This is a genomic window from Edaphosphingomonas fennica, assembly GCF_003034225.1.
In the GTDB taxonomy this organism is placed as follows: Bacteria; Pseudomonadota; Alphaproteobacteria; order Sphingomonadales; family Sphingomonadaceae; genus Sphingomonas_E; species Sphingomonas_E fennica.
In genome coordinates, this window is record NZ_PHHF01000027.1 from 1 (window position 1) to 56,410 (window position 56,410).

Below are 56,410 nucleotides of genomic sequence, written 5' to 3' on the forward strand. Positions count from 1 at the left end.
ATGCCCTTGCCAAGGGGGCGTCCACATATGAATCACATTCCCGACGCCAAGGGAATCCTGTTTATGGGTCCCGACCCTAGTATACTTGATATCGATCCGCTTTCGACCTTGATGTATCTCATGTTGATAAACAGGATGAACGAGGTCGGGATAAAACAGGGCTGTTAGCAGGGCTTCAATCGCCTTTTCGTAAGCGCCCGCATGTTCAGCCCCGGTGCCTAGCGACGTTACCGCGTTGAGTAGACCATCCCAATCGGTTGCCTTCTCGCCTTCGACGCTCCCGAGGTCTTCGTGGCTAAGAGGCAGAAATGGACGTTTTCCCATTTCCTTGCGGTATTCATCCAATACGGCGGGCCGCTTTAGCGTCTGTTCGATCACGGCCTTTTTGTCGCCGCCATATTTCTCAATCAAGTCTTTCTTATGAACCTTCGGCCCCTTCTTCAGCATTGTGACTAGAGCCGATCCGGCCTTTATTTCTTCACGCTGCATGTGTTCAAGCATGTAGTGCCGATAGTAATACTGCATGTCATACAGAGATGTTCGTCGCACAATGGCTTTCGGCACCAACAAAAGCTTACCGGTCTTCGTCATCGGGAGTTCAACGAATTGGGTGATCCACTCACCGCGACCGGGATGCCACATTGGACCGGAAGGGACGCCCTGCGTTAGCGGTATGCCAAGCTGCTTCGCTTGTTCCTGCGTATATTCGATCAACGGACCCCGGATGATGTTCGTCGTGATATCCGATACGATATCGACGGAAATTCCGTGGATAAGCAGAACGGTATCTTCAAGGTCTTGGATCAAGCCAGACTTCGCGGCTGCGCTCTGACTAAGCGCCGCCCATACGTCGTGGGCAGATTCGTCGCCTAGGGCGCGACCTTGCGACTTCCCCTGCGACATTCCCAAATGCGTCTCATTGGGCTCTCGCAGTTCTTGCAGCAGCGCTTCGGCGTCAGCATTCTTGCCATCCTTGATGAGTTGAAGGACGGTTTCGAAGAAGCTTTGAACAAGCGATACGCAGCCATCACCCCAATCCGTCTGCATCAGAGTCAGCGCGCGGGGACTGATGAACACCTTCGTGTCCCGCTCAACGTCAACGTCAACGAAGTCGAGCGTCGCTTGCGAGCGCTTCAGCTTATATATCGTTGAAACGCGCTGATTTCGTCTGCGCCCTGCCAAGTCGCGATCCTTCCCCCTAATGCGGGGAACGTATCAGCAACTTCGTCCTATGCCACGAACTTATGCGTCGAATGCGGTGATGATCGCCGGTTGGCGGAGTGAGCGTCCGCCTACGCGGACTATAAGGCACTGATATACACTGACTTTGACGATGTGGCGATCGTCTATCACCTTCGCCACCACATAAGGATTGAGCTAGCCCCCGGCTGTTGTCGTTCATGCGTCAACCCGATCGTTCCATTTGACCGCGAAGGTCTTGTTGAACGACGCGCCAAGGCCGCGAACGAACGGTGTGTATTTCGCCGCCAGCGCCTTCAATTCGACAGCCCGGTCAAGTTTGGCATTCGCTTCGGGCTTTCACCGCCTCAATGCTTCTCATGTTGCCAGGCGACGCGGCGGCAAGTCCGAGAAGAAACGACGGACCATGACAAAGAACTGCGGCGACTTCGAAGTGGCTCGCCATCGCCTTGCGAATGGCAGCAAGGCCGCCCTTCTCTGGCCTGCTCGCGTATCCATGCACGGATTTCGGCATGGATCTAGAATTCGGCATGGCCGATCCAGCCGCGCCAGGTGAAGGCGGCATAGAACAGGGCCGCATCGGCGAAGCCCGCCTCCTTCAGGATCGCCTCGTCCCTTTCCGGGTCCAGCAGGCTCAGATTGGCGGCCACGGCTGCCTTCGCCTGGCCGGCCTGCTGGGGATCGGCGCCGGAGGCCACGGCATAGGCCGCATATCTCTCCAGCCACGTCGATCGCGTGGCATCTTGCGGGAAGCAGCCATGTGCCGCGACGAAGGGGGCGCCCGGCTTCAGCCGGCGATGGATTTCGGCCACCGTCCTCAACCGTTCCGGCGCGTCGAGAAAATGCAGCGTCAGCAGGCAGGTGGCGGCATCGAACGGGCCGGCCGGGGCATCGTCGATATAGCCTTCCACCCATTGGACGCGATCGGCGAGCGGCCCCAGCGTCTGCGCGGCGAGATCCAGCATCGGCCCCGCCGGGTCCACGCCCACGAAGGTCCATCCCGGCTGCGCTTCCGCCAGCACCTTCAGCTCCAGCCCACCGCCCGCGCCCAGCACCAGCACGCGCGCATCGGCAGGCGCGCCCTCGGCGAGCAGCAGCGCCGTCATGCGATGCAGCGCATCGATACCGGGAACGAACCGACGTGGCCCCTCGGCATATTGCGCGATCGCCTGCGGATCGCGGAAGGCATCCAGGAAATGGCGGGCGCCGGCATTGGCGTGGGCGTGGGCGTGGGCGTGGGCGTGGGCGTTATCGGCCATGGCCGCTCTCCTTGTCGCAAGGGGGGGAATGGATCGGGGCGTCCGGCCGCCGCGCATGGAAATCGGCGCTGAGCATGCCCAGCGTGATTTCGCCGAACCGCGCGAGCAGCAGCGCCTCGGCCTGATCGAAGGCGCTGCCCAGCGCGGCGTTGACCGCCTGCTCGACCAGGCATCCCGGCGCCTCGGTGCGGTTGCCGATCGCCAGCAGCGACGGATGGCCCAGGGCGTCATATATGTCGCGTAGGGTTATGCCGTCCCAGCCGGGGGCAAGGCGCCACCCGCCGCCGTGGCCCTTTTCCGATCGCACATAATCCCGGTCGCGCAGGCCCGCCATGATCCGCCGGATAACGACGGGGTTGGTCTGCATCGCTGTCGCCAGCGTCTCGGATGTGGCCGGGCCGGCCTGTTCCGCCATGTGCAGCAGCACGTGAAGGATGCCCGAAAGGCGGCTGTCGCGTTTCATGTATCATCTATTGTTACATGAAACGCGACCAGGCAAGCCCCGATTGCCGGAATCCCCTTCGTCAGGCCATCATTGTTCGGCCAGCGTCGCGATCCGATCCGCCAGCGGCCCCGCCCTGCCCCCAGAAAAATCGCGGCGCGATCCGCGCGCGCGGGCGTCGGGATCGAAATTTTCGGGCTGGTGGGTGAAGCAGGCGCCCGGCGGCGGGGTCGGCACGTCGCGCTGCACATCGGGGTCAAAGGTGCGGCCGATCGATATGAACACCGCCCGGCGCAGCAGCAATGCGGCCTCCGCCTCGCCGGGGTCCAGCTCCGTCACCCATTGCCGCAGCGCGCGCAGGTTGCGGCCAGCATAAGGATGCGGCGGCAGGATCGTCTCGCGATCCAGCGTCCAGGCGTGCACCGGCGCGCCGTCCCGATCGATCAGCGCCTCGCGCCTTCCATCCACCGCGTCGGTCACGGCCATGCGGAACAGCACCGGCCGCTCCGTGCAGGCGCGCGACGCCGCCTGCCCCGCCAGATCATAAAGGTGCGTGCAATGCGCATAGGGGCTGTCGAACGCCGCCGCGTCCGCCAGCCGGCGGCCCCGCAGGCGCTCCACCAGCAGCGGCCCCGCCCCCGCGCAGGTCGTCCAGGGATGGCGGATGGTGGTGGCCGAAACCGCGGTTATGATGCCGCCCGCATGGGCGATCTCGATCTCGAAATGATGGAAATCATCCTCCAGCGCGGCGCGCACCCGGCCCGGCGCGGGATCGACCAGCACCGCGCGGCGCAGCGCCGCCTCGCCGGGGCGCAGCGGCGCCGTTCGTTCCCGCCAGACCCATTCCGCATCCTCGCCCGCCAACCGTCGCTCTCCCGCTTGCATCCGCCGGCCGCCCTCGCGCGTTGCGCCGCCGATGCGTGAATTCTCCCAGCTGCTCGACGGGCTTGTCTACACGCGGTCGCGCAATGGCAAGCTCCGGCTGATCGCCGATTATCTGCGCCGCACGCCCGATCCCGATCGCGGCTGGGCGCTGGCGGCGCTCACCGGCGGGCTCGACCTGCCGGCGGTGAAGCCCGCCGCGATCCGCGCCATCGTCGAGGAACGGGTCGATCCCGTGCTGCTCGGCCTCAGCTACGACTATGTCGGCGATTTCGCCGAAACCGTGGCGCTGATCTGGCCCAAGCCGGCGGACCAGCCCGAGGAGGTGGACGATGGCAGCCTATCGCTTGCCGCCGTGGTCGATCGCCTCTCCACGCTCGGCCGGTCGGAGGCGCCGCGCGCGCTGGCCGCGATGCTCGACAGGCTCGACGCCAGCGGCCGCTTCGCGCTGATAAAGCTGGCGACGGGGGGCCTGCGCGTCGGCATCTCCGCCCGCCTCGCCAAGACGGCCTTCGCCCAGGCGTTCGGCCTCGACGTCGATCATGTCGAGGAGGTGTGGCACGGCCTCGCCCCGCCTTATGGCGCCCTGTTCGCCTGGGGCGCGGGCGGCGCCCGCCCGGAGCCCGGCGACATGCCCGTCTTCCGCCCGTTCATGCTGGCCCATCCGCTGGAGGATATGCGCGTCGACCTCGCCGAATATGCCGCCGAATGGAAATGGGACGGCATCCGCGTCCAGATCGTCCATGCCGGCGGCGAGACCCGGCTTTACAGCCGCGCGGGCGACGATATCAGCCGCAGCTTTCCCGATGTCGCCGCCGCCTTCGCCACGCCCGGCGTGGTCGACGGCGAATTGCTGGTGAAGGGCGTGGCCCAGCGCGGCGAGGCGGCGAGCTTCAACGCGCTCCAGCAGCGGCTGGGGCGCAAGGCCGTGTCGGCGCGGATGCTGGCCGATTATCCCGCCTTCGTCCGCCTCTACGACATCCTGTTCGATGGCGCGGCGGACATGCGCGCGCTGCCCTGGTCCGAACGGCGCATCCGGCTGGAAGGCTTCACCGCCGCCCTCGATCCCGCCCGCTTCGACCTATCCGAAATCATCCCCGCCGCCGACTTCGCGGCGCTGGAGGACATACGCGCCGGCGCGCGCGACGCCGCGATCGAAGGGGTGATGCTGAAGCGGCGGGACAGCCCCTATGTCGCCGGGCGGCGCACGGGCTTATGGTATAAATGGAAACGCGATCCGCTGACCGCCGATTGCGTGATGATGTATGCCCAGCGCGGCCACGGCAAACGCTCCAGCTTCTATTCGGACTATACGTTCGGCTGCTGGACCGGCGATCCCGCGACGGGCGGCGAGCTGCTGCCGGTGGGCAAGGCCTATTCGGGCTTCACGGACGAGGAACTGGCCTGGCTCGACCGCTTCGTCCGCAACCACAGCGTCGCGCGCTTCGGCCCGGTGCGGGAGGTGGAAAAGACGCTGGTGCTGGAGGTCGCGTTCGATTCGATCCACGAATCCAGACGGCACAAGTCAGGGCTGGCCATGCGCTTCCCGCGCATCGCCCGCATCCGGCACGACAAGCCGGCGGCCGAGGCGGACAGGATCGAAACCCTCCGCCGGATGATCGTCTAGATGGAAGGACGGCCGGCCGCCCCGGCGATCACGCGCGGGGCGGCCTGTTCGTCAGGGCGATCGGATCAGCCCTTGATCTCGTCCCAGGACAGCGTGGTCTTGGCGGCGTGGCCGTCGACGCTGATGCTGGCGAGCGGCACGCGATAGATCTTGGTGTTGTAGATGAAGGTCACATAGCCGTCGGACTGGCGGACCTGCTCCACCCGGCCCAGCTTCTTTCCGGCATTGTCATAGAGGGCGTAGCCCTTCTTCACCGCGGCGGCCTCGGCGGCGGCATTGTCGGCCGGCTGGGCAATGGCGGCGGCCGGAGCCAGCAGGGCCAAAGCGAGCGCGCCGCGCAGCACAAACTTGTTCATTGCATGCCTTTCCAATCAAAACCCGTTCATACACGCACGAAATGCGTTGCGCAGAGCAATCTATGCTGCGCTTGCGAAGCGCCATGCCGCATCCGGCCGAGTCGCTCAACCCCAATTTTCGATTCCGAATCGGAAACTCTCGCAATTTTGGTTCGCGAGGCTGAAGCTCATCTTTCAGCCGCAGGCGCGCTGTCGCCGGGGCGGCGCGCAATAAAGCCGCATTTACAATGAGCTAAATCGTAAAGATCTTCAGGGACGGGCGCCGCCGCAGATCACGTCGGTGATATGCTCGGTATCGCAATATTCCTTGAATTCGACGATCCGTCCGTCGCGCAGGCGGGCCAGAAAATGATACTTATTGTTGTAATCCTTGCCCGAAATATGGCGCGCGAAGGATTCCGCCTCGATCGCGACTCGATCGTCCTGCGCGGTGATCGCGTGGATCACGAAGCGCACGCCTTCCGGGAAAGCCTCGTAGATCCGCCCCGCGGCCATCGCGATCTGGCCCTTGTCGAACGTGCCGGAAATCAGCGTGCCGCCCATGGTCACGCAGTGCCCGTCCTCGGCATAGCTGTCGATGATCGTCGCCACGTCGCCCGCATTCATCGCGTCGAAGAAGCGGCGCATCACCGCGATATTCGCATCCACGCCCATCTGCCCTCTCCCCGGCCGATTATTGCGCCCCCGGATCACTTATGCAGGTGACGCGCCCATGATCTCCTGTAGGATGCGCAGAAAAAATCAAGATCAGGTCCGCAAAGAAGCGGGGGAGGAAGATCGGACATGCAGGAAGCGACGATCGCGCGACCATCGGGCGGGCTGCCCTATCGCGGCTGGCTGGTGGTGATCGCAGGCTTCGTCTGCGCGATGCTCACCGTCGGCGCGACGGTCTATTCCTTCACCTTCTTCGTGCCCGTGCTGGTCGAGGAATTCGGCCTCGGCTACGCCCAGGCCAATATCGGCATCATGGCCCTGCTCCTGGGCATGATGGTCTGGTCGCCGCTCGTCGGCCGGCTGATCGACAGGCTGCCGATCCGGCTGATGGTGGCGGCCGGCGCCGTCCTGTTCGCGGCGGGCTTCCTGATGATCGCCACCGCCACCTCGCTCAAGGTGATGCTGATCGCCACGGTCGGCCCGATCTCCTTCGGCATGATCGCGGCCGGCGCGCTGGCCGCCAATGCCATCACCGCGCGCTGGTTCCGCCGGCGGCGCGGGCTGGCGATCGGCATCATCGCCGTCGCCACATCCTGCGGCAATGCCGTGATGTCGCCGATCGCGGCCAACGCCATCGAACATTTCGGCTGGCGCGCGGCGGTGGCCGGCATCGGCGTGGGCGTCAGCCTGATCGTGGGCGTGCTGGCGCTGCTGCTGATGCGCGACCGGCCGAGCGAGGCGCAACTGATCGAAGGCGGGGAGATCACGCCCGCCATGCTGGACGGCAGCGCGGCCGCCCCGGCGGCGGAGCCGGTGTGGTCCACGCGCGCCCTGCTGCGCGAACGCAATTTCTGGCTGATCATGTTCGGCTGCGGCCTGATCCTCGCCAGCGATCAGACGCTGATCCAGACGAACGCGCCCTATTTCAGGACCAAGGGCATCTCGCTGATCGACGCCTCATGGCTGGTATCGGTGGGCGGCGTATCGGCGGTGGTGGGCAAGCTCGTCGCCGGCTGGCTGGCCGATCATGTCGATGTCCGCCGCGTCTTCGCGGTGGTGGCGCTGTTCCACGTCATCCTGCTTTCGCTCTACATGATCTGGCCCGGATATTGGGTGATGCTGGGCGCCTTCGCGCTGATCGGCCTCGCGGTCGGCGGGGTCTATCCGGTGTGGACGGTGCTTACCGCCAACAGCTTCGGGTCGCGCAGCTTCGGCAGCGCGCTGGGCGCGATGGCGGTGGGGATGCAGCCGCTCTCGATCGCAGCGCTCTACGCGGTCGGCCGCATCCGGGACCAGACGGGCAATTACAACCTCGCCTTCGCGGGCCTGCTCGTGATGGTGGTGCTGGCCTTCATCCTCGTATCGCTCACCAGGCCGGGCGCGCGCGTGCCGAAAGCCTAGCGGCCGGCCCTCAGCCCGCCGCCCGATCCACCGCGCGCAGCCGTTCGATCAGCGCCTGCTCGCCGGCCAGCCCCTCGCCCAGGGCTTCATGCTCGATCTCGAACAGGCCGTCATAGCCCGTGGCCCGGATCGCCCGGATCAGCGCCGGCCAGTCGATCCCGCCCGCGCCGATGTCGATCCGCCCGGCCGATCCGTCCGCCGGCACATCGGCCACCTGCACCGCGCCGATCAGCCGCTCGGCGGCCGCCAGCGCGGATAGCGGATCGATGCCGTCCAGCGCGATATGCCCCACGTCGAACATCAGCCGCACCGCCGGATGGCCCGCCGCGCGCACCACCGCCACCGCATCGTCGAACCGGTCGACCAGCATCGAGGGCAGCCAGCGCGCGGACGTCATCTCCACGCAGAGCCGCACGCCCGCTGCGCCCGCCCGGTCGCCCGCGCGCCGCAGGTTCTCCGCCATTGCCGCGAGCTGGGCGGCGCGCGGCCGGGCGGGATCGAGCCCCGCCACGCAGATCAGCGTGTGCCCGCCGATGCGCCGCGCCGTCGCCAAGGATCGATCGAGTTCGGCCAGCAACGCCGCGCGGCCGTCCTCGTCCGGCGCGCTCCAGCGCGGCTGATCCCAGCCCAGCGGATCGTGGACGAAGCTGGCGAGCCGCAGGCCCCGCCGCGCGGCGTGCGCGGCTACCCGCTCCTGCTCGTCAGCGGGCCTGAGCGCGGCATAATTGTCCTGCACGCCCGCCAGCCCGAGATCGGCGATGAAATCGATCTGGTCGAACGGATCGGCCGATCGCGCGCTGTGGCGGAACAGCGGCGCGTCCGGCCCGCGCAGGCCCAGATGCGCCGTCCAGGGAACCGCCCAGCTCACCGGCTTTTCAGGAAATCGATCAGCGCGCGGTTGAACGCCGCCGGCTGTTCCTGCTGGATGAAATGGCCCGCGCCTTCGATCTCCACCACGTCCACCAGCCCCGGCACCCGCCGCGCCATCCGCTCGCGCCATTCGGGGAAGAAGCCGAAGGACGGGTCCCTGGCGCCATGGACGAACAGGGTCGGCACCGTCACGTCATGGTCCGCCCAGGCGCGGCCGATCTCCCAATTGGCGTCCGCCGTGCGGTAGGAATTCAGCCCGCCGATCACCCGCTTCATGATGTCGGGATGGTCATATCCCTCCACGAAGCGGGCGAACTCCGCCTCCGAAAGCCATGGCCAGGGGAGGTCCGGCGCGGGGGGCAGCGCATCCAGATAGCCGCTGCCTTCGCTCGGCACGTCCAGCCAGTTCCACAGATTGCCATTGGCCGAAAGCGCGAAGAAATCCCGCTTCAGGAACTCCGCCAGATTGCCGCCCAGCTCGCGCTCTGCCGGTCCTACCTCCTGGAAATAATGGAAGTGGAGGAAATGCTGCGCCGCCATCGCCGCGAAGCGCCGGGACGGCGGATGATCGGCCGATGCCATCACCGGCTGCGGCGGCGTGCCGGGCGGCAGCGTCTCGGCCGATCCCAGCATCGCGCGGCCGGCAAGGTCATAATCGTAGGGGATCGTCGCCACCAGCGCGCGCACCCGATCGGGTGCGCGCACCGCCAGGTTCCAGGCATATTGGGCGCCGAAATCCTGGCCGACGATGAAGGCCGTCCCCGCGCCATAATGATCGAGGATCGCCAGCAGATAACGCTGCATATGATCGGAATCGTAGAGCGCGGGGTCCGCCGGCCGGTCGCTCCCGCCATAGCCGAGGGAATCGATCGCCACCGCCTTGAAGCCGGCATCGGCCAGCGGCGCCATCTGGTGCCGCCACGACCATGCCAGCCCCGGAAAGCCGTGGATCATCAGCACCAGCGGCCCCTCGCCCGCCGTCACCGCATTGATCGCGACGCCGCCGACGTCGATCCGTTCTTCCGCCATCATCCTCTCCCTCAGGCCGCATCCTTCCGGCGGCCGGCCGGCCCGGCAAGTGCGGGCTGCGGAATATGGGACATGAATTTCCAGCAAACGTCATCGCGCCCCGGAAGCCGCCGATCCGCCCCTTTCCGCCACGCGCCGCTTTATCCCGCGTGCCGGCTTTATCCCGCGTCCCGCCTGTGCGATGCGTTGCGATGATGACGATATCCGCGCTGCCCGCTGCCATCGGCTGGATCCTTCTCGCCCCCGTGGCGCTGGTCGGCCTCGTCTTCGCCGTCGAAACCGGGCTCGGGCTTGTCGCCGGCCTGCGCGGCCGCATGGCCGCGCCGATCCCGCCGGGCGATATCGCGCTGCTGATCCCGGCGCATGACGAAGCGGCCGGCATCGGCGCGGTCGTGGCGGCGCTCAAGGCCGTGCTGCCGCCGGAAACCCGCATGCTCGTCGTCGCCGACAATTGCAGCGATGCCACCGCCGATATCGCGCGGCGGGCCGGCGCCGAGGTGATCGAACGGCACGATCCCGTCCGGCGCGGCAAGGGCTTCGCGCTCGCCTTCGGCCGCGATCATCTGCGGGCCAGCCCGCCGCGCGCGGTGATCGTGATCGATGCCGATTGCACGGCGGAGCCGGGCGCGCTCGAACGGATCGCCGCGCTGGCGGCCGGAACCGGCCGGCCGGTGCAAAGCGCCTATCTGTTCGCGCCGGCCGGCGATGCGCCGCCGATGGTGCAGATTTCCAACTTCGCGATCCTGGTGAAGAATCTCGTGCGCCAGAATGGCGGCCGGGCGATCGGCGCGCCGGCCCTGCTCACCGGTTCGGGCATGGCCTTCCCCTGGGGCCTGTTCGATCGCGCGGCGCTCGCCACCGACAATATCGTCGAGGATCTGGCGCTTGGCATCGATCTTACCCGCGACGGCTATGCCCCGCTGTTCGATCCCGGCGCCCGCACCTGGACGCAGCCGAGCACCGAGGGCGGCACGCTCACCCAGCGGACGCGGTGGGAAAACGGCTTCATGGCCACCGCCCGCCGCCAGGCGATCCCCCTGATCGGCGAAGGGCTGGCCCGCGCGCGGCCGGCGCTCCTGTGGACGGGCCTCCACCTCCTCACCCCGCCGCTGGCGCTGCTGATGGGCCTCAACCTCGCCGTCGCGGCGCTGCTTGGCCTGCTGGCGCTGATCGGCATGCCGCCCCGGCCCTTCATCGCGGCCGTCACCCTGTTCGGGCTCAACGCGCTGCTCGTCCTCATCGCCTGGGCGCGCCACGGCCGGGCGTTCATGCGGATCGGCACGATCGCGCGGCTGCCGCTCTATCTCCTGTGGAAACTGCCCATCTATCTCCGCCTGGTGCGCGGCGGCGAAACCCGCTGGATACGCACCGAGCGGAAATAAGCGGCATCGCCGCGACGATCCGTCTTCCGCGCCGGCCCGCGCCGGGCCTTCGGAAGGAGCATCACCATGGCGGATTCATGGCTTCCCACGCTCGTCACCCCAACGGCCGAGGCCGGGTTCGAACGCGCGGCCAAGCTGTCCCCGCGTCGGCGCCAAAGTCACCCAGCCATCGAATGAGGTCCGCCAGTAGTTCCGCCCGGCCTATGGCCACGATACCGCGCAGCTCATCGCCGGCTCCCAGGTGATCGCCATCAATTTTCAGACGGTAGCGGCCGCCAACCATTATTGGCGATAGGGATCGGTGAGAATCCGGGAAATCCGGTCCGCCGGACTTCCCGGACGAGTCCTTACGCCTCGGCGGGCGTGACGGCCTTCTTCTTCGAAAGCGCACCGGCGATCAGCGCCAGTCCGCCGAAATAGACGATGCCGGCGGCGATGCCGTAGAAAATCTGCAGGAAATCGGCATTGGCCTGCACATGGGGGACCGTGCCCACCGTCAGGAAGATCATCGTCGCCATGTTCACGGCGATCGGCGCCCAGCCCATGATGATCGCATAGACCAGCAGCAGGACGACGGCCAGGAACAGCGCCATGCCCGGCCCCGCGCCCATCAACGGCGGCAGCAGCGCCATCATCGCGGCGGTGCCCGCGCCGACGAAGGCGCCGATGATCGATTTCGCCAGCCGGTCCACCCGCGCCTGCTCGACCATCGACCAATAGAGGAGGAAGAGGAAGCCCGCCCACGCCTCGCTCAGGTGCAGCGCCGCGACCGCGGCGATATAGCCGGCGAGCACCACGATCACCGCCAGCAGGATCAGAAGGCCCTTTACGGGGCTCATTGCCGCCTTGTCGTCCATAATCCTGCTCCCTGCCTCAGCGCATCGTCGCGCCGCCATCCACGCTCAGCGTCTGGCCGTTGATCCAGGCCCCGTCGTCCGAAAACAGGTGGGCCACCATCGCGGCGATGTCCGCCGGTTCGCCCAGCCGCGTGCTGCGCGTCGCCGCCACAGCATGACGGCGGAATTCCTCGGGCAGGTGATCGCGGGTCTTTTCCGTATAGACGAAGCCCGGCAGGATCGCGTTCGACCGCACGCCTTCCTTGCCCCAGCGCGAGGCGATGTGGCGGGTGAGCGCGTTCACCGCCGCCTTGGCCATGCCATAGGCCACGCGCTCCGGCTCGCCCACGATCGAGGCGGCGGAGCTGGTGAAGGCGATCGCGCCCCTGCTCTGGATCAAATGCGGCAGGGCATGGCGCGCGATCAGGAAATAGCCGCGCATGTCGACCTGGATGGAGCGATCGAACACGTCGAGCGCGCAGGACAATACGTCCCCGTCCAGCATGATCGATTGCATGTCCGCCGCATTGGCCAGCACGCAATCGAGCTTGCCCAGCCGATCGACGGTTGCGGCCACCAGCCCGGCGATGGAGGCTTCCTCCGCCTGATCGTAGCCGATTGCCACGGCATCGCCGCCGGCCGCGCGGATGCGCGCCGCGCAGGCTTCCGCGCCCTCGAGGAACAGATCGCCCACCACCACGCGCGCGCCTTCTGCGGCCAGCCGTTCGGCCGATGCCGCGCCGATGCCGCCCCCGCCGCCCGCGATCAGGATCGCCTTGCCGTCCAGTCCCCGCATGTCGGGCCTCTCCCTCAGGCGGTCAGCACAGCGCGCCCAAAGGCGCAGAAACTGTGGCAAAGCCGCGTGTCGATCATCCAGTCGGGGCATTCGGGATCGAACCAGCGGTCGATCCGCGCCCAATGGTAGGGATGGAGCATGTAGGGGCCGTTCAGCCCGTCGAGCGAGGCATATTCCTGCTCCCACACATGCGTCCAGCGCCGCTCGCCCCGCGCCTCGATCACCCGGCTCAGCCGCCAGTTGCGGATGGCGGGGATATAATGCGGCATGCGCACCATCTCGGCCTCGAACTTGTCGAGCACCGGGCGGCTGACCGGCCGGTCCGCGCTCAGCAGCAATGCGCGATAGACGCCGGTCGCCAGCCCCGGATCGGCCGCGCCGTGGCGGCCGTGGCGGTAGAAGGCGCTGTCGGCGCGCGTCACGCCCCCGCCCCCCAGCACCGCATCGATCGCGGGCAGCACGTCGCGGTAGCTGTCCTCGTCGGCGAAGTCGAAATGGGCGATCAGGTCGCCGCCGTTGAACGTGCCTGGCAGCGTCCGCGCCACGCGGGCCTCCAGCGCGCCCAGCGCCGCCGAAACATCGCCTTCGGCGCCCTCGGCCAGATGGACCAGGCTGACGAGGCTAAACATTGCAGATCTCCGCGATATCGCTTTCGGCCGTGGCGAAATGGCGGCTGCGGCGGACGATCATCTCATCCACCTCCGCCCACCAGTCCGCCACGCCGGGATCGTTGCGCGACTGGAAGCTCATGCCCCACCAGGCCGGCGCGCCCTGGATCGTCCAGCTTATGGTGATGGTGTTGCTGTCGTCGTCCAGCCACATCGGCGGCGATACCAGGACGCGATCCAGAGCCATGCCCCGCGCGCGGGCGCCGGGGGCATAGCGTTCGTGATAAGCCTCCAGCAGCGCGCGGCCTTTGCCCGGCAGGGCGACGATCTCGTCGATCACATAGATGGTCGTGGCGGTGCTCACGGCCCCTCCCCTCAAATTCCGGCCGGCGCGATGGCCGGGTGCGAAAAGGCCGGCGGCTCGCGCGCGGGCATCGTGCCCGCGCCGTCCAGCGTGCGCACGGTCAGCCCTTCATGGTGCGGATAATGCATGGAAAAGGCGACCAGGCCGGTGCGCTCGGCCGCCGGGCGGTGGCACATGGCGAGCACGGTTTCCGCCAGATATTCGACATCCTCGGTCGGGAAATCGTCCGGGATCAGCTGGGACGCGCCCGGCGTGCGGATGGCGGTGGAAGGCCCCACCACGTTGACGGCGATGTCATAGTCCACCAGCTCCGCCGCCAGCCCCTGGCTGAAACGGTGGAGCGCCGCCTTGATCGCGGCATAAGCGGTGTCGCCGCCCGCCTTGGCATAATCCTGATAGGGCCGGGTCGGCGGCAGCGCCGTCACCGATCCGATATTGACGATCCAGCCCGCGCCCTGCGCCTTCATCTGCGGCACGGCGGCGCGGATTAGCGCGAAGGGCGCGCGCAGATAATGTTCGAAGGTGCGATCGAACGTCTCCAGGCTCATCGCGTCGATGCGGGCATAATCGGCGAAGCCGGCATTGTTGACGAGGATGTCGATCCGCCCGGCCGCGTCCACCGCGCGCTCCACCAGCGTCGCGCGGTCCTCGGCCTTTTCGAGGTCGGCGTCGATCGGGATGGCGCGCCCGCCGGCGGCCTCGATCAGCGCCACCGTCTCGGCCAGCGTGCCCGGCACGATCTGCGCGTTGCCGAAGCGCTGGGATGCGGCGGCGCCGTTCAGCGATCGCGCGGTCACCACCACGGCGGCGCCGGCCGCCGCCAGCCGCTGGGCGATGGCCCGGCCGATGCCGCGGCTGGCGCCCGTGACCAGCGCCACGCGGCCAGCGAGCACGGGGTTCGGATCAGCCATTATCTTGAAACCTCATCATCTGCGGGCCTTCGGGCGGCCCGGAAAAAATCGGGGGCACCGCTGCCGGCGCCCCCTTCACATTCATCCCCGGCCTAGAACTTGATGCCCAGTTCCACGCCATAGGTGCGGCCGCGATCGTAGGTCGTGGTCAGCGACAGCACCGGCGCGCCGAAGGGGTTGTAGTCCACATCGAACAGGTTCTGGCCGTAGACGGAGATGCTGGCATCCACCCCGCCCAGCGGCAGGTTGGCGACGCCCAGCCGCCCGTCGACCAGCCAATAGGCCTTGGTGTAGGCATATTGTTCGAGCGGCGAGACATTGCCGGCAAGGTCGGTGATCGGCGTCGAGACCAGCGGCGCCTTGGACTTGTAGCGGCCTTCCAGACGGACGAAGGCATTGCCGCCGTTCGAGAATTCCGGCGCGTCATACTGGCCCGAAATCCGCCCGGTCCACTTGGACGAATAGGTCGTCCGCGCGACATCCGAAACGTCGACGCCGGCCAGGATGAACTCCTTATAGTTGAAGTCCTGATAGCCGAGATTGCCGCTCAGCGTCAGGCCGCGCACCGGCACCACGTCCACCTCGGCCTCGAAGCCCTTGATGTGCGCCTTGCCGGCATTGTCGAAGAACTGGACGCCATCGATGAAGTTCTGGGTCTGCAGATCCTTGTAATCGCTGTAGAAGGCCGCGAAGTTGGCCCGGACGCGATTGTCCCAGAACTTCGTCTTGAGGCCCAGTTCGTAGGCGATCAGCGATTCCGGCTTGTAGGGGATGCCGCTCAGGATGCCGCCCGCGACGTAACCGGACGAAACCTTGCCGTAGGCGGTGACGTCGTCGGTCGGCCGGTAGGTGGCGATGGCGGTGAAGTTGATCTTGTCGAAATGGGCCTTGTACTTGCCCGGCCCGAGCTGACCGCCCTGGCCGCCGGCGATGCTGTAGATATTGGTCTGCCGATCGTCGAGCGTGTAGCGCAGGCCACCGGTCAGATCGAACTTGTCGGTCACGTGCCAGGTTGCCTGGCCGTAGATCGCCATCGAGTCGTTGATTGCGCGGGTGTCGGTCGTGCCGCTGCCGAACAGCGCATCGAAGGAATTGACGTCGCGGGCATCGAGCACCCCGTCACCATTGATGTCGATGCCGAACGGCGCCAGCGGCGTGCCGACCGGGAACGCCGTCAGGATCGCCTGATCGCCAACGACCTTGCCATTCGCCACCGGCTGGAGGATGCCGAGAATGTCGGTCGCGGGCGAGTTTTCATGGAAGTAGAACACGCCGGCCGTCAGTTCCCAGCGGTCCTGGGTATATTGGAACTGCACTTCCTGGGTGAACTGCTTCTGCTTGGTCGCGCGCGCGGTCAGGAGCGAGAAGAAGCTATCGTTAGGTCCCGGCAGATTGGCCGGATCGAACAGCGTCGTTCCGCCATCCAGCAGCAGGCTGCGCAACTGGCCGACCGTGAACTTCAACCCGCCCGATGCGGCGAGGTCGTAGACATACGGGTCCTGCTTGAACTTGCGGTAGGCGGTGATGCTCTTCACCGTCAGCGCATCGCTTACGTCCCAGTTGAGCGTCAGGCTGTGGCCCTGCGTCACGACATGTTCAAGCGAGGTGGCGTTGGCGAGATTGTCGATCCGCTTCGTGGATTCGTTGGTGATCCCGCCCAGCAATCCCTGCAGGTTCACGATCGGCTGGAGGAGCTGGCCGGAGGCATCCGGGATCACGCCCAGGCTCTGCACGCCACGGCCCACGGCGCGGGCATCGGTATAGTCGAAGCGGTAATCGATGCGGAAATCATCCGACGCATCAAGCCGCGCAGCGAGCTGGCCGCCGTCGATGTTCCGGCCGCCCAGCTTGTTGCTGTAACGCAGGTTGCCGAAGCGCGGATCGCGCACGCTCAGGTCCAGCGTCCGGCCGCCGATCAGGTTGGTCTGGTCGCCCTCGATCTGGTCGTGCAGATAGGCAACCTTCACCGAAAGCGGTCCCAGCGCCGGCAGGTCCAGCGTGATCTTGCCGCGCCACGCATCGTAATTGCCGTAGGAACCGGTGGCCTTCATGCCCCATTCGCCGCTCGGCGCGGCGGTGACGAGGCTGATGGCGCCCGATGTCGCGTTGCGGCCGAACAGCGTGCCCTGCGGGCCGCGCAGCACCTCGACGCGCTCGATATCGGCCAGGTCGAACACCGAGCCGACGGTGCGGCCGATATAGACGCCGTCCAGATAGATGCCGACCTTGGGATCGACGGCGTTGTTGGACGTGCCCGATGCGATGCCGCGGATGATGATGGTGGGATTGGATTGCAGGCCCTGCGTGTTGATCTGCAGGTTGGGCGCCACGCCCGCCAGGTTCTTCACGTTGGTGACGCGCATCTGGTCCAGCGCGTCGCTGCTGAGCGCGGTCACGGCGACCGGCACGTTCTGCAGCGCTTCCTCGCGCCGCTGGGCGGTCACGACGATATCGGCGATGCCGACAGTCTCCTGCGCGTCGGCGGCGGCGCTGTCCTGGGCGTAAGCGGGAACCGAAGCGAACATAGCGGCGCTGGCGAGCAACGCCGCGACAAGCGACTTCCTCATTTTCCTCTCCCTGTGGATGCGACCGGCTTGGGCGCCGGCTCGTATCTGTGCCGGAGGCTACATCTCCCCCGGCGAATAATGAAGCGCCTTGCATCGAAATTCTGATGCGCGATCGGGCCAAATTCGACGATCGAGACTTCCCGCTCGTCTTTGCTCGACTTTGCGCGCCACCCCGCCCGACTTAGGTCGCTTATTCGTTCATCGAGTCCTTTTGGCGTTATCGCCTTTCCGTGATCCGGCGGAACGGATGAAACGCCCCGTCCCGCCGGTCCGGCCCCTTATTCGGCCGCCATGCTGTAGGCGGAATCCACCTGCGGGCTCAGGAACTCGCCCGGCCGCTTGCCGGTGGGCTCGCCGCCGTCGAAGGTCGCCTCGCCATTGACGAGGGTGAGGCGCATCGGCGCGGGATCGCGGGTATAGCGCCAGGTGATGCCGCCATGGCCATCGGGCACGTCGAAGATCTTGCGCTCCTCGCGCCGTTCGATCTCGTCGATGTTGAACACGGTGATGTCGGCCGGCGCGCCTTCTTCCAGAACGCCGCGTCCCTTCAGGTTGAAATGCCTGGCGAGCTTGCCGGTCTGGACGTGCACGGCCTCCTCGATGCTGATCTTGCCGCCCCGCACATAATAAGTGAACAGCAGCATATTCTCGCCCGGCCCGCAGAACATCTGGGCATGGGCGCCGGCGTCGGAGACATTGCCCACCGACATCGGATCGCGGATCAGCTCGATCACCAGTTCCTCGTTCATCGGGAACGGCGCCATGTGGACGGTGGACTTCACCCCGTTCTTCAGGATCCAGTCCGCCATCGCGTCCGAACGGTGGGCCGCGCCCGACTGCTTCATATATTCGGTCAGCGTCAGGTTCACCGGCCCCGCGCCATTATCCGAATTGCGCAGCAGCAGGTCGTCCGGCCGGTTCATCGGCGCATGCGCCCAGGCATGGTTGTCCCAGCTGTCGCGGGCGCGGGCGCGCCATTCGGGATCGGCGAGCAGGCGCTCCTTCTCCTCGTCGGTCTCGGCCTGCACCACCTCGTGCCAGGCATAATCGTTCGACTGGGCGAAGATCAGCGACTTGGTGAGCGAGAGCGTGTTGGTCGGCGAGACATGGGTGAAGGCCGTCCAATAATCCTTGCCCTGCGCCTTGAAGTCGTCGTGCAGCTTCTGGAGCGGCCCGAGGGTCGGCTTCTGGAATTCGAGGGTGGGGAGACCGGCCCATTGCATGCGAACCGACTTGCCTTCCAGCAGCCGGCCCATGCGGGCGACCATTTCCGGGCCGGTCATGCGCATGAAGGTATCGATGATGACCTGGACGGCGCTGCCGGGGTGGCGATCCAGCACCTCGAACAGGGCGGCATATTCGGCATCGTCGGCGATCTGCGTCGGCACGGGGCGGTCGTCGCCGTCATGATCGAGCAGGTTGGTCGAAAGGCCGAGCGCACCGGCGTTGAGCGCGTCGTCCAGCAGCTCGCACATCCGCTCGATCTCCAGCGGGGTGGCGGTGCGTTCCCACGCATCGAGGCCCATCACCGCAAGCCGGATGGCGATATGGCCGACATAGGCGGCATAATTCAGCGGGATGCGGACCTTGGAGGTCAGCGACGCCTTATATTCGCTCCACTTGCGCCAGTCCCACGGCAGCTCGGAGACGAACGGCTCCTTGGCGATGTCCTCGAAGAAGGAGAAGATGTTGATCACCTCCTGCGTCGCGGCCTTGTCGTCGGAGATGGGCGCGCAGGAGAAACCGCAATTGCCCATGATGATCGTCGTCGCGCCATAGCCGGGCAGCGGGTTGAGATCGTCCTGCCACCACATCGTCGCGTCGAAATGGGTGTGCGCCTCGATGAAGCCCGGCGTCACATAGCATCCGGTCGCGTCCACCACCCGCTCAGCGCCGCCGCGCGGCGCCAGGCCGGCGCCGATCTCGGCGATGCGGTCGCCCGTCACCCGCACGTCGGCGGCATAAGCGGGCGTCATCTTGCCGTCGACGACGGTGCCGCCCTTGATCAGGAAATCAGCCATTATCCTCTCCTCGGTTGTCTTTCCCGCCGGGCTCGCCTATCGCGGGGATCGAATTTGTTTCTCTTATTTACTTATTGAGGTAAACTAAGTCGTGGCGAGCAGCAATAGCCAGAATCGGACCCTGTTCGCGGATGAGGACACGCCGCCCTCCGTCACGCCCGCCGCGATGCGCGGCCGCCCGGCGATGCTTTCGGCCGACGCCATCGTCGATATCGCGCTGAAGCTGCTGGACGCGCATCCGGGCGACGAGCTGACCATGGCCCGGATCGCCCGCGAACTCTCGGTCTCCCCGCCCGCGCTCTACCGCTATTTCCCGACGCGCACCGCGCTGCTGGCGGCGATGTCGGCGGCGGTGTTCGCCGATTTCCCGGACATGCCGGCGGACAGGCCGTGGCGCGAGCAGCTGCTCGCCTGGCAGAATCACGTCGCCAATCTGTATGAAAGTCACCATGGCGTCATGAAGCTGATGGGGTGGGACGATCAGCTCGCCGGCCCCTGGCTCAAGGTGCAGGCGCCGGTGGTGGAGCTGCTCCACCGCATGGGCCTGAAGGAACTGGCGCTGGTCGAAACGGCAAGCTGGTTCCTGGCCGCCACGGTCGGCCTGATCGGCACTTATTATGCCAGCGAGTCCGAGGTGCTCGATCGTTCGGACATGGTGGCGCTGGACGAAGGCGTCGCCGATCTCACCCCTACCCAGCGCGCGCTGGTGGAGGAGAGCCGCAAATGGATCTGGAAGGCCGATCCGCACCGCACGCTCAACAAGGGCTTCCAGGCGCTGCTGGACGGCGTGGAACGCGAGCTCGACGAAGCGGCGGCAGGCTGAACCGGCCGGCGCTTTCCTGGCTCCGCACCCGCCGGGAGGGCAGCCCGCCATCCGCCTTGAAAATGCCCCCGGCCGGGTGGACAAATTCCGATGGTGATCGCTGTCGGGTTTCGGGACGGTCTTGCGATAGGCTGAATGACCGGAATGTCGGGGAAGCGGACGTCAGCGCTTTTTCCTCCCCTCCCTGAAAGGGAGGGGTTGGGGGTGGGTTCCGCCGAGGCACTCGGCGGTTCTGGCGAGGATCGCCTCCACTACGCCGTCAGGATTGGCCAGCACCTCGCCATTCCAGAATCGCAGAACGACCCAGCCTTGATCCGCGAGAAACTGGTCACGTCGCGCGTCATAATCATGTGCGTCGAGATGCTGGCTGCCATCGCACTCGATCGCCAGCCCAGCCGACCGGCATGCAATATCCAGAATATAGGGGCCAACAACCTACTGCCGGGTGAAGCGTGGGCGATAGCGCGACAGTCGCCGCCAGAGAAGGCGCTCAGGCTCCGTCCGGCCATTGCGCAAGGCCCGTGCATTGGCCGTCATATGTTCGGGGACGCGCCGCATAACGCAACGTTATCGAGGCGCGCTCCGCGCGCCAACCCACCCCCCAGCCCCTCCCTTGCAGGGAGGGGAGGAAGGTCCGCAATGTCGTCGAAAATTCCAGCAGCGGCCGTGATCCGAATTTGTCCGCGCCGCTTAGAAGTCCAGTTCGATCCGCGTGCCGATGACGTGCAGGTTATAGTCGTCGAACACGCCGTCGGCCGTCACGCCCGGCGAATAAGTGAGATATCCGTAGTTCAGGTTGAACCGCAGATAGTTGATCGGCGTCCAGACCAATCCCGCCAGATAGGCGTTCTGCCGGCCGCCCAGCACGCCCGCCGATCGATCGTTCAGGCTGAGATAGTCGTAGCGGAGGTTCAACTGGACCGCGCCGATTCCGCCCTTGCCGAACGGGCGCTTCGGGTCCGCGCCGCCGAATATGCCGTTGCGGTAGGATCGGGTATCGCCCTTGGTGAGGAAATAGCCGACCTCGGCATAGCCGCCGAAGAAGCCGACGTCGGGCGCGTCCGGCCGCATGGCGCGCAGCCAGTGCGCCTCCGCCACCGCATGCCAGGGGCCGCGGATGGCGGCCGCTTCCAGCCCGTAATTCACCTCGTCGTCCACGTTCAGCCCCGGCGTTTCCAGCACATAGCTGTTGGTGCCGTGCAGGAAGGGGCGCTGGCGGTAGACGGTGGGCTTGTCCGCCAGCCGCTTCAGCGTCCGCCAATGGCCCGATGCGCCGAAATGGAGCTGGGTATCGTCCACCTTGGGCGCGAAGACGACGCGGCCGTCCACGCCGAAGCTGTTATTCTCGTCCCCGCCCGAAGGCCCGTCGCTGCTGTTGGAAAGCGCGCCGATATCGTCGGTGAAGATGCCGCCCTGCAGCAGCCAGTCCTTGTGATGATATTGGGCGGAAATGCCCAGCCGCCGTTCGAAGCCGAAGGCATCGGTGAAGGCGGCGCGTTCCATCACCGATCCGGTGGTATCGCCGGTCAGCTCGTCCAGCGACTGGAACTGGTTCTGGTTGCCGATCGCGACCAGCCAGTCCTTCGTCTCATAGGTGACGAAGGTGTCGACCAGATCGACCTTGTTGTCCGAAAGCTCCAGTTCCAGCTTGTAGCCGAAGCCCGAGCCCAGCTTGCCCTCGCCGCCCAGGCGGATGCGGCGCATCTCGCTGGTGAAGCCGAAGCCCTTGTCGTCCGAACCCGGCGGGTGGGAGACATAGCCCGCATCCGCCTGGATGCGGCCCTTCACCTTGAAGGCGCGATCGTCGCTGGTGAACTGGGGCGATCCCTTCCAGCTGATGCCGGTTTCGGGCGCGGCCTTGGCGGGCGGCGGCGGGGCGGCGGCGGCCACGGCGGTGGATGCCTGCGGCGCCGCCGGTGCGGCAGCCGGCGCGCTCGTCGCGGTGGGCGCGGCCTCCTCTTCCGGCCCCAGCCGGCTTTCCAGCCGGGCGAGTTGCGCCTTCAGCAGCCTGATCTCCTCGCGGATGCGCTGCGCCTCCTCGGCGGAGATCGGTTCGGCCGCCGCCGGCGTGGCGCAGATCAGGCTCAGGCCGAGCGGCATGGCCGCCATGATGTGCCGTGACGTGAAAACTGCCATGAAAGCGATTGCGGACGCGGACCGGCCGCGCCTCCCCTGATTTGCCCATGTCGCAACGCCAGCCGATGCCCGATCGGCGGTTTACGACGCCGTGCGCCCTAAGCGGCAAATATGGCCACATTGTGCCCTATCGTAACCGAAGATTGCCGGCCGGCGGCGCCGTGGGAAAGTCGCTGACATGCCGGCGGCCGGCGATATGATGGGCGCGATCGGCCGCGCGCGCCGGTCCGATGTCGCAATAAGGGGCCGGCCGGCCCCGAGAGTGGGAATTGGCATGAAGGATGGAATCGGCCGCCGCGATGTGTTGCGCGGCGCCTCGTTGCTCGGCGGCGGCCTGCTGCTGAACGCGGCCCTGCCCGCCTGGGCGCATAGCGGCGCGCACGGCCTCACGGCCGACATGCCGATGCTCAGCGGCACGGACATCAAGCTCGCCGTCGGCCATTCGCGCTTCGCCGTCGGCGGCAGGAGCGGCCATGCCATCACCGTCAACGGCACGCTGCCCGCGCCGCTGATCCGCCTGCGCGAGGGGCAGCAGGTCCGCCTTTCCGTCACCAACGGCCTCGACGAGGATACGTCGATCCACTGGCACGGCCTGATCCTGCCCTTCCAGATGGACGGCGTGCCGGGCGTCAGCTTCCCCGGCATCAGGCCGGGCGAGACCTTCCATTACGAATTCCCCGTGCGCCAGGCCGGCACCTACTGGTATCACAGCCATTCCGGCCTGCAGGAGCAGATGGGCCATTACGGCCCGATCGTGATCGATCCGGCGGGCGCGGACCCGGTGGCCTATGATCGCGAGCATGTGATCGTGCTGTCGGACTGGAGCTTCCTCCATCCGCACGAGATCTTCCGCAAGATGAAGGCCCAGGGCGGCTACTTCAACTGGCAGAAGCAGGCGCTGGGCGACGGTGGCGCCATGTCGGCCGCGGATCGCGCGATGTGGGGCCGGATGCGGATGGACCCCACCGACATCGCCGACGTCACCGGCGCCACCTACACCTATCTCGTCAACGGCCACGGCCCGGCGGAAAACTGGACGGGCCTGTTCCGCCCCGGCGAGCGGGTGCGGCTGCGCATCGTCAACGCTTCCGCGATGACGATCTTCAACGTCCGCATCCCCGGCCTCGCCATGGCCGTGGTGGCGAGCGACGGCCAGAATGTCCGCCCCGTCACGGTGGACGAGCTGCAGATCACCGTCGCCGAAACCTATGACGTAATCGTCACGCCCACGGAGGACCGCGCCTTCACCCTCGTCGCGGAATCGGTCGATCGATCCGGCATGGCCCGCGCCACGCTGGCGCCGCGCCTGGGGATGCAGGCCCCCGTCCCCCCGCTCCGCCCCCGCCCCACGCTCACCATGAAGGATATGGGCATGGATCATGGCGCCATGGGCCACGACGGGATGGACCATGGCGGGATGGACCAAGGCGGCGCCCTGCCCATGAAGATGCCGATGAAGATGCGCGACAAGAGCAAGGCGCCGCCGGGCCTGAAGGTCGGCCCCGGCGTGGATTCGATCGCGGCCATGCCCGTGGACCGCACCGGCGATCCGGGCCTGGGGCTGGAGGATGCCGGCCACAAGGTGCTCACCTATCGCGATCTCGTATCGCTCGCCCCCAATGCCGACACGCGCCCGCCCGCACGCCGGGTGGAGCTGCACCTCACCGGCAACATGGAACGCTTCATGTGGTCGTTCGACGGGGAGACCTATAGCGAGGTGACCGAGCCGATCCGCTTCGCCCGCGACGAACGGGTGCGCGTCGATCTCGTCAACCACAGCATGATGGCGCACCCCATCCACCTGCACGGCCATTTCTTCGAGGTGGTGAACGGCCACACCGGCAACCATCCCGTGAAGCATACGGTGAACGTGCTGCCCGGCGGCAAGGTGAGCTTCGACCTCACCGCCGACGCGCCGGGCGACTGGGCCTTCCATTGCCACCTGCTCTATCACATGCATGCGGGCATGTTCCGCGTCGTCAGCATCCGCCCGCTCGACGGAGAGGCCGCATGAAGCCCCTCCTCGCCGCCGCGCTGGCGAGCGCCCTCCTCGCCGCGCCCGCTTACGCGCAATCCGCGGACCCGCATGCGGGGCATGACATGCCTTCGGCCACGCCGGCCGATCCGCACGCGGGCCACAACATGCCTCCGGCCCCCCCGGCCGATCCGCATGCCGGCCACGTCATGCCACCGGCCGCTCCGGTAAATCCGCATGCCGGCCACGTCATGCCTCCGGCCACCCCGGCCGATCCGCACGCGGGCCACCACATGCCGCCGGCCGCTCCGGTAAATCCACATGCCGGTCACAGCATGCCACCGGCCGCTCCGGTCGATCCTCATGCTGGCCACGTCATGCCGCCGGCCACGCCGGCCGATCCGCATGCCGGCCACAATATGGGCACCCCCGCCGATGCCCCGCCACTGTCACCGCCTCCGGCCGAGGCCATGGCCGGACCGCGCTTCGCCGCCGACGGGCTGTTCGATCCGCGGGCGATGGCGGCCGCGCGCGCGCAGCTTGGGCGGGAGCATGGCGGCGGCACTCGCTACACGGCGATGCTCGATCGGCTGGAGGCGCGGATCGGCAATGGGCCGGATGCCTATCTGTGGGACGCGCAGGGCTGGTATGGCGGCGATATCGACCGGCTATGGCTGAAGGCCGAGGGCGAGGGCGCGTTCGGCGGGCGGATCGACGATGCCGAGGTGCAGGCGCTGTGGAGCCACGCGATCGGCCCCTGGTTCGATCTCCAGGCCGGCCTGCGCGGCGATTTCCGCCCCGGCCCGGATCGCGCCCAGATCGTCCTCGGCGTCCAGGGCCTCGCGCCTTACTGGTTCGAGGTCGATGCCGCCGCCTTCGTCTCGCACAAGGGCGATCTCACCGCGCGGGCGGAGGTGGAATATGACCAGCGCCTCTCCCAGCGGCTAATCTTCCAGCCTCGCGTCGAGATCGACCTTTCCGCGCAGGACGTGCGGGAGCTGGGGCTCGGCTCCGGCCTCACGTCGATCGCCGCCGGCGCTCGGCTGCGCTACGAATTCGCGCGCGAGTTCGCCCCCTATGTCGGCGTCGAATATGAACGGAAGATCGGCGACACCGCCGATTTCGCCCGCGATGCCGGCGAAGACGTCGGCGGCTGGCGCGCGCTGATCGGCATCCGGGCGTGGTTCTGAGGATCCGTTTGGAAATCCGCTTCTAGCGAATTTCGATGCGGCACAGCCCACGCCCGGCCACCCAAGGCCGGTATCTTGTGGATGGCCGGGTGGGAAGAGCGGGCCGGCGCGGCAATCTTTGCAACATGGCCGGCCGCGGCCCTTGATTCCCGCCCCGCGCCGTTCCAGCCTGCCCGCCGCCACAACAGGGAGCCGCCAGCATGGTCACGATCGTCGGATTGTCGGGCAGCCTGCGCCGCCATTCCTACAATAGCGGCCTGATCCGCGCCGCCGCCGCCCGCGCGCCCGAAGGCGTGACGATCGATATCGCCCCGATCGCCGGCATCCCGCTCTATGACGGCGACGTCGAGGCGCAAGACGGCATCCCGCCCGCCGTCGCGGCGCTCAAGGACCGGATCGCCGCCGCCGACGGGCTGCTGATCGCGACGCCCGAATATAACAACTCGATTCCCGGCGTGCTGAAGAACGCGATCGACTGGGCATCGCGCCCGCCGGCGGACAGCGGCCGGGTGTTCGCCGACAAGCCCGTTGCGGTGATCGGCGCATCGCCCGGCGGGTTCGGCACGATCCTGTCGCAGACCGCCTGGCTACCAGTGCTGCGCTCGCTCGGCTGCCGCCAATGGTCCGGCGGGCGCCTGCTCGTCTCCCGCGCGGGCAAGGCCTTCGACGCGGAAGGCAAGCTGACCGATCCCGCGGTCCTCACCCAGCTCGAGGAATTCGTGGTCGCCTTCGCCGGTTCGCTGCGCCAGGGAGCGTAACAAAGTCCGGGCCGCAACGGCAGCGGGTTTCAGGGCGCTACGCCGGCCTGCCTGATGACCGGCCGGTTGGGGAAACGGCCTTCAGCACTTCCCCCCTGGAAGGGAGGGCTGGGGGTGGGTTCCGCCGAGGCACTTGGCGGCCCTTGCAAGATCATCAGCCATAGGGGCCGACGACAAACTACCTCATGAATCGCGGCCGGTGGCGGGATAGCCGCCGCCAGATCAGGCGCTCGCTTTCTATCTGCTGGCGGGCCTCGCTCCGCGCGCTGACCTCCCACAACCCCTCCCTTTCAGAAAGGGGAGGAATGGCCGCCCGGTCGTCTTGTGCGGACAGGCCATTCCGCCAGCGCCGGTGCCAATCCGCTTTTGCCCATGCAGCCCGAGCCCCCGGAACCAGCGCCTCCCCGCGCCGGTTCCGGTCGCCCTTCACACGATCTGGCCGGCCCTGCGGCTCGGCCGCCGGCGGACCGAGGCGGCGACGGTGGCGAAGGCCACCAGCGTCATCGCCCAGCCCGCCGGCTCGGGCGGGTAGCCGATCAGGCCCGCCAGCACCCCCGCCAGCGCGATTGCCGCGATCACCTGTCCCACGCCCGTCCCCCGGCCTGCTTCACACCCCACGCTCACGCCACGCACCATGCAAAGCCACTCCCCGCTCACGCATGGCCAGAACCAAGCAAGCGCCCTGCCCGATCGCGAAAGCCATGGATTCCTTTGCTCTCCGATGGTTAACGGCCGGGCCGCTCCTCGGTCGCCTGTAAGCGCCGTCGACAGGCATTGCCGCCTTGTGGCCGCCGCCCGCTTGCGGCAAGGTCCCCCCCCATGGCCGCGCCCGCAAATGGCCCGCCGGCCGGATATCCGGTCGATCGGCTGATCTTCGCCCCCGGCGACGTCGATCTCGCACGCTCGCCCCTGGCCGGGCATCTGATGGCCGAAACCTACGTGCTCGGCGCCTTCAATCCGGGGCTGACCCGGCTGCCGAACGGCAATCTGCTGATGATGGTCCGTGTGGCGGAGGCCCTGCGCGAGCCCGTGCGCAACGACCATGTCCACGCCATCCGCTGGGCGGACGGGCGCTACGTGCTCGATCCCTGGCCGCTGGAGCAGGCCGACACCGCCGATCCGCGCAAGTTCCTGCTGCAGGGCGGCGGGTGGAAGGTGATGGCGCTCACCTCGCTTTCCTGGCTGCTGCCCGTCGAGCTTGCGCCGGACGGGCTGGAGGTGGTGGCCGTCCATTATGATCGCGCCATCGCGCCCCGGGCCGATCTGCAATGCTATGGCATAGAGGATGCCCGCATCAGCCGGGTGGGCGATCGCTGGCTGATGACGACCTGCTCCGTCAGCCCCGAACGGCACAGCACCACGCTCTACAGCTCGGAAAACGCGCTCGACTGGCGGTTCGAGGGCATCGTCCTCGATCACCAGAACAAGGACATGCTGATCTTCGAAGGGCTGATCGATGGCCGTTACTGGGCGCAGACGCGGCCGTTGGGCGACCTGTATTTCGCTTATCCGCCGGGCAGCGAATGGCGCGCCGGCCCATCGATCAACCTCGCCACCTCGCCCGATGCGCTCCACTGGAAGCCGTACGAGCGCCCCGGCATCCGCCCCCGCGCGGGCACGGCCGTCAGCGCGCGGATCGGCGGCGGGGCGCCGCCCATCCTCACCGACGAAGGCTGGCTGACCCTGTGGCACGGGGTGGAACGGCACGAGATCGTCGGCATATACCGCACCTATTGGTCGATCCTCGACCGCGACGATCCCTCGCGCGTGCTGCGCGGCGGGGAGGCGCCGCTGCTGGAGGCCAATGCCGGCCTCACCCGCCCGATCGAGGACCTGATGTATCTGCGCGACGTGGTGTTCACCACCGGCATCGCCGATGCGGGCGATCATTATGTCGTCGCATCGGGCGAGGCCGATCTCGCCTGCCGGATCACCCACATCCCCAAATCCGTCTTCGCGGCCGGATAGCCGCCGGGGTTGTCAGTCGCCTCGCGGGCGGCCAAGGATGTCCGCAACGAACAATTCCGAAGGATAGAGATGAGCCTGGAATCGGTGCGGGCATGGCTTGCCGTCCATGCGCCGGATATCGCCATCATCGATCAGGGAGAAAGCACCGCCACCGTGGCGGATGCCGCCCGCACGCTGGGCGTGGAGCCGGGCCAGATCGCCAAGACGCTGTCGGTGCGCATCAACGATGCGGTGGTGCTGGTGGTGGCCCGCGGCGATGCCCGGATCGACAATCGCAAGACCAAGGCGGCCTTCGGCGGACGCCCCCGCATGCTGGGGGCCGAGGAGGTGCAGGCGCTGACCGGTCATCCCGTGGGCGGGGTCTGCCCCTTCGGCCTGGCGACGGCGATCCCGGTCTATTGCGACATATCGCTGCGCGATTTCGCGGAGGTCTATCCGGCGGCCGGATCGACCACCAGCTCGGTCCGGCTGACGCCCGCCCGGCTGGCCGATCTGGTCGGCGCGCGCTGGGTGGACGTCTGCCAGCCGCCCGCCGTGGCGGACGCGGCGGCCGAAGCCGCCGAATGAACCGGCCCCATCGCGGGCACGACAGCTTGAGTGAGAGAAAGGCGTTACGATGAGCGGCATGGCCAAGTTCGACTGGGCGGACCCCTTCCTGCTGGAAGACCAGTTGACCGGGGATGAGCGGATGGTGCGCGATACCGCCGCCCAATATGCGCAGGAAAAGCTGCAGCCGCGCGTGATCGAGGCGTTCGCCAACGAGACCACCGATCCCGAGATCTTCCGCGAAATGGGGGCGTTGGGCCTGCTGGGGCCGACCATCCCGGCCGAATATGGCGGGGTTGGCGCATCCTATGTCGCCTACGGCCTCGTCGCGCGCGAGGTGGAGCGGGTGGATTCCGGCTATCGTTCGATGATGTCGGTGCAATCCTCGCTCGTCATGTATCCGATCCATGCCTACGGATCGGAAGAGCAGCGCCGCAAATATCTGCCGAAGCTGGCGACCGGCGAATGGATCGGCTGCTTCGGCCTGACCGAGCCCGACGCCGGATCCGATCCGGGCGCGATGCGCACGCGGGCGGAGAAGATCGATGGCGGATACCGGATCAGCGGTTCCAAGACATGGATATCCAACGCGCCGATCGCCGACGTGTTCGTGGTCTGGGCGAAATCCGATGCCCATGGCGGCGCCATCCGGGGCTTCGTGCTGGAAAAGGGCATGAAGGGCCTGAGCGCGCCGAAGATCGAGGGCAAGCTTTCGCTGCGCGCGTCGATCACCGGCATGTTGATGCTGGACGGGGTCGAAGTCGGGGAAGAGGCGCTGCTGCCCAACGTGTCCGGCCTCAAGGGGCCGTTCGGCTGCCTCAACCGCGCGCGCTACGGCATTTCCTGGGGCTCGCTCGGCGCCGCCGAATTCTGCTTCCACGCCGCGCGGCAATATGGCCTCGACCGCAAGCAGTTCGGCCGGCCGCTGGCCGCCACCCAGCTCTACCAGAAGAAGCTGGCCGACATGATGACCGATATCGCGCTCGGCCTGCAGGCTTCGCTGCGCGTCGGCCGGCTGATGGACGAGGGCCGTTTCGCGCCGGAGATGATCTCGATCGTCAAGCGGAACAATGTCGGCAAGGCGCTCGACATCGCCCGCGCCGCCCGCGACATGCACGGCGGCAACGGCATTTCGGGCGAATATCAGGTGATGCGCCACGCGATGAACCTGGAAACCGTGAACACCTACGAAGGCGCCCACGACGTCCACGCCCTGATCCTCGGCCGCGCGATCACCGACATCCCGGCGTTTTGAACGGAGCCTGCGGGCGCGCTCCCCGGCAGGAGCGCCCCGCCCGCTTCTATCGCTTCACCAATTTCAGGCCGCCCACGATCAGCGCGCCGATCGCCACGCCGAAGATGCCCGATCCCAGCGCCTGGACGAACCAGCTCGCGAAACCGCCGATCGCCGGCAGCGCATGGGCGGCGGCCTCGGCAGCGTCGTGGATCAGGTGGGGAAGCGGGGTGAGGCCGAAATGTTCGAGGCCGTGGACGATGATGCCGCCGCCCACCCAGATCATCGCCGCGATGCCGATCGTCGCCAGCGCGCGCAGCACCACCGGCATGCCCTTCACCAGCCCCCGGCCCACCGCGCGGACCAGGCCGTTGTCGCGGCGGGAAAGGTGCAGGCCGATATCGTCCATCTTCACGATCAGGCCGACGACGCCATAGACGCCCGCCGTCACCAGCAGCGCCACCACCGCCAGCACGATCGCCTGGGTGGCGAGCGACTTTTCCGCCACGTCGGCGAGCGCGATCGCCATGATCTCGGCCGACAGGATCAGATCGGTGCGCACCGCCCCGCTCACCTTCCGGGCCTCGATCGCGGCGGGTTCCTCGAAGGCGGGCACCGCCTCCTCGCCGTCCGCCTCGTCATGGTGGCCGCCCAGGCTGTGGACCAGCTTCTCGGCGCCCTCGAAGCAGAGATAGGCGCCGCCCAGCATCAGGAGCGGCGTAATCGCCCATTCGGCGAAGGCGCTCAGCAGCAGGGCGGCGGGCAGCAGGATCAGGAGCTTGTTGCGCACCGATCCCAAGGCGATCTTGCCGATGATCGGCAGTTCGCGATCCGGGGAGAAGCCCACCACATAGCGCGGCGTGACGGCGGTATCGTCGATCACCACGCCCGCCGCCTTGGTGCCGGCGCGGCCGGCGGCGGCCGACACGTCATCCAGCGATGCCGCCGCCAGCTTGGCGATGCCCGCCACGTCGTCCAGCAACGCTACCAGTCCGGTCGGCATCCGGTTCCATTCCCTGTGGTTGATCCCCGCCCCTTCCGTAACGCGGCGGCCACGCGATGCAATGGCACAATATCCGGCTGCCGCATCCAAGTAGAACATGCGACCATATCGGCGGATTCCGGCCCCAGCCCTTGCAGATCATCGCGCTATATCGCCGTTCCGTCCCCCGGACTCCACGACCCGCAGATTTTTTTTCATGGCCCCGGAACCGGCGGCTTCCCGGCTCGTTCCCGCAATTCGGATAGCGACCTTATGCCCCCCCGCTCACGCTATCCGAACCCAGGGCCCGGGACCGTCGATCCTCCCCCCGACGACGGTTCCCGGGTCCGCATTCTATCAGCGGGTCCACAGACGGCTTTCCTCCAGGGCGACCAGGCGTTGTTCCGATCGAACCACCCGCGGAACAAAGCTTCATGACCGCGCATTGTCCCTCCGTCTTCCGGCCCGCGCCGGAACGTTAGAGGAGATTTCCATGCGTAGGATCTTCACCCTGGCCCTGATGGCCAGCACGATGCTGCTGGCCGCCTGCAATACCGTGGAAGGCGCCGGCAAGGACGTGAAATCTGCCGGCGAGGCCGTGGAGGACGCCGCCAAGTAACCCTGCCACACCAACGGAGCCGGAACGCCCGCGTCAGGCGGTGGTGGCGTCTTCCGCCGCCACGTCCCGGGCGCGGCGCTTCTCGGTGAACCAGATCGCGATCAGCGCCAGTTCGTAGAGCAGCACCAGCGGGATCGCGAGCATAAGCTGGGATACCACGTCGGGCGGGGTCAGCACCGCCGCGACCGCGAAGGCGCCGACGATGGCATAGCGGCGCCCGGACTTGAGCTGCGTCCGCGTCACGATCCCGGCGCGTTCCAGCAGCATCAGCAGCACCGGCAGCAGGAAGGCGACGCCGAAGCCGAAGATGAATTTCGTCACGAAATCCAGATAATTGCCGACACCCGGCAGCGCTTCCTGGCTGACGCCGCCGATATTGCCCTGGTAGCTCAGCAGGAAATGCAGGGCGACCGGCATGGCGACATAATAGGCCATCGCCGCCCCGGCGATGAACAGCAGCGGGGTGAAGGCGAGGAAGGGTAGCAGCGCCCTCTTCTCCTTGGCGTAGAGCCCCGGCGCCACGAACTGCCAGAGCTGGTTGGCCACCACCGGGAAGGCCAGCATCAGCGCCGAGAAGAAGGCCACCTTGATCTCGACGAAGAAGGCTTCGAAGATATTGGTGTAGATCAGCCTGCCCTGCCCCGCCTTCAGCAGCGGCTGCACCAGGAAGGCGAAGATCGGCTTGGCGAAATAGAGGCAGAGCGCGAAGGCCACGCCCAGCGCGGCGAAGCTCCATAGCAGGCGGCGGCGAAGCTCGATCAGATGGTCGAGCAGCGGCGCCTTGGTGTCGTCGATATCCCTCATGCCGGCCTGTCCACGGCAGGCGTGTCGGCGGCGGGCGCATCGGCGGCCGGCGTGCTATCGGGCGCGCCGTCCCCGGGCGGCGGCAGCGGCGTCATGGCCGGGGCGCCTTCCTCCCGCATCACCGGATGCTCGCGCATGATCCGGGCATTCTCCTCCGCCCATTTCCGCTCCATCTCCTCGATCTCCGACTGGCGGATCATCTCGTCGAAGCCGGAGCGGAAGTGGCGGGCCATGCCGCGCGCGCGCGCGACCCACTGGCCGACGACACGCATCAGGCGCGGCAGATCCTTGGGGCCGATCACCACCAATGCGACCAGCGCGACCAGCATCAGTTCCGTAGGGGCGATATCGAACATCGAAGCTTCGGTTACTTTCGCGGGGCGGTGCGGCCGGCCGGATCACCTGCCGGCCAGCCTCGCCATTCCTGTCTGCGCATCGTCACGGCGCGAGCCGAGCCGGCATCCCAGCCCGGATCAGCACAAGCGGCGCGCCCGTCAGGGCTGCGCGGGCCGATCGTCCTGCATCGGCTGGAGGTTGCGATCGGCATTCGGCTCCAGCGGCGGCTGGGCCTGGAGGCGCGGCGCGGGCTTGGGCGCCTCATCCTCGTCTGCCATGCCCTTCTTGAAGCTTTTGATGCCCTTGGCGACATCGCCCATCATGTCCGAAAACCGCCCCTTGCCGAACAGCAGGAGGACGATGATGCCCACGACGAGCCAGTGCCAGATACTGAGGCCACCCATGTAAATTCTCCCGGTAAGCCCCCTATCTAGTCGTCCGCGTCGTCGCTTTCCACCTCCAACTGCGCGAAGGCGAGATCGACGGGGTCCAGCAGCCCCGCGGCCTTCAGATCGTCGATCCCCGGCAGGTCGCGCCGGCTGGCGAGGCCGAAATGGGCGAGGAAGGCCGAGGTGGTCGCATAAGTGAGCGGCCGGCCGGGCACCTCGCGGCGGCCGGCCGGGCGGATCCAGCCGGCTTCCATCAGCACGTCCAGCGTGCCCTTCGATATCTGGACGCCGCGAATCGCCTCGATCTCGGCGCGGCTGACGGGCTCGTGATAGGCGATGATCGCCAGCGTCTCGACCCCGGCGCGGGAAAGGCGGCGCGGCTCCTCCCGATCGCGGCGGAGGATATGGGCAAGGTCCGGCGCCGTCTGGAAATGCCAGCGCCCGCCGCGTTCGACCAGATTGATGCCCCGGCCGGCATAATCGTCCGCCAGCGCCCCCAGCGTGCGACGGACATCGCCCGCCTCGCCCACCGCCGCCATGATCTCGGTAAGCGTCAGCGGCGCCTCGGCCGCGAACAATGCCGCCTCGATCGCGCGCTTCAGATCGTCGGGCGGGTTCATGCGGCGCGGATCATCAGCGGCGCGAAAGGCTCCGCCTGCTCGATATGCGCCTTGCCCAGCCGCGCCAGCTCCAGCGCGGCCAGGAAGCTGGATGCCAGCGCCGACCGGCGATATTCGGGATCGAGCGTGGGCGGCAGGAAGCTTTCGAGCGAGGCCCAGTCGAGGCTGACGCCGATCATCCGCTCCACCCGGCGCATCGCCTCGTCCAGCGTCATCACCGGCCGGCGGGATACGACGTGGAAAACCGGCTCGGCACGGGCGCGCACCTCGCCATAGGCCGCGATCAGATCATAGAGGCCGACCTGCCACGCCGCCTTGCGGACGACCTTCAATCCTTCGGGCGAACCGCGCTGGAAGACATCGCGCCCCAGCCGATCCCGCGCCATCAGCCGGGCGCCGGCCTCCCGCATCGCATCCAGCCGCTGCAGCCGGAGCTGGAGGCGCAGCGCCAGTTCCTCGGGGCTGGGATCGATCTCCGGGTCCTTGGGCAGCAGCAGGCCCGATTTGAGGTAAGCGAGCCAGGCCGCCATCACGAGATAATCGGCGGCGATCTCCAGCTTCAGCGCCTTGGCGCCCTCGATGAAGGCCAGATATTGCTCGACCAGGGCGAGGATGGAGATTTCGCGCAGGTCCACCTTCTGCGCCCGCGCCAGGTTGAGCAGCAGATCGAGCGGCCCCTCCCACCCGTCGAGCGCGAGGGTGAGCGTATCGGGAGAGGCGAGAGGCAGTTCGAAATCGTCGTCATCGGCCATGGCGACAGGCTAGCGCGGCTTTTGCGGGGGCGCCATCATTGTTCGGACGGCAAGCCCCCGTCAGGCATAGGCCAGCAGGGCATCCCGCTTCGCGACCAGATCGGCGAAGGCGATATCCGGCCCCCGCCCGGCGACGGTCGCCATGGCCCGGTCGAGGCGCGCGCGCGCGTCATCCGCGATCGCGCCGACGGCGCCCGCCACGGCCCTCATCTCCGCCATGTCGCCCGAACAATGGAGCGCGATGTCGCAGCCCGCCGCCAGCACGCCGGCCGCGCGTTCCCCGAAATCGCCGGACAGCGCGTGCATGCCGAGATCGTCCGACATCAGCAGCCCATCGAAGCCGATGCGGCCGCGAATGACATCGCCGATCACCCTGGCCGAGAGGCTGGCGCATTCCTGCGCATCCCACGCCGTGTAGACGACATGGGCGGTCATCCCCATTGGCGCGCCGTTGAGCGCGATGAAGGGCGCGAGATCGCTTTCCAGTTCCTCCGCCGAAGCGGTGACGACCGGCAATTCGACATGGCTGTCGGCCATCGCCCGGCCGTGACCGGGGATATGCTTGACGACGCCGACCACGCCGGCCGCCTGCATCCCTTCCAGCACCGCACGGCCCAGCGCGGCGACGCGCAGCGGTTCGGCACCCAGCGCGCGATCGCCGATGATGTCATGCGCATCCGGCTGGCGGACGTCGAGCAGCGGCAGGCAGTTCACGTTGATGCCGGCTTCATGCAGCATCGTCGCGATGGCCTGCGCATTCGCCTTCGCCGCCTCGATCGCGGAAGCCGGCGCCACATCGTAGAGCCGATCGAAGACCTCGGCCCGCGGGAAGGCCGGCCAGACCGGCGGCTGCATCCGCGCCACGCGCCCGCCTTCCTGATCGATCAGGATCGGCACGTCCGCGCGGCCCGAAACGGCGCGCAGGGCATCGGTGAGCGCGCGAAGCTGCGCCGCATCCTCGATATTGCGGCGGAACAGGATGAAGCCCGCCGGATCGACATCGGCGAAGAAGGCGCGTTCCTCATCCGAAAGAACAGGGCCGGCGAGGCCGAGGATGAGAGGGGTCATGCTTGTGCCTGTCGATCGAATGAGGGGGAATGGAGGCCGGCGGCGCGGCCGGCCCCGATCGGATCACACCTGGTTGCAGGGTTTTCCGGCGGCCTTGATCGCCTTGCAGGCTTCGCGCGCACCGATGCCGCTGGCCCGCAGGCGATAAAGCGTCTTGCCGCCGACCTCGACCGTGGTGATCGAGCGGCTGAGCTTGCCCAGTTCCGGGAACTGCCTGGCGAGCCGCCCCCATTCGCCGGACGCGATCGCTTCGGAATTGAACGCGCCGAGCTGGATGGTGCCGCCGCCCATCGCCGGCTTCGCGGCCGGGGCGGGCGTAGGCAGCAGATTGGCGGGCGCATGGGCCGGCGCCGTTTCGGCAACGGCTTTGGCCGGTGCGGGCGCCGGCTTTGCCGGGGCGGGCGCAGGAGCGGCCGGCTTGGGCGTGCCCGGCGTCACTTCCGCCTTCGCCACCTGCGACGGCGGCAGGGTGACGGTGGGCACCGGCGCCACATCCATGCCGGCGGAAACGCCCGCGACGGGGGCTTCCGGCCGGGCATTGGGGTTGATCTGGGAATCGATCACCTGGCCTTCGCTGGCGGCATAAGCGGCGTCGCCTTCCCCGGCGACGGCCATGCCGTTGGCGGAGGCGCCTTCGGCCGGCACCTTGTAATCGCCTTCCGGCGCGGCGATCAGCTCGCCCGAGCCGGCGCTCTTGTCCCTGTCGCGCATCCAGAAGATGCCGCCGACCAGCAGGCCGATGAACACCAGCGCCGCGATCACGGCCCCGATCAGCTTGGCCGTGCCGACGCCGCCATGATCGTCCTCATCCTCGACCGCCTCCAGCCAGGGCAGGCGATCCTCATCCGCGACACCGAAGCGTCCCCGCTCAACAGCATCCGTCATCAATGCATCTCCTCGGCCGCGGCGACCCCCATGACGGCCAGGCCGTTGCGGATAATCTGCCCGATCGCATCGGCAAGGGCCAGACGCGCCGCCGTGGTTTCGGCATCATCCACCAGCAAAAAGCGACGGGACGGATCGTCATTGCCCCGGTTCCACAGCGCGTGGAAGGCGGCGGCGAGATCGTAGAGGTAGAAGGCGACGCGATGCGGCTCGTGATTCGCCGCCGCCCCTTCGATCAGGCGCGGGAACTGCGCGGCGAGCTTGACCAGCGCCAGTTCCTCCCCATCCAGCCGGCCGAGATCGGCGGCCGGCAGCGCCAGCCCCGCCTCCGCCAGCCGGCGGTGGAGCGAATGGACCCGCGCGTGCGCATATTGCACGTAGAAGACGGGATTGTCCTTCGACGCTTCGACCACCTTGGCGAAATCGAAGTCCATCTGCGCATCGGCCTTGCGGGTGAGCATGGTGAAGCGGACCACATCCTTGCCCACCTCGCGCACCACGTCCGCCAGGGTGACGAAGCTGCCCGAACGCTTGGACATCTTCACCGGCTCGCCGCCGCGCAGCAGCCGGACCATCTGCACCAGCTTGATATCCAGCGGCACCTTGCCGCCGGTCAGCGCCTTCACCGCCGCCTGGATGCGCTTGACGGTGCCGGCATGGTCGGCGCCCCAGATGTCTATGAGCTGGTCCGCCGTCTCCGCCTTCTGGGCGTGATAGGCAAGGTCGGTGCCGAAATAGGTGAGGCTGCCGTCGGCCTTCATCACCGGCCGGTCGCTGTCGTCACCGAAGGCGGTGGCGCGGAACAGCGTCATCTCCACCGGTTCCCAATCCTCGGGCACCTCGCCCTTGGGCGCTTCCAGCACGCCTTCGTAAACGAGGCCCTCGGCGCGCAGCTTGTCGAGCGCGGCCTTGACCCGGCCGTCCTTCTGCACCTTGGCTTCGGAGGCGAACACGTCGTGATGGATGCCGAGCAGCGCCAGATCGGCGCGGATCAGGTCCATCATCGCCGCGACCGTCTTTTCCCGGAACAGCACCAGCCATTCGCCTTCGGGGGCGCGGGCGTAGCAATCGCCGAACTCGGTGGCCAGCTTCTCGCCGATCGGGATCAGATAGTCACCGGGATAGAGGCCCTCGGGGATGGTGATCCCCTGCTCGCCCAGCGCCTGCCGGTAACGCAGGTGCGCGGAGCGGGCGAGCGTCTCCACCTGGCTGCCGGCATCGTTGATATAATATTCGCGGGTGACGGCGTAGCCGGCATATTCCAGCAGGCTCGCCAGCGCATCGCCCACCACCGCGCCCCGGCAATGGCCCATGTGCATCGGCCCCGTCGGATTGGCGGAGACATATTCGACATTGACGCGCTCGCCCTTGCCGATCGTCGAGCGGCCGTAATCGGCGCCGCCCGCCAGGATCGCGGCCAGCTCCTCACGCCAGCTTTCCTCGGTGAGGCGGACGTTGATGAAGCCGGGGCCGGCCACTTCGGCGGACGCGATCTCCGGCAGGCGCGCGAGCTTGGGCGCGATCAGCGAGGCGAGCTCGCGCGGGTTCTTGCCGGCGGGCTTGGCCAGCACCATCGCGGCGTTGGTGGCGAGATCGCCATGCGCGGGATCGCGCGGCGGCTCGACCGTGACGTTCCGTCGATCGAGCCCGGCCGGCAGGTCGCCCGCCTGGGCGAGGTCGTCGAGGATCTGGCCGATGCGATCGGCGAAACGGGCGTAAAGGGTCACGGGCGAATATCCGGCAAACAGGGTAAACCGCGCGGCCTTAGCGCGGGACGGCGGCGAATTGAAGCGGGAAGCCGGAAAGCATGCGCCTTGGCGCGATCAGAGGCCTTCCGGCATCTCCACCGGACCCACCACTTCGCGATGGCGGGCCACGGCGTAGCGATCCGTCATCCCCGCGATGAAATCGGCGATGTGGCGGGTGCGCGCGGGCTCGGCCTCGGGCAGCGTCTCGCGCCAATGGTCGGGCAGCAGCTTCGGGTCCGCGCGATAGGCGGCGGCCAGCCCGGCAACGATCCGCCCCGCCTCCGCCGCGACATGGAGCTGGCTGGGATGATGATAGAGCCGGGCATACATGAAGCGCTTGAAGGCGCGCTCGTCCTCCGCCATCGCGTCGGAAAAGCCCACGATCGGCCGGCCGGCGGCGCGCACGGCCTCCACGCTGCCCGGCGCGATATCGGCCAGCCGGACGCGGGTGGCATCGAGCAGGTCCGTCACCATCCGGCCGATCTGCTCGCGGATCAGCTCCGCGATCAGGCGCCCGCGCGGCGCGTGGGGATGGCGTGCCACGACCCGCGCCCAGCCCGGCGCCACCAGCGGCTGCGCGATCACATCGTCGAGCGCGATCAGCCCGGCGCGCAGGCCATCGTCGATATCGTGATTGTCATAGGCGATGTCGTCCGCGATCGCCGCCACCTGCGCCTCCAGCGAAGCGAAGGTGGAAAGATCGAGCGGGAAAGCCGCGTCCGCCTCCACCATCGCCCAGGTCGGCGCCGCCACCGGGCCGTTATGCTTGGCCAGCCCCTCCAGCGTCTCCCACGAGAGGTTGAGGCCGTCCCAGCCGGGATAGGGCGTTTCCAGCCGGGTCAGGATACGCAGCGTATGGGCGTTGTGATCGAAGCCTCCGGCGTCCGCGGTGGCGGCCTTGAGCGCGTCCTCCCCCGAATGGCCGAAGGGCGGATGGCCGATATCGTGCGCGAGGCAGAGCGCCTCGGTGAGATCCTCGTTCAGGCCCAGCGCGCGGGCGATGGTGCGGCCGATCTGCGCGACTTCCAGGCTGTGGGTGAGGCGCACGCGAAAATGATCGCCGTCGGGCGCCACGAACACCTGCGTCTTGTGGCGGAGCCGGCGGAAGGCGATCGAATGGATGATCCGATCGCGGTCGCGCTGGAAAGCATCGCGCGGCCCTCGCGCCTCGCCGCCGGCCTCGGCATGAGCGCGGCCACGGCTGCGGGCGGGATCGGAAGCATAGGGTGCGAGGCGGGACATGCGCGGGCCCATGCCGGGCATGGGCCGACAAGTCCAGCCCGGTGCCTATTTCCCGCCGAGCGGCTCCACCGGCACGCCGGCGCGCGACGTGAACTGGATCGTCGACATGCCTTCCTTGGCGAGCTGGTTGACGAATGCCTGCGCCTCGCCATCGGTCTTGAACGGGCCCACCAGCAGCCGGTTCGACATCCGCCAGGATGAAACCCAGGGGGAACGACCGCCGAAGGCTTTGGGCTTGTCTGCCTTCAGCTTCGCCCAGACCTTGGGAAGATCGGCCTTGTTCTTGCCGGATGCCACCTGCACCCAATAGCGTTCCGGGTTGGCCGCCTTCAGCTTCGCCTCGGCCTTCGCCTTGGCATCGGCCTTCGCTTTTTCCTCCGCCCTGGCCTTGGCGTCGGCCTTGGCCTTCGCATCTGCCTTCGCCTTGGCGTCCGCTTTCGCCTTTGCGGCGGCATCCGCCTTGCGCTTGGCGGCAGCATCGGCATCCGCCTTCGCCTTGGCCCGCGCGGCGGCGACTTCCGGGTCGGTCGAAGCCAGTTCCGCCTCGGGGCCACGCGGCGCGGACATCCGCGTCGGCGGCGTAACGGCAATCGCACTCGCAGTCTTCGAAGCATCGCCGTCGTCGCGGCGGGCCGGCTCCGCCGTGCCACCCAGCGGCTTGCCCGACGGGATTAGGCCGGCATCGGCGCGCGGGGCGGGCGTAACGGCGGCCGCGCGAGGCTGGCCCGCCGGTTTCGCCAGCACCGCATCGGCATACATTTCCGCATCGCTGTAACGGCGGCCATCGGAGGGAAGTCGGCCGAAATGCACGGCGAGCGCCTTCTGCGGCGGCTTGAGCTGCGGCAGGCGGCCCAGGAACGCGCCCATCGCGGCGGCTTGCGGCCCCGGCATCGCGGCATCGGCGATGCGCTGGGCGCCAGCCTTGTCGCCGCCGAGCGCGAGGACGAAGGCGCGGGTGCGATAGGCCGAGCGATCGCCCTTGCGCACCAGCGGATCGATCATGGTGAGCGCGCCCTGCTTGTCCCCCGATATCGCCATGGAGAGGGCCAGGCGGTTGAGGATTTCGGGATCGTCGCTGTTGCGGAGCGCCAGCGTGTAATCGGCCTGCGCCTTGCGGTTGTCACCGCGCAGATCATAGGCAAGGCCGCGATCGCCGGCGATCTCCGCCTCCGGCACGCCCAGCGCCGTCGCCTCGTCGAACAGCTTCAACGCCGCGCGCGGCTGTTCCATCTGGACGAGGGCGGATGCCAGGCCCGCCTTCACCCGGCCATTGCGCGGCTGGATCTCCTCGGCCCGGGCGAAGAAGCTCAAGGCCGATTCCGGATCGCCCACCATCAGCGCGGCGCGGCCGGCCCCGGTCAAGGCATTGAAGTCGCGCGGGTTGGACGCCAGCATGCGCAGATAGCGGCTCAGCGATTCCGCCGGATCGCCGGGCGCGATCAACGGCGGCAGGGCGCTTGCCTGATAGAAAGCCGCCGCCGGCATCGGCGCCGCGACCAGCATGGCAAAGGGGGCGGTGCAGGCCAGCAGGCGGCGGGCGATCGACGGAAAGGCGAGTGACATGGTGCACGCCATAGAGGCCGCCGGCCGCACTTTCGCAAGGGATTCGTGGGGGCCGCGCGCCGATCCGGTGGCGGGCGGCGGCAGGCCGGCGCCGCCTGCCCGCGGCGCCGAAAGCCATGCCCAAAGACAAGGGGGCCGGCCACCCCAAGGCAGCCGGCCCCCGTCCATGCGATGATCGCCGGTTACTGGTTGTTCTGGCGGTTCAGGAAGCGCGGCACATCGGCGCCGCGCCCTTCCTCGTCCACCTGCGCCTTGGCGGCGCCGCGGGCGATGTTGGACATGCGTTCGAACAGCGTCGCCCCTTCACGGGCGCGCGGCGCGGGCGCGGGTGCCGGGGCTTCCGCAGCCGGCGTCAGCCATGGGCGGGCCGAGCCGGTTTCCGCATCGCGCGGCGGCAGCGGGTTGCCCGCGACCGGCGGCGTCAGCGTCTCGTTGAGCAGCAGCTCGTCCGTCGCGGGCGGCACGATGTCGTTGGCCGACAGGTCGAGCGCATCGGCCGGCGCCTGGACGGGCGGCTCGAGCCGGATTTCCGGCTGCGGCGCCACGGCGGCGGGCGGCGCGACCGGGGCAGGCTGCACCGGTGCCGCCTGCTGGGCCTGAGGCGCCGGCTGCTGCGCCTGGGGCGCGGGCGTCTGGGCGGGCGCTTCCTTGCGCGCGGCCGGGAAGGTGAAGAGCTTGGCCGGCTCCGGCACGGCGGCGGCTTCCGCTTCGATGCCGGTGGCGACCACGGACACGCGGATCTTGCCTTCCAGATCGTTGTTGAAGGCCGAACCCCAGATGATGTTGGCGTCCGGGTCCACCAGCTCCTTGATGTGGTTGGCGGCCTCGTCGACCTCCATCAGGCGCATGTCCTCGCCGCCGACGATCGAGATGATGACGCCCTTGGCGCCCTTCATCGACACGCCGTCCAGCAGCGGGTTGGCGATCGCCTTTTCGGCGGCCTCGATCGCGCGGTTGTCGCCCGAGGCTTCGCCCGTGCCCATCATCGCCTTGCCCATCTCGCCCATCACGGAACGGACGTCGGCGAAGTCGAGGTTGATGAGGCCGGGCATCACCATCAGATCGGTGATCGAGCGGACGCCCTGCTGGAGCACCTCGTCCGCCATCTTGAACGCTTCCTTGAAGGTCGTGTTCGGGTTGGCGACGAGGAAGAGGTTCTGATTGGGGATGACGATCAGCGTGTCGACGTGCTTCTGCAGTTCCTCGATGCCCGCATCGGCGGACTTGGAGCGGCGGTTGCCTTCGAAGCTGAACGGCTTGGTGACGACGCCGACCGTCAGGATGCCCTTGTCGCGCGCGAGCTTGGCGATCACCGGCGCGGCCCCGGTGCCGGTGCCGCCGCCCATGCCGGCGGTGATGAAGCACATGTGCGCGCCGTCGAGCGCGGCATCGACCAGCTCGAGCGCTTCCTCGGCCGCGGCACGGCCGATTTCGGGGCGCGCGCCCGCGCCGAGGCCCTGGGTGATCTTGAGGCCGAGCTGGATGCGCCGTTCCGCCGCCGAGGCATTGAGCGCCTGCGCATCGGTGTTGGCGACGATGAAATCCACGCCCTGGACATCGGAATTGATCATGTTGGCGATGGCATTGCCGCCGGCGCCGCCCACCCCGATCACGCTGATACGGGGCCGCAACTCATCCACTTCCGGCCGCATGAACTCGATCGTCATAACCTCAACTCCGCTGTGCCGCGCGCATCCGACGCGCCCCCGAACAAGAATCTAACATCACCTGATTCGCCGACGCACGCGAAAAGTTATGTTCCCTGCGTAATTCGGCGATATTTTCTCAATAACCATTGCGAAAAGCGGCGATCATCCGCTGGATCATGCCGGCCCCATGCACGCGATGGACCGTCTGGGTGGCGGGCGCCATCGCGCGCAGGTCGATCGGATCGGACGCCGCATAGTGGATCAGCCCCGCAAGCGTGGCGAAGGCCGGGCCGCTATGCGCCTCGGGCAGGCCCGAAAGCCCGCGCGGCTTGCCGACGCGCACCGACTGGCCGAGCAGGCCCTGCGCATAATCCGCAATCCCCTTCATCTCCGCGCCGCCGCCGGTGAGCACGATCTGGCGGCTGACCGGGCCGGTGAAACCCAGCGCCTTCAGGGTCGCGCCGATCTCCCCCATCCAGCGTTCGAGCTGCTGGCGGATGATCGCGATCAACTGCGCGCGGGTGATCCGCATCGGATCGCTCCCGTCCTGCGTGCCGGCCACCGGCACCACATCGATCATGTCGTGGTTGTCCCGTGGGCTCGTCATCGCCGATCCGTAAAAGGTCTTCAACCGTTCCGCGTCGAAGCGACGGGTGCCGAGCGCCGAGGCGATATTGTCCGTGATGTCGGCCGCGCCCATCGGCAGCGAGGCGAGGCCCACCAGCATGCCGCCGGCGAAAAGCGAGACGTTGGTGACGCCCGCCCCCATCTCCACCAGCGCGACGCCGAGGTCGCGCTCCTCCTCCGACAGCACCGCCATGCCGGCGGCGATCGGCGAGGCGACGATCGATTTCACGGCGAGATGCGCGGAACGGACGCAGAGATCGACATTGCGGACGGGCGAGGCCTCGGCCGCGACGACGTGGATGTCCACGCCCAGCCTGTCGGCATGAAGGCCCAGCGGCGTGCGCGTGCCCTTGAGGCCATCCAGCGTATAGAGGGTCGGCTGGGCATGCAGCACCATGCGGCCTTCGGGATCGATCGCGTTGCGGCCGGCATTCAGGAGGGCATCGATATCCTGCTGCTCGATCCGGTGGCCGCCGAGATCGACCTCCACGGCCGCCAGCTTGCTGACCAGCCCGCCGGCCGAAAAGCTGACCCACACATCCTCGATATTGGTGCGGGCGACGCGCTCGGCCTGCTCCACCGCCTCGCGGATCGCGGCCTCGGTGCGCTCCATGTCCGCCACATAGCCGTGGCGGACGCCCTTGCTTTCGCGCTGGCCGGTGCCGAGCACGCGGATCTCGCCGCCGCCGTCCGTCACCTCGGCGATCAGCGCGCAGACCTTCGAGGAACCGATGTCCAGCGCGGTGATCAGATTGTCGCTGCGAGCCTGCGCCATGATCGTCTTGTCCCCCTGAAAACCGTTCCCTGAATCCCTGCCCTCAAATGCTTCGCGCGTCGGCCGCCGCCGTGGAGGCCGGTGGCCGTTCCTCGCCATTGTCCGTGGCCGGGCGGACGCTGGCGGATGCCTGGTCCGCGGCCGGGCGCGCCGCCGGCCGCACGATGATGCGGCCGGGATTGCGCATGTCGAACCGCAGCATGCCCTGGCCCAGCAGCCGCATCGTCCTATCCCGCTCGGCGAATTCGGCGAGCGCGGCGCGCGCCTGCCCCTCGCCTTCGGGCAGCGACAGCGTCTCGCCCGAACGGAAGCGGATGTCCCAGCGGCGGTCGCCTACCCAGGTCGCGCCGTCCAGCATGGGCTTCAGCTGCGGCGAGGATGCCAGCAGCCGATCCAGCGCGGCGACCTGATAATTGGCGTTGGGGCCGATCAGGATCGGCAGGTCGGGCAGCGGCGTGCCGGCCAGGCGAAGCTGCGCGATCACCCGGCCATCGGCATCGATCAGGTGCAGCCGCTGGCGGTGCTGCCAGATGGCGGCGGGCTCCCGCTCGACGATGTCGATCACCAGCGTATCGGGCAGGCGGCGCGACACGCGCGCATCCTTCACCCAGCCCTGCTGGAGCAGGCGGCCGCGTATCTCCGCCAGATCGACCAGCGGCATCGCCAGTTCCTGCGCGGAGAAGGCGGCATCCTCCACCGGGCCGCGATCCATCCGGTCGATGCCGGTGATCTCCACCTTCTTGACCGCGAAGCCGGCCCGGCCGACAGCCTCTCCGGCAGCCGTGCCGACCATCTGCGGCAACCGCATCGCCCACACGCCCGCGGCGACGCCGCCGATCAACAGGGCCACCAGCGCATAATTGGCGACCTTGCGCGCAATGGCGACGACCGGCGGGGGCAGCGAGGCGAACGGGCTGCGCGCGGGCGCCTTCTTGCGCGCGCGCGCCTTGGCGGGCGGACGACGGCGCGGCTGGGCGCCGCGACGGATCATCGCGCGCCCCTGTCCTCCATCCATCGTCCCGCTGCGGCTCATAGCGCCTCCTCGACGATCCGCTGCACCAGATCGGCATAGCTCATGCCGATATGGCGCGCCTGTTCCGGCACCAGGCTGAGCGGGGTCATGCCCGGCTGGGTGTTCACTTCCAGCAGATAGAGCCCCGCCTCGCCGCGTTCGTCATCCCAGCGGAAATCGGACCGCGACGTGCCCTTGCAGCCGAGCAGCTTATGCGCCCGGAGCGCCATGTCCATCGCCGCTTCGGCGATATCGGCGGGGATGTCCGCCGGGCAGACATGCTCGGTCAGCCCGTCGGTATATTTGGCGTCATAGTCGTAGAAGCCGTTCCTGGGCCGAAGCTCGGTCACGGCCAGCGCCTCGTCCCCCAGCACCGCGACCGTAAGCTCGCGCCCCTTGATGAAGGGTTCGGCCAGCAGATGATCGAAATGCCTCCACGGCCCCTCGCTGCCGGGGGCGATGGGATTGCCGTAATTGCCTTCCGCCATGACGATGGCGACGCCGACCGACGAGCCTTCGTTCACCGGCTTCAGCACATAGGGGCGCGGCAGCGGATCGCCGGCATAAAGGCTTTCGGACGAAACGATCACGCCTTCCGGCATGCGGATGCCATGGGGCACCAGCTCGTTCTTGGTGAGCTGCTTGTCGATCGCGATCACCGACGTGGCGAGGCCGCTATGGGTATATTTCAGGCCCATGATGTCGAGCAGGCCCTGCACGGTGCCGTCCTCGCCCGGCGTGCCGTGCAGCGCGTTGAACACGACATCGGGCTTCGCCGCGTGCAGGCGCAGCGCGACATCGCGATCCATATCGATGCGGGTGACGCGATGGCCGAGCGATTCCAGCGCATCGGCGACGCCCGCGCCGGAGGTGAGCGACACCTCCCGCTCGGCGGACCAGCCGCCCATCAGCACGGCGACGTGGAGGGGCTTCACGCTCATCCGGCCGTCCCCACCCGCTGAATTTCCCATTCCAGGACGATGCCCGAATGCGCCTTCACCTTTTCCCGCACCTCTTCGCCCAGCCCTTCGATATCGGCGGACGTCGCCTCGCCGAGATTGAGGAGGAAGTTGCAATGCTTTTCCGAAACCTGCGCGTCGCCGCGCCGCAGCCCCCGGCAGCCGGCGGCATCGACCAGCGCCCAGGCCTTGTGCCCCGGCGGGTTCTTGAAGGTCGATCCGCCCGTCTTCGAACGGAGCGGCTGGGAAGCCTCGCGCTCGGCGGCGATGCGGTCCATCTCGCGCTGGATCGCGTCGGGATCGGCGGACTGGCCCCGGAAGGTGGCGGAAACGACGATCGCGCCTTCCGGCAGATCGCTGTGGCGATAGGTGTAGCCGAGGTCGGCGAGCGCCAGCGTCTTCCGCTCCCCGGACCGGAGCACCACCTCGCACTCGACGAGGATGTCCTTCACCTCGCGGCCATAGGCGCCGCCGTTCATCCGCACGAAACCGCCGACCGTGCCGGGGATGGAGCGCAGGAACTCGATCCCGCCGATCCCCGCATCGCGGGCGCTGGAGGAAACGAGGATGCCCGAAGCGCCGCCGCCGCAGCGCAGCGTCGTCGCATCGACCCGGTCGACCTTCGCGAAGGCCTTGCCCAGGCGCACGACCACGCCCGGCACGCCGCCGTCGCGCACGATCATGTTCGATCCCAGGCCCAGGCCCATCACCGAAACGGCGGGATCGAGATCGCGCAGGAAGGCGGCCAGATCGTCCGCGTCGGCCGGCTCGAACAGCCATTGCGCATTGCCACCCGCCTTGAACCAGACGAGCGGAGCCAGCGGCGCATCGGCCGTGAGGCGGCCGCGCACGGTGGGCATGGCGATGGTCGTGGCGGCGGGGGCGGCGATCATTTCAGCCCCCAGAGGCGGAACCAGCTCTTCCAGGCGCGGGCGCCGGCTTCCGCCGCGTCGGCCATCGCCTTCTGCGCCGCCACCATGTCGCCCCCGGCCTCGACCGCCTTCTGCGCGGCGGCAAGCTGGGAACGCTGCAGCTTCACCATCTCGGCCTGAAAGTCGATCCAGGCGCTGAACGGTTCCATCAGCCCGCCTTTCGCGCCGTGGCGATGCCGTCCGCCAGGCCGGCCGCCCATTTGGTGATGTCGCCCGCGCCCAGGCAGACGATCATGTCGTCCGGCCGGGCGACGACGGCCAGCTCCGCCGCGAGCGCGGAGGCATCGGCGATCTCCTGCGCCGCACGGTGGCCGCGCGTCTTCAGGCCCTTCACCAGCGCCGCCGCGTCGACGCCCTCGATCGGCTGCTCGCCGGCGGCATAGACCGGGGCGACATAGACGATGTCGGCATCGTTGAAGGCGGACTGGAACTCCTCCATCAGATCGCGGAGCCGCGTGAAGCGGTGCGGTTGGACGACCGCGATCACCCGGCCCTGCACGCCTTCGCGCGCGGCCGAAAGCACGGCGCGTATCTCCACGGGATGATGGCCGTAATCGTCGATCACGCTGATGCCGTCGACCTCGCCCACCTTGGTGAAGCGGCGCTTGACCCCGCCGAACTTGGCGAAGCCGGTGCGGATCACGTCGTCGGGCACGCCCAGCTCGATCGCCACGCCGATCGCGGCCAGCGCGTTCTGCACATTGTGGCGGCCGGGCATCGGCAGCTCGATCCCCTCGATCGAACGGGTCGTGCCGTCGCGGTTGCGGATGATCGCCTCGAAGCGGTTGCCGCCGGGGATCGGCGTCACGTTCACGCCGCGCACGTCCGCCTGGGCGGAGAAGCCGTAGGTCACGACGCGGCGATCGCGCACGCGCGGGATGATCGCCTGCACCTCGGGATGATCGAGGCACAGCAGGGCCGCGCCGTAGAACGGCACATTCTCGACGAATTCGACGAAGGCGTCCTTCACCGCATCGAAGGAGCCATAATGATCGAGATGCTCGGGATCGATGTTGGTGACGACCGCGACCGTGCCGTCGAGCCGGAGGAAGCTGCCGTCGCTCTCGTCCGCCTCCACCACCATCCAGTCCGACGCACCGAGCCGGGCGTTGGAGCCGTAGCTGTTGATGATCCCGCCGTTGATGACGGTGGGATCGACGCCGCCCGCATCGAGCAGAGCCGCCACCATCGAGGTCGTCGTCGTCTTGCCGTGTGTGCCCGCTACCGCGACGGTAGACTTGAGCCGCATCAGTTCCGCCAGCATCTCCGCCCGGCGGACGACGGGGACGCGGCGTTCCAGCGCCAGCTCCACCTCCGGATTGCCGCGCTTGATCGCGGTGGAGGTGACGACGACGGCGGCATCGCCCAGATTTTCCGCCTTGTGGCCGATGGCGACGGGGATGCCGCGCTGCCGCAGCCCTTCGACGACATAGCCTTCCGCCACGTCGGAGCCCTGCACCTTGTAGCCGAGATTATGCATCACCTCGGCGATGCCGGACATGCCGATCCCGCCGATGCCGATGAAATGGATAGTGCCGATATCGGTGGCGACGCCCTTCACGCAACTGTCTCCCGGCCGCCCACATGCGGCGAAGTTTCGGCCGGGTCCACCGGCCCCGAATGGTTGATGTTCCCCTCTCCCAACCCCTCGACCAGATCGGCGAGCGCGCTGGCCGCATCCGGCCGGCCGCAGGCCCACGCGCGGCGGGCGGCATTCTGGAGCGAGCCCGGCTCCAGCGCCAGCTTCTGCATCTGCTTGGCCAGCTCCACCGCGGTGAAACGCGGCTGCGGGATCGAACGCGCACCGCCGGCCTCGTGCAGCTCGCGGGCGTTGGCGGTCTGGTGGTCGTCCGTGGCCGAAGGCAGCGGGATCAGGATGGCGGGGCGGCCGGCGACGGTAAGCTCGGCGATCGTCGAGGCGCCCGCGCGCGCGATCACGAGATGCGACCAGGCCAGCCTGTCCGGCATGTCGGGCAGATAGGTGGCGAGATCGGCGGGGATGCCGAGCGCCGCATAGCGCGCGCGCACGTCCTCGATATCCTCGGGCCGGCATTGCTGCGTCACCTGGATGCGGCGGCGGAAATTGAGCGGCAGCAGGCCCAGCCCCTCGGGCACCACCTGCGACAGCACCGTCGCGCCCTGGCTGCCGCCCGTCACCAGCACCCGGAAGATGCCGTCCTCCGTCAGCGGCGGGAAAGGCTGGTCGCGCAGCGCCCGCACCTCCTCGCGCACGGGGTTGCCGATCAGGTGCACCTTGTCCTGATATTTCGCCTTCAGCCGATCGACATGGGGATAGGCCGTGGCGATGGCATCCACCTTGCGCGCGAGCAGCCGGTTGACCCGGCCGAGCACGGCATTCTGTTCGTGGATGGCGGTGGGGATGCGGTCCTTGAACGCGGCCAGCATCGCCGGCAGCGCGGGATAGCCGCCGAAGCCGACCACGGCGGAAGGCTGGAAGGTTTCGTAGAGCCGCCGCGCCATTTCCCGCCCGGCCAGGATCGATCGGCCGGCGCGCAGCCAGCCCATCGGCCCGCCGGCAACGCGGCCCGCCGGCAGCACATGCGTCTGCACGCCCTGGAACAGGCCGGGGATGCGCGCGCCCCGCTCATCGGTGACGAGCGCCACCCGGTGCCCGCGCCGCATCAGCTCCGCTGCCAGCGCATGGGCGGGAATCATATGGCCGCCGGTGCCCCCGGCGGCGAGAACATAATGGCGCGGTGCGATCACGGCCGGAGCCTCATTTCCCGCGTCCCCCTCACTTCCCGCTCCATGTGACGACATAGGGCGATCGGGTGAGGAAGGGATTGCGCCGGGTGAAGGCCAGCAGCAGGCCGAAGCCCATCGACACGGCCAGCAGCGAGGAACCGCCATAGCTGATGAACGGCAGCGTCATGCCCTTGGACGGAACGAGCTGCACGTTGACGGCCATGTTGATCACCGCCTGCAGCCCGAACTGGATGGCGAGGCCGGACGCGGCCAGCATGACGAACTGATCCTCCTCGTCCAGCAGCTTCAGGAACACGCGGACCATGATGGCGAGATAGATGATGGCGATGACGATGCACGAGATAAGGCCGAATTCTTCCCCGATCACCGAGAAGATATAGTCGTTATGCGCTTCCGGCAGGCGGAATTTCTGGACGCCGCCGCCCGGCCCCAGGCCGACGAGGCCGCCATTGGTGATCGTCGCGTAGCCGACGTCGACATGATAGGTGTCGCCCGATCCGGTGAGGAACTCGATCACGCGATCCCGGCCGTTCCGGTAGAAGACGAAGGCCAGCGCGAGCAGGCCGACGCCGGCCCCGCCGAGCGCCATGAGGAAGCGGGTCTGCACGCCCGATATCACGAGCAGCGCCGCCCAGACCGAGCAGAAGATCACCGTCTGCCCGAAATCGGGCTGCTTCATCAGCAGGGCGGCGATCACGGCGACGATCAGGCCGGTGAGCGGCACGACCGGCAGCCCCCTGTCGCGGGCGCGGAGCGAAAGCATCCAGGCCGTGGCGACGACGAAGAAGGGCTTGAGGAATTCGGACGGCTGGAAGCGGAAGGGGTCCACACCCAGCCAGCGCACCGCGCCGTTCACCTGGGTGCCGGCGATCGGAACCAGCGCCAGCAGCAGGCAGAACAGCACCGCCGCGCCGATCGAGAGGCGGCGGGCGCTGTCGCGCGGCAGCATCGACACCGCGATCATCAGCGGCACGCCCAGCATGATCCAGACGATCTGCCGCCAGAAATAATGCAGCGCGGGCAGCCCATCCTTGGCGGCGGCCGAAGGCGAGGCGGCGGCCACGGCGATCAGGCCGATGCCGATCAGCATCGCGACCAGCAGCAAAAGGACGCGGTCTATCTCCCAGAACCAGGTGGCATACCAGCTACGGTCGGCACGGCCCAGCCGCACGACCTGCGATGGCTTCTGGCGATAGACGGTCGATCCGGTCATGACGGCAGCGCCTCCACGGCGGCGCGGAAGGCATCGCCCCGCGCCTCGAAATCGCGGAACTGATCGAAGGATGCGCAGGCCGGCGACAGCATCACCACCTCGCCCGGCCGCGCGGCGGCGGCGGCATCGCGCACGGCCTGATCCAGCGTGCCGCTTTCCGTCACCGGCCTGCCGGCGGCGCCGAGGATGCGCGCGAACATCGGCCCGGCCTGGCCGATCGTGTAGCCGGCCGCGACATGATCGAAATAAGGCACGCAGGGATCGAGATCGTCGGCCTTGGGCAGGCCGCCCAATATCCAGTGGATCTTCGGATAGGCCGCCAGCGCAGGCGCTGTGGACGTGGCGTTGGTCGCCTTGCTGTCGTTCACGAACAGCACGCCGCCTTTCTCCGCCACGCGCTCCATGCGGTGCGGCAGGCCGGGATAGGTGGCGACGGCCTCGTCGATCACCTTGCCCGGCACGCCCAGCAGCAAGGCGGCATTGACCGCCGCGACGACATTCTGCGCGTTGTGCGGCCCCTGCAGCGCCGGCCAGCCGGACTGGTTGCCCACCATCGAGCGGCTGAACTGCCGCAGTTGCCCGCGCCCGAGCCGTTGGACCATGACGGCGATCGCCGCCGACGTCTCATCGTCGGTCGAAATCAGCGCATAGCCCCAATTCTGCTGCATCCCGAACAGGCGCGTCTTGGACGCCGCATAGCCTTCGAAATCGGGATAGCGATCGAGATGGTCGGGCGTCACGTTCAGCAGCACGGCGACGTCGCAGGCGAGGCTGTAGGTGAGATCGATCTGGTAGCTCGAAAGCTCCAGCACATAGACCCCGCCCGCCGGCAGCGGATCGCGGCTGAGGATCGGCAGGCCGATATTGCCGCCCATCAGCGTGGGAATGCCGGCCGCCTTCAGGATGTGGTGGATCAACGCGGTCGTGGTCGACTTGCCGTTGGTGCCGGTGATGCCGACGATCTTGTGGCCCGGCAGCGAGGCGCGCGCCTGGGCGAACAGCTCGATATCGCCGATCAGGGGAACATTGGCCTGCGCGGCCCTGGCCCGGATCGGATGGCGGATGATCGGCACGCCCGGCGACACCACCACGCCCGCGAAGCCCGCAAGGTCGATCACCAGCGGATCGGCGAAGGAAAGCCCGGCCTCGCCCGGATGGGCGGCCGCCAGCGCCTCGCGCGCGGCATCCCTGTCGTCCCAGGCGACGACTTCCGCACCGCTGGCCAGCAGCGCATCGACCGTGGCCAGCCCCGATCGCGCGAGGCCGAGGACGGCGTATTTCTTGCCGGAGAAGACGGGGCTGGTGATCATCTGAGCTTCAATGTCGCAAGGCCGGCCAGCGCCAGCACGAAGGAAATGATCCAGAAGCGGATCACCACGGTAGGCTCGGACCAGCCGAGCTGTTCGAAATGATGGTGGATCGGCGCCATCTTGAACACGCGCTTGCCGGTGCGCTTGTAATAATAGACCTGGACGATGACGGAGACGGCCTCGAGCACAAAGAGGCCGCCGACGATCGCCAGCACGATCTCGTGATGGGTGGCGACCGCGATCGCGCCGAGCGCGCCGCCGAGCGCGAGGCTGCCGGTATCGCCCATGAACACCGCGGCCGGCGGCGCGTTGAACCAGAGGAAGGCCAGCCCCGCGCCGATGATGCAGGCGGTGAGGATGATGAGGTCGCCCGCGCCTGGCACATGCGGGATGCCGAGATAATCCGCGAACTTCACGTTGCCGACGAGGTAGGCGATCACGAAGAAGGCGAGGCTGGCGATGATGACCGGCATGGTCGCCAGGCCGTCCAGCCCGTCCGTCAGGTTCACGGCATTGCCCGCGCCGACGATCACGAAGGCGGCGAACAGCACGTAGAACGGCCCGAGATCGATGACCGGGCCGTTATAGAAGGGCACATAAAGCTCGGTGCCGGTGCCGGAGACGATCAGCCAGCTCGCCAGCCCCGCGATGGCGAATTCGGCGAGCAGGCGCACCTTGCCGGAAACGCCCTTGTGGCTGCGCTTCTTCACCTTGTCGTAATCGTCGAGGAAGCCGATCAGCCCGAAGCCCACCGTCACGAAGATGCAGGCCCAGACATAACGGTTGGAAAGATCCATCCACAGGAACATGGATATCGCGATCGCGGTCAGGATCATCAGCCCGCCCATGGTGGGCGTGCCGACCTTGGCGAGGTGGGTCTGCGGGCCATCCGACCGAATCGGCTGCCCCTTGCCCTGCCGCACGCGCAGCCAGCCTATGAATTTCGGCCCGATGATGAGGCCGATCAGCAGCGCGGTGATCGCCGCCGATCCTGCGCGGAAAGTGAGATAGCGGATGAGGTTGAGAACGCCCGGAAATCCGAGCTGGTCGGCGATCAGGTAGAGCATGGCATGTTCCCGGCCGCGACCGCCCCGGACCCGAAATGATCGACGAGACGAGCGAGCCCGATGGCGTTGGACCCTTTAATCAGAACCGCGTCGCCGGCCTCGATCAGCCCGTCCAGGCGATCCAGCGCGGCGGCGGCGTCGGGCACATGCGCGAAATCGATCCGGCCCTCAAGCTCATTTGCGAGCGCGGCCATCTCCGGCCCGACAAGCAGAGCGAAATCGACGCCGGCCCGCACCAGCGGCTGGGCGAGGCTCGCGTGGAACAAAGGCGATTTCTCGCCAAGCTCGCGCATGTCGCCCAGCACGGCGATGCGGCGCTCGGCCGGCTCCTCGCCCAGAAGGGCGATGGTGGCCGCCATCGACGCCGGATTGGCGTTGTAGCTTTCGTCAATCACCAGCGCCTCGCCGCCCTCGACGGGCGCGATCACGCGGCGGCCGCGCCCGGCAAGGCCGGCCATGTCCGCCAGCGCCAGCCCCGCTGCCGCCAGATCGCCGTCCACGGCATGGACGGCCGCGATCACGGCCATGGCGTTCGACACCCAGTGATCGCCGGGAGGGGCAAGGGTGAAGGTCAGCTCCGCGCCGGGCAGCACGGCGGCGATCAGGGTGCCGCGCGGGCCGCGCACCGCTTCGCGCGCGCGGACATCGGCGCCCTCGCCCCGCCCGAAGGTCCAGATCCGTTCGGCAAAGGGCCGGGCGGCGGCGATCAGCCGGTCGCGATGCGGGCTGTCATAGGGGATGATGGCGGTGCCGCCGGGCTCCAGGCCCTGGAATATCTCCCCCTTGGCGTCGGCGATCGCCTCCTCGCTGGCGAAGAAGGCGCTGTGCGCGGGCGCGATGGCGGTGACGATGGCGACATGCGGGCGGACGATCCGGGTCAGCGCCGCCAGTTCGCCGGCCGCGCTCATCCCCATCTCGAAGATGCCGAAGCGGGTAGCGGCCGGCATGCGGGCGAGGCTGAGCGGCACGCCGACATGGTTGTTGTAGCTTTTGAGCGAGCGGTGGGCCCTGCCCGGCGCCGCGCGGTCCAACGCGGCGAACAGCGCCTCCTTGGTGCCCGTCTTGCCAACCGATCCGGTGACGCCGATGATCTTCGCCGCCGTCCGCGCCCGGGCGGCGCGACCGAGCGCGTCCAAGGCGGCCACCGTATCCGCGACGCGAACGTGCGGGCCATCCACCGGATCGCTGACGAGGGCACCGGCGGCACCGGCCGCGAAGGCGCCGTTCACGAAACGGTGGCCGTCGGTCGTCTCGCCCTTCATCGCCACGAACAGGTCGCCCGGCCCCACCTCACGGGAATCGAAGGCGACGCCATTGGCGGCGAAATCGCCGAACACCTCGCCATCGACGGCGGCGGCGATATCGAAGGCGGTCCAGAGCGGCGTCATAGCCCACTCCCTTTCAGGGGGAGGAGTTGGGGGTGGGTGGCGCCGGCTGCGAGAAGGGTGAGCGCGCGCCGATATGCACCGGACTCGCCCGCTCCCCGGCCCCCTCCCTTGAAAGAGAGGAGGAGCAAGGTCGCGTTCCCGCTCATGCCGCGCACTCCCGCGCGACCGTCACGTCGTCGAAGGGCAGCACCATATCGCCGACGATCTGGCCCTGCTCATGCCCCTTGCCGGCGATCAGCACGATATCGTCGGCACCCGCTTCCGCAATCGCCGCCGCGATCGCCTCGCGCCGGCCGCCGATCTCGATCGCGCCCGGCGCCCCGGCCAGCACGTCGCGACGGATCGCGGCAGGGTCCTCGCTGCGGGGATTGTCGTCCGTCACGATGACATGATCGGACAGGCGGACGGCGATGGCGCCCATTTCCGGCCGCTTGCCGGTATCGCGATCGCCGCCCGCGCCGAACACGGTGATCAGGCGGCCTTTCGCATGCGGCTTCAGCGCCTGGATCGCGGCCTCCAGCCCATCGGGCGTATGGGCGTAATCGACATAGACGGGCGCGCCGTTGCGGGCGATCACCGCCCGCTCCAGCCGCCCGCGCACCGGCTGGACGCGGGCGAGATCGGCAAGCGTCCGCTCAAGCTCGCCCCCGGTCGCCAGCACGAGGCCGAGCGCGGTGAGCGCATTGGCCGCCTGATAGGCGCCGATCAGCGGCAGGTTCACCTTGTGGCGGCGATCCTCGATCTCCAGCACCAGCGTCTGGCCGAGATGGGTGGGAATGCGCTCCGCCAGCCGGATCACCTCCCCCTTGTGGCCGACATCGATCACCTTGAGGCCGCGCTCGCGCGCGATCTCGATCACGCGGGCGGATGCGGGATCGTCCGCCCACACCACCGCCGTGCCGTTGGCGTCCACCACCTCGCTGAACAGGCGGAGCTTCGCCTCCAGATAGGCTTCCATGGTGTGATGATAATCGAGGTGGTCGCGGCTCAGGTTGGTGAAGGCGGCCGCCTGCACCGGCAGCCCTTCGGTGCGGAACTGGGCGAGCCCGTGGCTCGATGCCTCGAAGGCGACATGGGTCACGCCCTCGCGGCGGAGGCCGGCGACATTGGAGAGGAAGGTCGCGACATCGGGGGTGGTGAGGCCGGTCGAAACCTGATCCTCCGAAGTGGTGACGCCCAGCGTGCCGATCGAGGCGGCGTGATGGCCCGCCGCCCGCCACAATTGCCGGGTCAGCTCCACCGTGGAGGTCTTGCCGTTGGTGCCCGTCACCGCGACCACGGTTTCCGGGAAGGGAGCGAAGAATTTGGCGGCAAGCCGGGCGAAGGCGCGGCGCGGCTCCGCATCGGCGATATGGACGGCGCCCTCCACCGTCGCCTCCGGCCGCGCCACCACCGCTATGGCCCCGGCCGCGATCGCGGCCGGAATGAAATCCTCGCCATTGAAGCGCGTGCCGGTGAAGGCGCCGAACACCGTGCCGGGGGCCACCTTGCGATGATCGATCGCGAAGCCGGTGACCGTCAGGTCCTCATCTGCCCCGGTCAACGCGCCGAGCCGCATACTCACTTGCCTTTTTCAGGACGGACGTACTGAAGCACGCCGGTCAGATCCACATCGCGGCCCTCGTCCGGGGCAACCCCCAGCAGCGGGCCGATTCGCGCGACGACCTGCTTCACCACCGGCGCCACGTTCCAGCCGGCGGTGTGAAAGCCGTAGGTTTCCTTGGTCGCCTTCGGCTCGTCGAGCATCGCGATGACCACATAGCGGGGGTCGTCCATCGGGAAAACACCGGCGAAGGTGGTCACCACCGCGCCGTGGGTGTAGCGCCCGCCCTGGATCTTTTCCGCCGTGCCGGTCTTGCCGCCGACGCGATAGCCCGGCGCGTTGGCGTTCTTGCCGGTGCCGTTGGT

The 56,410-nt window shown here is 68.0% G+C and carries 54 protein-coding genes and 1 pseudogene (1 of these 55 cut by a window edge); 12 read left to right on the forward strand and 43 right to left on the reverse strand.

Annotated features, from left to right (window positions below; translation table 11 throughout):
- From CV103_RS06475 to CV103_RS06490, 4 genes are all read right to left on the reverse strand, one after another.
- Positions 1–1,182: hypothetical protein (locus CV103_RS06475; protein ID WP_107394376.1), on the reverse strand; the 1,182-nt coding region annotated here is incomplete at its 3' end.
- A gap of 536 nt (positions 1,183–1,718) precedes the next feature.
- Positions 1,719–2,459 (reverse strand): class I SAM-dependent methyltransferase, encoded by a 741-nt coding sequence (locus CV103_RS06480; protein ID WP_107394377.1) that lies wholly within the window; start codon positions 2,457–2,459, stop codon positions 1,719–1,721.
- Positions 2,449–2,922, reverse strand: a complete 474-nt coding sequence (locus tag CV103_RS06485) for an Rrf2 family transcriptional regulator (protein ID WP_107394378.1) — start codon at positions 2,920–2,922, stop codon at positions 2,449–2,451. Before CV103_RS06485 ends, CV103_RS06480 begins: the two co-directional genes overlap by 11 nt.
- A 69-nt stretch (positions 2,923–2,991) precedes the next feature.
- Positions 2,992–3,765, reverse strand: coding sequence for a hypothetical protein (locus CV103_RS06490; protein ID WP_107394379.1), 774 nt, complete (start codon positions 3,763–3,765; stop codon positions 2,992–2,994).
- Between the two features lie 52 nt (positions 3,766–3,817).
- Here CV103_RS06490 and CV103_RS06495 point away from each other — a divergent pair, with 52 nt between their 5' ends.
- Positions 3,818–5,410, forward strand: coding sequence for a cisplatin damage response ATP-dependent DNA ligase (locus CV103_RS06495; protein WP_107394380.1), 1,593 nt, complete (start codon positions 3,818–3,820; stop codon positions 5,408–5,410).
- 65 nt (positions 5,411–5,475) lie between these two features.
- Here CV103_RS06495 and CV103_RS06500 read toward each other — a convergent pair whose 3' ends face one another.
- Together CV103_RS06500 and CV103_RS06505 are read right to left on the reverse strand one after the other, a co-directional pair.
- Complete coding sequence (locus CV103_RS06500) at positions 5,476–5,766, reverse strand: hypothetical protein (protein ID WP_107394381.1); 291 nt, start codon at positions 5,764–5,766, stop codon at positions 5,476–5,478.
- A gap of 249 nt (positions 5,767–6,015) precedes the next feature.
- Complete coding sequence (locus CV103_RS06505) at positions 6,016–6,420, reverse strand: nuclear transport factor 2 family protein (RefSeq protein ID WP_107394382.1); 405 nt, start codon at positions 6,418–6,420, stop codon at positions 6,016–6,018.
- A 129-nt stretch (positions 6,421–6,549) separates the two neighbouring features.
- Between CV103_RS06505 and CV103_RS06510 the strand changes: the two genes are divergently transcribed.
- Entirely contained in the window at positions 6,550–7,821 is a 1,272-nt protein-coding gene (locus tag CV103_RS06510; protein ID WP_015457812.1) for an MFS transporter, read from the forward strand.
- A 10-nt stretch (positions 7,822–7,831) separates the two neighbouring features.
- Here the strand turns inward: CV103_RS06510 and CV103_RS06515 are convergent, their stop codons facing one another.
- Both CV103_RS06515 and CV103_RS06520 read right to left on the reverse strand, forming a co-directional pair.
- Positions 7,832–8,689 (reverse strand): sugar phosphate isomerase/epimerase family protein, encoded by an 858-nt coding sequence (locus tag CV103_RS06515; protein WP_107394383.1) that lies wholly within the window; start codon positions 8,687–8,689, stop codon positions 7,832–7,834.
- The gene (locus CV103_RS06520) at positions 8,686–9,720 is read right to left on the reverse strand and encodes an alpha/beta fold hydrolase (RefSeq protein ID WP_211314360.1); all 1,035 of its coding nucleotides are present in this window, start codon (positions 9,718–9,720) and stop codon (positions 8,686–8,688) included. The genes CV103_RS06515 and CV103_RS06520 overlap by 4 nt, the downstream gene beginning before the upstream one ends.
- 191 nt (positions 9,721–9,911) lie before the next feature.
- Here CV103_RS06520 and CV103_RS06525 point away from each other — a divergent pair, with 191 nt between their 5' ends.
- Both CV103_RS06525 and CV103_RS23150 read left to right on the forward strand, forming a co-directional pair.
- A complete protein-coding gene (locus CV103_RS06525) occupies positions 9,912–11,102 on the forward strand; it encodes a glycosyltransferase family 2 protein (protein ID WP_107394384.1) in 1,191 nt (396 codons plus the stop codon).
- A 226-nt stretch (positions 11,103–11,328) separates the two neighbouring features.
- Complete coding sequence (locus CV103_RS23150; RefSeq protein ID WP_342749153.1) at positions 11,329–11,397, forward strand: hexameric tyrosine-coordinated heme protein; 69 nt, start codon at positions 11,329–11,331, stop codon at positions 11,395–11,397.
- A 52-nt stretch (positions 11,398–11,449) separates the two neighbouring features.
- On the opposite strand, the gene CV103_RS06535 is transcribed toward CV103_RS23150, so the two are convergent.
- From CV103_RS06535 to CV103_RS06565, 7 genes are all read right to left on the reverse strand, one after another.
- The gene (locus tag CV103_RS06535) at positions 11,450–11,959 is read right to left on the reverse strand and encodes an archaellin/type IV pilin N-terminal domain-containing protein (protein WP_107394385.1); all 510 of its coding nucleotides are present in this window, start codon (positions 11,957–11,959) and stop codon (positions 11,450–11,452) included.
- A 16-nt stretch (positions 11,960–11,975) separates the two neighbouring features.
- The gene (locus CV103_RS06540) at positions 11,976–12,734 is read right to left on the reverse strand and encodes an SDR family NAD(P)-dependent oxidoreductase (RefSeq protein WP_107394386.1); all 759 of its coding nucleotides are present in this window, start codon (positions 12,732–12,734) and stop codon (positions 11,976–11,978) included.
- Between the two features lie 14 nt (positions 12,735–12,748).
- Positions 12,749–13,363 (reverse strand): Dabb family protein, encoded by a 615-nt coding sequence (locus CV103_RS06545; protein WP_107394387.1) that lies wholly within the window; start codon positions 13,361–13,363, stop codon positions 12,749–12,751.
- Positions 13,356–13,706 carry a hypothetical protein gene (locus CV103_RS06550; RefSeq protein WP_015457820.1) on the reverse strand — a complete coding sequence of 117 codons (351 nt, stop codon included), beginning with the start codon at positions 13,704–13,706 and terminating at the stop codon, positions 13,356–13,358. The genes CV103_RS06545 and CV103_RS06550 overlap by 8 nt, the downstream gene beginning before the upstream one ends.
- A gap of 11 nt (positions 13,707–13,717) precedes the next feature.
- Positions 13,718–14,617, reverse strand: a complete 900-nt coding sequence (locus CV103_RS06555; RefSeq protein ID WP_107394388.1) for an SDR family NAD(P)-dependent oxidoreductase — start codon at positions 14,615–14,617, stop codon at positions 13,718–13,720.
- A gap of 92 nt (positions 14,618–14,709) precedes the next feature.
- On the reverse strand, positions 14,710–17,184 hold the full coding sequence (locus tag CV103_RS06560) for a TonB-dependent receptor (RefSeq protein WP_015457822.1): 2,475 nt from the start codon (positions 17,182–17,184) through the stop codon (positions 14,710–14,712).
- Between the two features lie 278 nt (positions 17,185–17,462).
- A complete protein-coding gene (locus CV103_RS06565) occupies positions 17,463–19,205 on the reverse strand; it encodes an N-acyl-D-amino-acid deacylase family protein (RefSeq protein WP_107394389.1) in 1,743 nt (580 codons plus the stop codon).
- A gap of 91 nt (positions 19,206–19,296) precedes the next feature.
- On the opposite strand from CV103_RS06565, the gene CV103_RS06570 reads away from it, so the two are divergent.
- Complete coding sequence (locus CV103_RS06570; RefSeq protein WP_070934441.1) at positions 19,297–20,028, forward strand: TetR/AcrR family transcriptional regulator; 732 nt, start codon at positions 19,297–19,299, stop codon at positions 20,026–20,028.
- 162 nt (positions 20,029–20,190) lie between these two features.
- Here the strand turns inward: CV103_RS06570 and CV103_RS06575 are convergent.
- Positions 20,191–20,586: pseudogene (locus CV103_RS06575) on the reverse strand (endonuclease domain-containing protein).
- Between the two features lie 132 nt (positions 20,587–20,718).
- Complete coding sequence (locus tag CV103_RS06580; RefSeq protein WP_107394411.1) at positions 20,719–22,128, reverse strand: OprO/OprP family phosphate-selective porin; 1,410 nt, start codon at positions 22,126–22,128, stop codon at positions 20,719–20,721.
- Positions 22,129–22,438: 310 nt separating this feature from the next.
- On the opposite strand from CV103_RS06580, the gene CV103_RS06585 reads away from it, so the two are divergent.
- The 3 genes from CV103_RS06585 to CV103_RS06595 all read left to right on the forward strand — a co-directional run bounded on the left by CV103_RS06585 (position 22,439) and on the right by CV103_RS06595 (position 26,087).
- Entirely contained in the window at positions 22,439–24,178 is a 1,740-nt protein-coding gene (locus tag CV103_RS06585) for a copper resistance system multicopper oxidase (protein WP_107394412.1), read from the forward strand.
- Positions 24,175–25,329, forward strand: a complete 1,155-nt coding sequence (locus CV103_RS06590) for a copper resistance protein B (protein WP_245896690.1) — start codon at positions 24,175–24,177, stop codon at positions 25,327–25,329. The genes CV103_RS06585 and CV103_RS06590 overlap by 4 nt, the downstream gene beginning before the upstream one ends.
- A gap of 200 nt (positions 25,330–25,529) precedes the next feature.
- Positions 25,530–26,087, forward strand: a complete 558-nt coding sequence (locus tag CV103_RS06595) for an NADPH-dependent FMN reductase (RefSeq protein WP_107394390.1) — start codon at positions 25,530–25,532, stop codon at positions 26,085–26,087.
- Positions 26,088–26,513: 426 nt separating this feature from the next.
- Here the strand turns inward: CV103_RS06595 and CV103_RS22090 are convergent, their stop codons facing one another.
- Entirely contained in the window at positions 26,514–26,711 is a 198-nt protein-coding gene (locus CV103_RS22090) for a hypothetical protein (protein ID WP_139181748.1), read from the reverse strand.
- Between the two features lie 195 nt (positions 26,712–26,906).
- Here CV103_RS22090 and CV103_RS06600 point away from each other — a divergent pair, with 195 nt between their 5' ends.
- The 3 genes from CV103_RS06600 to CV103_RS06610 all read left to right on the forward strand — a co-directional run bounded on the left by CV103_RS06600 (position 26,907) and on the right by CV103_RS06610 (position 29,856).
- A complete protein-coding gene (locus CV103_RS06600) occupies positions 26,907–28,055 on the forward strand; it encodes a glycoside hydrolase family 130 protein (protein ID WP_107394391.1) in 1,149 nt (382 codons plus the stop codon).
- Between the two features lie 69 nt (positions 28,056–28,124).
- The gene (locus CV103_RS06605) at positions 28,125–28,622 is read left to right on the forward strand and encodes a YbaK/EbsC family protein (RefSeq protein WP_015457831.1); all 498 of its coding nucleotides are present in this window, start codon (positions 28,125–28,127) and stop codon (positions 28,620–28,622) included.
- 49 nt (positions 28,623–28,671) lie between these two features.
- A complete protein-coding gene (locus CV103_RS06610) occupies positions 28,672–29,856 on the forward strand; it encodes an acyl-CoA dehydrogenase (protein ID WP_015457832.1) in 1,185 nt (394 codons plus the stop codon).
- 46 nt (positions 29,857–29,902) lie between these two features.
- On the opposite strand, the gene CV103_RS06615 is transcribed toward CV103_RS06610, so the two are convergent.
- The gene (locus CV103_RS06615) at positions 29,903–30,838 is read right to left on the reverse strand and encodes a DUF808 domain-containing protein (RefSeq protein ID WP_015457833.1); all 936 of its coding nucleotides are present in this window, start codon (positions 30,836–30,838) and stop codon (positions 29,903–29,905) included.
- A 472-nt stretch (positions 30,839–31,310) separates the two neighbouring features.
- On the opposite strand from CV103_RS06615, the gene CV103_RS06620 reads away from it, so the two are divergent.
- The gene (locus CV103_RS06620; protein ID WP_015457834.1) at positions 31,311–31,436 is read left to right on the forward strand and encodes an entericidin A/B family lipoprotein; all 126 of its coding nucleotides are present in this window, start codon (positions 31,311–31,313) and stop codon (positions 31,434–31,436) included.
- A gap of 33 nt (positions 31,437–31,469) precedes the next feature.
- On the opposite strand, the gene tatC is transcribed toward CV103_RS06620, so the two are convergent.
- The 24 genes from tatC to CV103_RS06740 form a co-directional block, all read right to left on the reverse strand.
- Entirely contained in the window at positions 31,470–32,240 is a 771-nt protein-coding gene (tatC, locus tag CV103_RS06625) for a twin-arginine translocase subunit TatC (RefSeq protein ID WP_107394392.1), read from the reverse strand.
- A complete protein-coding gene (gene tatB, locus CV103_RS23195) occupies positions 32,237–32,596 on the reverse strand; it encodes a Sec-independent protein translocase protein TatB (RefSeq protein WP_107394393.1) in 360 nt (119 codons plus the stop codon). The genes tatC and tatB overlap by 4 nt, the downstream gene beginning before the upstream one ends.
- Before the next feature lie 138 nt (positions 32,597–32,734).
- Positions 32,735–32,980, reverse strand: coding sequence for a twin-arginine translocase TatA/TatE family subunit (locus CV103_RS06635; RefSeq protein ID WP_015457837.1), 246 nt, complete (start codon positions 32,978–32,980; stop codon positions 32,735–32,737).
- A 26-nt stretch (positions 32,981–33,006) separates the two neighbouring features.
- A complete protein-coding gene (gene scpB, locus CV103_RS06640; protein ID WP_015457838.1) occupies positions 33,007–33,585 on the reverse strand; it encodes an SMC-Scp complex subunit ScpB in 579 nt (192 codons plus the stop codon).
- Positions 33,582–34,337 (reverse strand): segregation and condensation protein A, encoded by a 756-nt coding sequence (locus tag CV103_RS06645; RefSeq protein ID WP_015457839.1) that lies wholly within the window; start codon positions 34,335–34,337, stop codon positions 33,582–33,584. The genes scpB and CV103_RS06645 overlap by 4 nt, the downstream gene beginning before the upstream one ends.
- 60 nt (positions 34,338–34,397) lie before the next feature.
- Complete coding sequence (nagZ, locus tag CV103_RS06650) at positions 34,398–35,405, reverse strand: beta-N-acetylhexosaminidase (RefSeq protein WP_107394394.1); 1,008 nt, start codon at positions 35,403–35,405, stop codon at positions 34,398–34,400.
- 63 nt (positions 35,406–35,468) lie between these two features.
- Complete coding sequence (locus CV103_RS06655; protein WP_107394395.1) at positions 35,469–36,290, reverse strand: SPOR domain-containing protein; 822 nt, start codon at positions 36,288–36,290, stop codon at positions 35,469–35,471.
- Positions 36,290–38,017: an arginine--tRNA ligase gene (gene argS / locus CV103_RS06660; RefSeq protein WP_107394396.1), complete on the reverse strand. Its 1,728-nt coding sequence runs from the start codon at positions 38,015–38,017 to the stop codon at positions 36,290–36,292. Before argS ends, CV103_RS06655 begins: the two co-directional genes overlap by 1 nt.
- 96 nt (positions 38,018–38,113) lie before the next feature.
- Positions 38,114–39,280 carry a deoxyguanosinetriphosphate triphosphohydrolase gene (locus CV103_RS06665; RefSeq protein ID WP_107394414.1) on the reverse strand — a complete coding sequence of 389 codons (1,167 nt, stop codon included), beginning with the start codon at positions 39,278–39,280 and terminating at the stop codon, positions 38,114–38,116.
- A gap of 45 nt (positions 39,281–39,325) precedes the next feature.
- Positions 39,326–40,843 (reverse strand): SPOR domain-containing protein, encoded by a 1,518-nt coding sequence (locus CV103_RS06670; protein WP_245896692.1) that lies wholly within the window; start codon positions 40,841–40,843, stop codon positions 39,326–39,328.
- Between the two features lie 182 nt (positions 40,844–41,025).
- Positions 41,026–42,510: a cell division protein FtsZ gene (ftsZ, locus tag CV103_RS06675; RefSeq protein WP_107394398.1), complete on the reverse strand. Its 1,485-nt coding sequence runs from the start codon at positions 42,508–42,510 to the stop codon at positions 41,026–41,028.
- 118 nt (positions 42,511–42,628) lie between these two features.
- Positions 42,629–43,894: a cell division protein FtsA gene (gene ftsA, locus CV103_RS06680; RefSeq protein WP_107394399.1), complete on the reverse strand. Its 1,266-nt coding sequence runs from the start codon at positions 43,892–43,894 to the stop codon at positions 42,629–42,631.
- Between the two features lie 43 nt (positions 43,895–43,937).
- A complete protein-coding gene (locus tag CV103_RS06685; protein WP_107394400.1) occupies positions 43,938–44,927 on the reverse strand; it encodes a cell division protein FtsQ/DivIB in 990 nt (329 codons plus the stop codon).
- Complete coding sequence (locus CV103_RS06690; RefSeq protein WP_015457848.1) at positions 44,924–45,847, reverse strand: D-alanine--D-alanine ligase; 924 nt, start codon at positions 45,845–45,847, stop codon at positions 44,924–44,926. The genes CV103_RS06685 and CV103_RS06690 overlap by 4 nt, the downstream gene beginning before the upstream one ends.
- Entirely contained in the window at positions 45,844–46,758 is a 915-nt protein-coding gene (murB, locus tag CV103_RS06695) for a UDP-N-acetylmuramate dehydrogenase (protein WP_211314361.1), read from the reverse strand. The genes CV103_RS06690 and murB overlap by 4 nt, the downstream gene beginning before the upstream one ends.
- The gene (locus CV103_RS06700) at positions 46,755–46,946 is read right to left on the reverse strand and encodes a hypothetical protein (RefSeq protein WP_015457850.1); all 192 of its coding nucleotides are present in this window, start codon (positions 46,944–46,946) and stop codon (positions 46,755–46,757) included. Before CV103_RS06700 ends, murB begins: the two co-directional genes overlap by 4 nt.
- Positions 46,946–48,358: a UDP-N-acetylmuramate--L-alanine ligase gene (gene murC, locus CV103_RS06705; protein ID WP_015457851.1), complete on the reverse strand. Its 1,413-nt coding sequence runs from the start codon at positions 48,356–48,358 to the stop codon at positions 46,946–46,948. The genes CV103_RS06700 and murC overlap by 1 nt, the downstream gene beginning before the upstream one ends.
- The gene (gene murG / locus CV103_RS06710) at positions 48,355–49,473 is read right to left on the reverse strand and encodes an undecaprenyldiphospho-muramoylpentapeptide beta-N-acetylglucosaminyltransferase (RefSeq protein WP_051128807.1); all 1,119 of its coding nucleotides are present in this window, start codon (positions 49,471–49,473) and stop codon (positions 48,355–48,357) included. Before murG ends, murC begins: the two co-directional genes overlap by 4 nt.
- 79 nt (positions 49,474–49,552) lie before the next feature.
- On the reverse strand, positions 49,553–50,737 hold the full coding sequence (locus CV103_RS06715; RefSeq protein ID WP_107394401.1) for an FtsW/RodA/SpoVE family cell cycle protein: 1,185 nt from the start codon (positions 50,735–50,737) through the stop codon (positions 49,553–49,555).
- Positions 50,734–52,047 carry a UDP-N-acetylmuramoyl-L-alanine--D-glutamate ligase gene (gene murD / locus CV103_RS06720; protein WP_015457854.1) on the reverse strand — a complete coding sequence of 438 codons (1,314 nt, stop codon included), beginning with the start codon at positions 52,045–52,047 and terminating at the stop codon, positions 50,734–50,736. The genes CV103_RS06715 and murD overlap by 4 nt, the downstream gene beginning before the upstream one ends.
- Positions 52,044–53,114, reverse strand: coding sequence for a phospho-N-acetylmuramoyl-pentapeptide-transferase (gene mraY, locus CV103_RS06725; RefSeq protein ID WP_070934459.1), 1,071 nt, complete (start codon positions 53,112–53,114; stop codon positions 52,044–52,046). Before mraY ends, murD begins: the two co-directional genes overlap by 4 nt.
- A complete protein-coding gene (locus CV103_RS06730; RefSeq protein WP_107394402.1) occupies positions 53,102–54,502 on the reverse strand; it encodes a UDP-N-acetylmuramoyl-tripeptide--D-alanyl-D-alanine ligase in 1,401 nt (466 codons plus the stop codon). The genes mraY and CV103_RS06730 overlap by 13 nt, the downstream gene beginning before the upstream one ends.
- Before the next feature lie 142 nt (positions 54,503–54,644).
- Entirely contained in the window at positions 54,645–56,060 is a 1,416-nt protein-coding gene (locus CV103_RS06735; protein ID WP_015457857.1) for a UDP-N-acetylmuramoyl-L-alanyl-D-glutamate--2,6-diaminopimelate ligase, read from the reverse strand.
- A 2-nt stretch (positions 56,061–56,062) separates the two neighbouring features.
- Positions 56,063–56,410, reverse strand: partial view of a peptidoglycan D,D-transpeptidase FtsI family protein gene (locus tag CV103_RS06740; RefSeq protein ID WP_107394403.1) — the 3' end only. 1,299 nt of this gene lie beyond the right edge of the window; only the last 348 of its 1,647 coding nucleotides appear in the window; the start codon falls outside the window, past its right edge — the gene reads right to left on this strand; the stop codon is at positions 56,063–56,065.

Bases quoted from the DNA above. Each gene is read 5' to 3' on its own strand.
- CV103_RS06480 (WP_107394377.1), bottom strand. From the start codon at position 2,459: ATGGCCGATAACGCCCACGCCCACGCCCACGCCCACGCCCACGCCAAT.
- CV103_RS06485 (WP_107394378.1), bottom strand. From the start codon at position 2,922: ATGAAACGCGACAGCCGCCTTTCGGGCATCCTTCACGTGCTGCTGCAC.
- CV103_RS06495 (WP_107394380.1), top strand. From the start codon at position 3,818: ATGCGTGAATTCTCCCAGCTGCTCGACGGGCTTGTCTACACGCGGTCG.
- CV103_RS06500 (WP_107394381.1), bottom strand. From the start codon at position 5,766: ATGAACAAGTTTGTGCTGCGCGGCGCGCTCGCTTTGGCCCTGCTGGCT.
- CV103_RS06505 (WP_107394382.1), bottom strand. From the start codon at position 6,420: ATGGGCGTGGATGCGAATATCGCGGTGATGCGCCGCTTCTTCGACGCG.
- CV103_RS06510 (WP_015457812.1), top strand. From the start codon at position 6,550: ATGCAGGAAGCGACGATCGCGCGACCATCGGGCGGGCTGCCCTATCGC.
- CV103_RS06520 (WP_211314360.1), bottom strand. From the start codon at position 9,720: ATGGCGGAAGAACGGATCGACGTCGGCGGCGTCGCGATCAATGCGGTG.
- CV103_RS06525 (WP_107394384.1), top strand. From the start codon at position 9,912: ATGATGACGATATCCGCGCTGCCCGCTGCCATCGGCTGGATCCTTCTC.
- CV103_RS06535 (WP_107394385.1), bottom strand. From the start codon at position 11,959: ATGGACGACAAGGCGGCAATGAGCCCCGTAAAGGGCCTTCTGATCCTG.
- CV103_RS06540 (WP_107394386.1), bottom strand. From the start codon at position 12,734: ATGCGGGGACTGGACGGCAAGGCGATCCTGATCGCGGGCGGCGGGGGC.
- CV103_RS06545 (WP_107394387.1), bottom strand. From the start codon at position 13,363: ATGTTTAGCCTCGTCAGCCTGGTCCATCTGGCCGAGGGCGCCGAAGGC.
- CV103_RS06555 (WP_107394388.1), bottom strand. From the start codon at position 14,617: ATGGCTGATCCGAACCCCGTGCTCGCTGGCCGCGTGGCGCTGGTCACG.
- CV103_RS06560 (WP_015457822.1), bottom strand. From the start codon at position 17,184: ATGAGGAAGTCGCTTGTCGCGGCGTTGCTCGCCAGCGCCGCTATGTTC.
- CV103_RS06565 (WP_107394389.1), bottom strand. From the start codon at position 19,205: ATGGCTGATTTCCTGATCAAGGGCGGCACCGTCGTCGACGGCAAGATG.
- CV103_RS06580 (WP_107394411.1), bottom strand. From the start codon at position 22,128: ATGCCGCTCGGCCTGAGCCTGATCTGCGCCACGCCGGCGGCGGCCGAA.
- CV103_RS06585 (WP_107394412.1), top strand. From the start codon at position 22,439: ATGAAGGATGGAATCGGCCGCCGCGATGTGTTGCGCGGCGCCTCGTTG.
- CV103_RS06590 (WP_245896690.1), top strand. From the start codon at position 24,175: ATGAAGCCCCTCCTCGCCGCCGCGCTGGCGAGCGCCCTCCTCGCCGCG.
- CV103_RS06595 (WP_107394390.1), top strand. From the start codon at position 25,530: ATGGTCACGATCGTCGGATTGTCGGGCAGCCTGCGCCGCCATTCCTAC.
- CV103_RS06600 (WP_107394391.1), top strand. From the start codon at position 26,907: ATGGCCGCGCCCGCAAATGGCCCGCCGGCCGGATATCCGGTCGATCGG.
- CV103_RS06605 (WP_015457831.1), top strand. From the start codon at position 28,125: ATGAGCCTGGAATCGGTGCGGGCATGGCTTGCCGTCCATGCGCCGGAT.
- CV103_RS06610 (WP_015457832.1), top strand. From the start codon at position 28,672: ATGAGCGGCATGGCCAAGTTCGACTGGGCGGACCCCTTCCTGCTGGAA.
- CV103_RS06615 (WP_015457833.1), bottom strand. From the start codon at position 30,838: ATGCCGACCGGACTGGTAGCGTTGCTGGACGACGTGGCGGGCATCGCC.
- CV103_RS06620 (WP_015457834.1), top strand. From the start codon at position 31,311: ATGCGTAGGATCTTCACCCTGGCCCTGATGGCCAGCACGATGCTGCTG.
- tatC (WP_107394392.1), bottom strand. From the start codon at position 32,240: ATGAGGGATATCGACGACACCAAGGCGCCGCTGCTCGACCATCTGATC.
- tatB (WP_107394393.1), bottom strand. From the start codon at position 32,596: ATGTTCGATATCGCCCCTACGGAACTGATGCTGGTCGCGCTGGTCGCA.
- CV103_RS06635 (WP_015457837.1), bottom strand. From the start codon at position 32,980: ATGGGTGGCCTCAGTATCTGGCACTGGCTCGTCGTGGGCATCATCGTC.
- scpB (WP_015457838.1), bottom strand. From the start codon at position 33,585: ATGAACCCGCCCGACGATCTGAAGCGCGCGATCGAGGCGGCATTGTTC.
- CV103_RS06645 (WP_015457839.1), bottom strand. From the start codon at position 34,337: ATGGCCGATGACGACGATTTCGAACTGCCTCTCGCCTCTCCCGATACG.
- nagZ (WP_107394394.1), bottom strand. From the start codon at position 35,405: ATGACCCCTCTCATCCTCGGCCTCGCCGGCCCTGTTCTTTCGGATGAG.
- CV103_RS06655 (WP_107394395.1), bottom strand. From the start codon at position 36,290: ATGACGGATGCTGTTGAGCGGGGACGCTTCGGTGTCGCGGATGAGGAT.
- CV103_RS06665 (WP_107394414.1), bottom strand. From the start codon at position 39,280: ATGTCCCGCCTCGCACCCTATGCTTCCGATCCCGCCCGCAGCCGTGGC.
- CV103_RS06670 (WP_245896692.1), bottom strand. From the start codon at position 40,843: ATGTCACTCGCCTTTCCGTCGATCGCCCGCCGCCTGCTGGCCTGCACC.
- ftsZ (WP_107394398.1), bottom strand. From the start codon at position 42,510: ATGACGATCGAGTTCATGCGGCCGGAAGTGGATGAGTTGCGGCCCCGT.
- ftsA (WP_107394399.1), bottom strand. From the start codon at position 43,894: ATGGCGCAGGCTCGCAGCGACAATCTGATCACCGCGCTGGACATCGGT.
- CV103_RS06685 (WP_107394400.1), bottom strand. From the start codon at position 44,927: ATGAGCCGCAGCGGGACGATGGATGGAGGACAGGGGCGCGCGATGATC.
- CV103_RS06690 (WP_015457848.1), bottom strand. From the start codon at position 45,847: ATGAGCGTGAAGCCCCTCCACGTCGCCGTGCTGATGGGCGGCTGGTCC.
- murB (WP_211314361.1), bottom strand. From the start codon at position 46,758: ATGATCGCCGCCCCCGCCGCCACGACCATCGCCATGCCCACCGTGCGC.
- CV103_RS06700 (WP_015457850.1), bottom strand. From the start codon at position 46,946: ATGGAACCGTTCAGCGCCTGGATCGACTTTCAGGCCGAGATGGTGAAG.
- murG (WP_051128807.1), bottom strand. From the start codon at position 49,473: ATGATTCCCGCCCATGCGCTGGCAGCGGAGCTGATGCGGCGCGGGCAC.
- CV103_RS06715 (WP_107394401.1), bottom strand. From the start codon at position 50,737: ATGACCGGATCGACCGTCTATCGCCAGAAGCCATCGCAGGTCGTGCGG.
- murD (WP_015457854.1), bottom strand. From the start codon at position 52,047: ATGATCACCAGCCCCGTCTTCTCCGGCAAGAAATACGCCGTCCTCGGC.
- mraY (WP_070934459.1), bottom strand. From the start codon at position 53,114: ATGCTCTACCTGATCGCCGACCAGCTCGGATTTCCGGGCGTTCTCAAC.
- CV103_RS06730 (WP_107394402.1), bottom strand. From the start codon at position 54,502: ATGACGCCGCTCTGGACCGCCTTCGATATCGCCGCCGCCGTCGATGGC.
- CV103_RS06735 (WP_015457857.1), bottom strand. From the start codon at position 56,060: ATGCGGCTCGGCGCGTTGACCGGGGCAGATGAGGACCTGACGGTCACC.